The organism is Ancylomarina euxina (assembly GCF_003863355.1).
Classification (GTDB): domain Bacteria; phylum Bacteroidota; class Bacteroidia; order Bacteroidales; family Marinifilaceae; genus Ancylomarina; species Ancylomarina euxinus.
In genome coordinates, this window is sequence record NZ_QQWG01000013.1 from 1 (window position 1) to 57,671 (window position 57,671).

The window sequence follows — 57,671 nt, forward strand, 5'->3', positions numbered from 1 at the left end:
AAAGTCAAATGGGTGCAAGATAAATTAAACAACAGACCTAGAAAGCGTCTAAATTATCTTACCCCAAATGAAATGTATAATATTATTGTTAATAATAAAATAGTTGCATTAGCGGCTTGAATTCAGCATCATAAAATCATGGTAAGTTACATCTGACCAATAAGAAATAAATATGAACAGATGAAAAATTAAGAATATATGGAACAAATAATAGGAACTATAAATGGGATTGATTTCACTCTGGGTGAAACAATTCTCGAACTAAGTTATTTAATTTCAGCCCTTCTTTTTGTTGTAGGTCTTAAATTGTTAAGCCATCCAGAAACGGCTCGTCGAGGTAATTTTTATGCAGGTGGTGGTATGGTTTTAGCCATGATCACAACCTTACTTTTGCATAAAGATACTGGAGGAAACGGTATTTCATTGACTAATGTCTGGATTATTTTATCAGCCATAACCATGGGTTCAGTTATGGGTTGGATTGTTGCACGTCGTGTGAAAATGACAGCTATGCCACAATTGGTTTCCTTATTTAATGCATCTGGTGGTGCTGCTTCGGCATTGGTTGCCTTGCTCGAATTTCCCAATGCAGATATGAATAATCTGGGTTCAGTCTTGGTTACCATTCTGGGTTTGATTATCGGTTCGGTTGCCTTTAGTGGCTCTATGATTGCCTATGGGAAATTGGATGGTAAGGTGAAAGATATCTTTTCAGGAATCATGACATATATAAATTTGTTGTTATTAGTAGTGGTCGTGGTCCTTTCGGTATATATCATGATTTCAGGCCAAACACCTGAGCAATTGAACTGGGTAATCTATTTATTACTGGGCGTTTCTCTTTTATATGGTATCATGTTTGTGATGCCGATTGGTGGAGCCGATATGCCGGTTGTTATTTCTTTGCTAAATAGTTTTACGGGAATTGCAGCTGCAATGGCAGGTTTTATCTACAACAATCAGGCAATGATTTTGGGTGGTATTCTTGTGGGAGCTGCTGGTACAATTTTAACACTACTGATGTGTAAGGCCATGAATCGTTCTTTATTGAATGTGATTATTGGTTCCTTTGGAGGTGGTGGCACTTCAGCTGCTAATCAGGAAGGTGGCGATATGAAGGAAATCAGTTTGAGTGATGCATCTATCTTGTTGTCTTATTCAAAGTCAGTAGTGATTGTTCCTGGTTATGGTTTGGCTGTTGCACAAGCACAACATGTTTGTCATGAGTTGGAAGAACTTTTGAGTGGGAAAGGCGTGAATGTTCGTTTTGCTATTCACCCTGTTGCTGGTCGTATGCCCGGACATATGAATGTATTGTTAGCTGAGGCTGATGTGCCATACAATCAGTTGGTCGAAATGGAAAATATCAATCCAGACATGCCAAATACAGATGTCGTGATGGTTATTGGAGCTAACGATGTCGTCAATCCTGCAGCATTGAATGACCCTTCTAGTCCCATTGCAGGTATGCCAATTATCAATGCCCACCTTGCTAAAAATATCATTGTTATGAAACGTGGACGAGGTAAAGGCTATGCAGGTATTGAAAATGAATTATTCTTCGGAGAAAAGACTCGTTTGCTTTTTGGAAATGCAAAAGACAGTTTGCAGAACTTGGTCAATGAAATAAAGAGTTTGTAATAGCGATAAAATCAATTGTATCATTAAGATTTAAAAAGATGAGACATAAATTTATATTGACTGTATTGATGAGTATGCTCTTATCAGTACCCATGTTAAAAGCTTCGGAAGGGAATCTTAAGAATGATGAAGTAAAAAATAAAACTGAAATGAGTGAAGCAGATAAGTTAGTTGTGGTTTGGACGAGTGGCGATAAGGATGTTGCCATGAAGATGGTATTTATGTATACGTATAATGCCAAGAAACAAGCTTGGTGGGACGATGTAACGCTTTTGGTTTGGGGGCCTTCTTCAAAACTTCTTTCTCAGGATAAAGATTTGCAAGATTACGTGAAGAAAATGATGGAATCAGGTGTGCATGTTATGGCATGTAAAGCTTGCGCCGATGAGTATGGAGTCGCTGATCAATTGATAGAACTTGGTATAACTGTCAAATATGCAGGACAAGACCTAACAGAATTCATTAAGGAACGAAAGGTTGTTACTTTTTAGAAGTAAAAACATAAAAATAAAAGCTCCTGAAATTCTTTGTTTTAGGAGCTTCTTGCATTTCAGTAATTCATTATGTCATATAATGCGTGGATTTTATTGATTAATAAATATTATTGTTGTAATTTCAAGAGTCAACTATTTATTCATCAATAAATTAGAAATAATGAGAATCAGTACAACGTATTTGTGTGTTCCTGTGTTGGCCATCTTTATCTTTGCCTGCACAGCTATAGAAACCAAAGTGGAAAGACCTCTTAAAATTGCTCTTGAAGACTTTTTTAAGAACCCACAAAAAACCTCTTATCGAATTTCTCCGGAAGGTACCAAGTTTTCGTACCGGGCTCCATTTGAAGATCGTATGAATATTTTTATTCAGGAAATTGGCAGTCAGGAAGCGGTTCAGATAACTTTTGAAAAAGATAGAGATATTGCGGCCTATTTTTGGGCTAATGATAATCGTATTCTGTATTTAAAGGATAGTGGCGGTGACGAAAACTTCAAGTTGTATGGTGTTGATATTGATGGAAAGAATCAGGTCTGTTTTACCGATTTTGAAAAAGTTCGTACGGGTATTATTGATCGTTTAGATGCGATACCTGATGAGATTATTATTTCAATGAATAAAAGAGATCCTAGAGTTTTTGACCCTTATCGATTGAATATTGTAACTGGTGAGTTAACGATGCTTTATAAAAATCCTGGGAATATTTCAGGTTGGATGACGGATCATGAAGGCAAATTGCGTGTTGCAACAGCAGTTACTGATATGATCAATACAACTGTTCTTTATCGTGAAACTGAAAAGGATGAGTTTAAGCCAATTATTACGACTAGTTTTAAGGAGACCATGTCTCCTCATTTTTTCACCTTCGACAACAAGAAATTGTACGCTAGCTCAAATCTTGGAAGAGATAAGATGGAAATCGTCATTTTTGATCCTGCTACAGGTAAAGAAACTGAAACCCTATTTGCTAACGATATGGTTGATGTAGAAAGCTTGTCGTATTCAAAAAAACGTAAAGTGCTCACTATGGCAGAATACACGACCGATATGGTCAATTTTAAATTTTTTGATAAGGAGAGTGAGGACATGTATAATCGTGTGAAAAGCGAATTATCAGCTTATGACTGTTATTTTACTAGCACCAATAAGGATGAGGACAAGTTTTTGATTCGTACTTATAGTGATAAATCTTTGGGAGCCTATTACTTTTACGATAAAAATACGGATGAACTAACACTCATCAACGCCGTTAGTCCATGGATGGATGAATCTCAGATGGCGGCTATGAAACCGATTAAATATACCAGTAGAGATGGGAAAACCATTCATGGTTATTTGACTCTACCTATTGGACTTGATGCTAAAAATCTGCCTTTGGTTGTTAATCCTCATGGAGGCCCATGGGCGAGAGATCGTTGGGGATTTAATCCAGAGATTCAATTTTTGGCTAATCGGGGCTATGCTGTCCTTCAGATGAATTTTAGAGGTTCTACGGGTTACGGTCGTGAGTTCTGGGAATCCTCATTTAAACAGTGGGGACAAAAGATGCAAGATGATATTACGGATGCCGTACAATGGGCAATTACCGAAGGTTATGCCGATAAAGATCGTATCGCTATTTATGGTGGCAGTTATGGTGGTTATGCAACTTTAGCCGGTTTAGCATTTACCCCAGACTTATACAAGTGTGGGGTTGATTATGTGGGAGTGAGTAATATGTTTACTTTTATGAATACCATACCTCCCTATTGGGAGCCATACCGTCAGATGTTTTATGAGATGGCTGGTGATCCAGTTAAAGACAGTGTGATGATGGCTAAAATATCTCCAGCTCTTCATGCTGATAAAATTAAGGCTCCTTTGTTTGTGGCACAGGGAGCGAATGATCCAAGAGTTAACCTCGCAGAATCTGATCAAATGGTTGCAGCCATGAAAGCCCGCGGGATTAATGTGGAGTATATGGTAAAAGATAATGAGGGACATGGTTTTAGAAATCAGGAAAACCGATTTGAATTTTACAGAGCCATGGAGAAATTTTTAAATGCTAATATGATGAATCAAGAATAAGATCAGTAGGATAAAATGTAAATGCCCAAACTTGCAAGTTTGGGCATTTATATATCATTTGATTTTAATGATTGTATACCTTTAGTAATATAAGAATCGTTTGATCTTGTGGGTAGCCGTTTTCTGAAAGGGATCTACCTGGGCAATCACCAGTTGAAGTTGTGAGAACTTATTAACTCTAGAATTAACGTAAATCTGTAATTCTTCTAATAATTCATCCACTTGCTGATCAACGTAATCTTCAACCTCTCTTTTAAGGTGCTTGTATTGTTGTTCTAATTCCTCATAGTTAAAATAGACCATAGCGACTAATTTGCCTTTTTGTTCTACTACAACAGATTCAACCACATGCTTAAAGTTGTTGATAAGTGATTCAATGGCTTCAGGGTAGATATTTTCTCCGCTGGCACCAACAATCATATTCTTTAATCGGCTTTCAATATAGAGGTAATTGTTTTTGTCCATTCTAGCCAGATCACCTGTTTTAAACCAGCCATCCTCGGTAAGCACTTCTTTTGTTTTTTCATGATCTTTATAATAACCCATCATCACATTATCACCTTTTGCCCAAACTTCACCAATTTGAGTTTGTGGATCAGGATTATTGATTTTAAGTTCAACGCCTTGCAGAGCAGGACCTGTAGAACGATATTTCGTGTGATTCACACCAATACCAGCTAATAGGGGAGAACTTTCTGTCAGACCATAACCAATGGCATAAGGGAATTTAGCTTCTCGTAAAAACAATTCGACTTGGTCGTTTAATTTGGCACCACCAATACCAAAGAATGTTAATTCGCCTCCGAATGTTTCCATCAGCTTTTTTCCAGCAATGGCATTCAGCTTTTTGCGGAAAAAAGGAATTTTATATAGATTTCTGGTTATGGCTTTACTATTAATAGAAGGTAAAATCTTACTTCTGTAGATTTTTTCAATAATCAGAGGAACCGAGAACATGATCGTCGGTTTCACGTCTTTTAAGGCCGAAATTAATAGAGAAGGAACTGGCGTTTTTCCAAGATAATAGATACAGGATCCAGCAAGCATAGGAATCACAAAACCCAAGGTGTTTTCGTAGGTATGCGAAAGAGGCAAAATTGAAAGAAAACGATCTCTTTCATCTATAGGATGAAGCTTTCTGGCACTTGTTGCATTGGAACAAATGTTCTTATGCGAAAGCATTACACCTTTCGAGCTACCCGTTGTTCCCGAAGTATAAATAATGGCAGCCATATCATCCTCACAGACTTTATATGATTTTTCAGCTTGAGCGGATAAATCAAATTGTGCTGAGCTTTCAGTTTGATTGATTAATTCAAAGTTCTCAATTCCAATAGTGAACTGTAAGCTATCAATATTGATAGTATCTAATTTTGAAGTTAAGCCTTTTGATACCAAAATGGCTTTTGCCTCAGAATGCTGCAAAATGTTTTCAACCTCGAATACCGTAAAATCAGGTAAGATAGGTACAACAACAGCTCCCATAAAAGTCGTTGCGTAATAAGCAATACCCCAATTGGGCATATTGGTACTCAAAATTGCAATTTTATCCCCAGCTTGAATACCTAGTTTCTCGTAGAATGCTATTAAAGCTTTTATATTGGTATCAAGTTCATTATATGTAAGAGGTTCTTGACCAACAAGTGCCATCGCATTTGAAGATCCAAATTTCGCTACAGTTTTTGAAAAAATTGCAGGAAATGTTAAGTTTTTATATTGTGTCATCATTGTCAGTTTAAAGGGTGTTTGTCTAGCTATTTTGCCCATGAAATAACAAACACGGTATGCAATTTACTTAAAATCTAAGATTCAACCTTATTTTATTTTAAATGCTTTGGATTTGTTATGCTAATAAACCCAAATCTTAAGTCTGTATAAATCCCTAATAACTTATACGATATGACTTTCCAATCGTTTCATGAATTGAGGTTTTTGTTTTAATTTGATTATGGAAATAAATCAATAAATCGACCTTATTTTAATATATTTAATGGCTTCTAGTGAAATAAGATTCATTAGATCTACGATTGTTAATTCAGTATTTCATATTAAAAGCCTGTTTAGTTTAATAAATTTTTAATCCTATGAAACGTCGCCATTTTCTTTCATTAACAGCCTTGGGAACAAGCCTAATTTCAAGTTTTGGATTATTGGCATGCCAAGTAAAGCCCTCCGAAGAAAAAGATCAAATTCAAGTTAATTTTAATGAATTCCCCTTTAATGAATTCCCCTTTAATGAGAGTGGAATAAATGAATTGCAGGAGATGATGCAGACAGGTAAACTAAGTGCTGAAGAATTGGTAAAAGCTTATCTGAATAGAATTAATCAAATAGACAAAAAGGGACCTGCTATTAATGCAGTTATTGAGATAAATACGGAGGCCTTGGCTTTGGCTAGAGAGTTAGATTTGGAGCGAAAAGTCGGAAAGAGTAGAGGCCCCCTTCATGGTATACCTATTATGCTTAAGGATAATATCGATACGGGAGATAAGATGATGACAAGTGCTGGCTCTCTGGCTTTGGAAGGTAATTTTGCTGAAGAAGACGCTTTTGTAGTAAAGCAGTTGAGAAATGCAGGGGCTATTATATTAGGGAAAACGAATCTAAGTGAATGGGCAAATTTCAGGAGTACACGTTCTTCAAGTGGTTGGAGTGGGCGAGGAGGCCAGACTCATAACCCCTATGTTTTAGATCGCTCTCCCTGCGGATCGAGTTCTGGTTCTGCTGTAGCTGTTGCAGCTAATTTATGTGTGGCGGCCTTGGGAACTGAAACGGATGGGTCGGTTGTTTGTCCTTCAGGAGTAAATGGAGTTGTTGGTATTAAGCCGAGTTTGGGTTTGGTGAGTAGAACAGGTATCATTCCCATTGCTCATTCACAAGATACGGCTGGCCCCATGGCTAAGACAGTAAAAGATGCAGCAATACTATTAACAGTTATGTTGGGACAAGATGAGAATGACTCAATTACAATGAATCCGAATAATAGATCAATCAATTATGCGGAAGGACTGCATATTGATGCACTAAAAGGGGCTAAAGTTGGTGTCGTTAGAGAATTTTTTGGATTCCATAGTGAGGTTGATAAAGTGATGGAAAAGGCGCTTGATGACCTGAAAAGTGCGGGTGCTGAATTGATAGATATCCAACTGGAAAATATCAATCAATATGGGGATGATGAATATGAAGTTCTTCTTTATGAGTTCAAAGATGGCTTGAATAAGTATTTATCTAAGTGCAAAGGGTTAAAAGTAACATCTTTAGAAGATATTATTCAGTTTAACGAAAAGCATAAAGAACTTGAAATGCCATGGTTCGATCAGGAAATCATGCATTTAGCACAGCAGAAGGGAGACCTGAATGATAAAGCCTATTTAAGTGCTTTAAAGAAATGTAAGGATTTAGCAGGGAAAAAAGGAATAGATGCAACGCTCAAAAAGCATAAGTTAGATGTTCTAGTAGCTCCAACCAATGGCCCTGCCTGGAATATTGATTTGGTAAATGGTGATCATTTTGGCGGCGGAAGTTCTGCACCTGCTGCAGTATCAGGTTATCCTAATGTTACTGTACCTGCAGGTTATGTCCACGCCTTGCCTATAGGTTTGTCTTTCTTTGCGGAATCTTTTTCTGAGCAGAAAATCATTCGTTACGCTTATGCATATGAGCAGGCTACAAAGCATCGAAAAGCACCAGAGTTCTATACCTCACCTGGATTATAAAGCTGACTTATTGGTTTAAACGCAACCAACTTCAAGTAAATACGTCTAACATACATATTGTCAACCTAAAAATGTGAGTGATATGAAAAGAATATTCTTAATAGTGCTCTTTGTTGGTCTGTTATTTTCTTGCTCCGATGATGAAAAAGAACAGCTGTTTGTCGCTGAAATAATTGGAAGTTGGGATTGGGTCGAATCTACTGGAGGCATTGATGGACGGACTGAGACTCCTGCTTCAACAGGAAATGAAATTGTTGTTGAGTTTTGGGGCGCTAGCTATAAAAAGTATGTGAATGATGAACTTGTTGAAGAAATGACCTATAAACTAGAAGAAGGTGAATCGATGATATTTGGTAAAAAGACAGTGCAAATTATCTATCAAAATGGATGGAAACAATCTATAGAACGTTGCGATACGAAACTCATATTGCACGATGAATGCTCAGACTGTTTTCGAAATGAATACAATAGGAAATAGAATTGTTATAACAAACATATTGCTGATTATTGTTTTTGTATGTAATTTAAATTATTCCAAACCTCTTTATAAGATGCTAAACGCTCAGGTTATTTGATCGTTTGGGCTTTTTTTAATGAAATAAGTAACTCTAAGAGTAATTTAATAATCATATCAATATTTAAAATGATTTGCCTATTTTAAAGAATTATTTTGATTTTCAGATTGTAATGAATAGATAAAATTTAACCTATGAAAGGCATACAAGATTATTACCCCGACCATTTTGGACAGTGTTATGGTTGTGGTCGTCTGAATGAGCAAGGCTACCAACTAAAAACGTCTTGGGATGGGGATGAAACTTTGAGTGTATTTACTCCGTCAGAATACCATACAGCAATTCCTGGTTCAGTGTATGGAGGTCTCTTGGCTTCACTTATTGATTGCCATGGTACAGGTTCTGCCGCTTTGGCTTTGGCTAAGGAAAAGGGGATCGAGCTGAAAGAATATAATGCACCCCGTTGTGTGACAGGATCACTTCAAGTTTCCTACAAAAAGCCGACACCCATCGATAGTGATCTTGAAATAAGAGGTGTGATTAAGGAAGTAAAAGGTAAAAAAGTAACAGTGGATATTCGCCTTTTCTCAAAAGGAGAAGTGCGTGTAACAGGTGAGGTGATTGCCATTCAGGTTCCTGATGATTTTGGAAAATAATGTGAATCGATATATCAGAGAGGCCTTACAATTTGTAAGGCCTCTCTTTATTTATGAGTCAATAGTTTGCTTGGTTTTGACTTTTGCTTTTCGGAATATATATTTCCCAGGTAATATAACGGTTAGTAGTCGTTTGCCTATTAAACCCAGAATAACAGCAAGGGCTAAACCTATAAAGCTAATGAGAAGGAACCATACTTTCTGTCCTTCGATATTCTTCATAAGGAAAAGTGCCATAGAAACTACAATAATGAGTACACCAAAGATGAGTTTATTTCGAAGTAAGGGCGGTTTTAAACTTTTAAATCGAGTTATACCATCTATAATACCTGTTATAAAAGCTAGTAGCATACATAATGGGAGTAGAGCAATGCAAAATTTGATGACAACTGCAGATTCCGTGTAATAGAAATTGGGAAATAGCAATTGGTTGAGTAATAGAAGAGGTATGAGTGCCATAAAACTTTGAGAGAGGTGAATGGCTATGGGGTGTAAATCAAGATTCAAGAGCATTAATCGGTTCAGTGATACTTTTTCTCTGTAAGGTTCAAACACTTTATGCGGAAGTCCGCAAGCTGGACAAACATCGCCAAGCTTATCTTTTTCCATGACATAGCCACAGGGACGACAACGTACAAGTTCTTTCATAATTAGTGGTTTTTGTTTACAAGCTTAAGGTATAATTAATTGTTCAATAATAGTTGAATTATATTGTGGGGATTTTGTTGGTAGTGAGTGTTTTAATTCAATCTATTTTAAAAGAAATCTCTTTTAAGGATTTATTAACAATAGAAATGTGTCGATTTGTTCAAATTCTATGTAGTTTTAAGATATAAACATCCGAAAACCTCAAGCTCTGTTTTTGTGTTGAGATTGATTTAAGGTTTGTTTAGTGAATTTTTTAGATCCATTAAATACATATAAAATGAAGCACCTAATTATTTACAGTCACTTTAATCCAGATAGTTTTACAAAAGCAGTAACAGATAAGTTATTTGATACGGCTAAAGCCAAAGGGCACGAAATAAAAATGATTGATTTGTATGCAGATCAATTCGACCCAGTTTTAAAGGCATCAGATATACAGACTGAAATTGAAACACCAAAAAATATCCTTGCCTATCAGGAATTAATAAAGTGGGCTGATCATTACAGTGTTATTTATCCTTTATGGTGGGGGCAAATGCCAGCTATTTTGAAAGGTTTTATTGATCGTGTTTTTGCAAATGGAGTGGCTTTTCAATATGGACCAGAGGGACCCAAAGGCTTATTAGGTGGACGTTCTGCTAGAGTTATTATTAATACAGGAACACCTGATATCTATTACGAACAAACTGGAATGCATAAGGCTCAGGTGAGGGTGAATGATGCGGGTGTTTTTGGTTTTTGTGGCATAGATACCCAAATAACTTTCTTTGGAGATGTGGCTATGGGAAGTGATGACCTACGAAAATCTTATTTGGAGCAGGTTCCTGTTCTCGTACCATAGTTTATTGACGAAATTGATTGATGAGCAAGTGAGGCCTATGGTTTTGCTTGCTCATTTATTTTCAGATCAAGCTTGCTTCTTGTTCAAAAAATCATCTTTCACCGCATATAAATTTTTAACTTTATAATATCTGAAAATTTTATAAGTGAATTGGTTTAAAATGACATGTAGATGAAAAAAGTGATTATAATTGGTGCAACCTCTGGTATTGGCAAGGAACTTGCTAAATTATTTATGTGTAACAATTATAAAGTAGGTTTAACAGGTTTACATACAAATGGCATTGAGGAATTAATACAGAATCATCCAGAGCATTTAGAAATCAGATATTTTGACTGTACTAAGGAGAGTAGCTCTGAAAGAATATCAGAATTAGTCTCTTTACTGGGGGGACTGGATTTATTAATCTTTAGTGCAGGCATAGGTCATTTAAATGGTAATCCGGGTTTCGAGGTCGAAAACCGTGCTAATAAATTGAATGTAATGGCTTTTACTGAGATAGCCGATTGGTCTTATCGTTTTTTCGAAAAACAAGGCAAGGGACATTTTGTTACCATCAGTTCAGTAGCAGGCCTGCGTGGGTATAGGGTTGCACCAGCCTATCATGCAGCAAAATCCTATCAAATAAGCTATTTGGAGGCCTTAAAACAAAAAGCTTACCGATCTAGAAAATCCATTTATATAACCGATATACGTCCTGGCTTTGTTGAAACAGAAATGTCAGCGGGGAAAAGACAATTTTGGCTTGTGAGCAAAGAAAAGGCTGCTAAGCAAATATATAGTCTTATAAAAAGAAAAAAGGGCATGGGATATATCTCCAGACGTTGGCAAATAGTAGCAATTGTTATGAAGTTATTACCTCGATGGATTCATAAAAGGATGTAAATAGCGAATACCTTATCTCTTGAATAAAGATCTTATTTCCATAATTAATTAAGCTTATTCTCTTTCTGTAAGATAATTGATTTTGTAGCTTTGAGCTTTATACTGTACATATATAATCTGATTATATCTTAACACAAACATATAGAAGACAATGCAAAAAAAGAATCTGAAAATTGCTGCACTCTTTCTCATTATTATGGGCATGATTGGCAGTGTGAGTGCACAAAAAGATGCTCGCTTGATGCGATATCCCGATGTGAATAAAAATTTAATTGCTTTTGTATATGCTGGCGATATTTGGTCGGTGGATGCAAAAGGTGGTGATGCGACTCGATTAACGTCTCATAAGGGCATGGAGCTGTTTCCAAAAATTTCTCCTGATGGGCAATGGATTGCTTTTTCAGGTGAATATTCTGGAAGTCGTCAGGTTTATGTGATGCCAGCGGCTGGTGGGACACCACGCCAGTTGACCTATTACAATTCGGTTGGTTTAATGCCACCTCGTGGTGGATTCGATAATGTGGTACTGGATTGGACACCTGATAGTCAGTCAATTTTAGTGCGTATGAACCGGACACCTTTTGGGGAAAGAATTGGAACTTATTATAAGGTGAGTTTAAATGGAGGTTTAGAGCAGCCATTGCAGATTCCAGAAGGTGGAATGGGCGTTTTTTCTCCTGACGCTAAAAAAATGTGTTTCGCACCAATTGGACGTGAATTCCGTACTTGGAAACGCTATAAGGGTGGACGTGCAGCCGACCTTTGGATTTATAATCTGGAGAATGATCAATCGGAGCGTATTACTAAATTTGTAGGATCAGATCAGATTCCTTCCTGGTATAAGGATGCGATTTATTTTGCTTCCGATCGTGATTTGAAGTTGAATATCTATAAGTATGATATTCCAACTAGAAAGATTACTCAGATGACCTACCACAAGACTTTTGATGTGATGTGGCCTTCAGGTGAGAATGGACAACTTGTTTATGAAAATGGAGGACAACTGTTTAAGTTGAACCTCGAAACGGGTAAAGAAGAGCGTGTTATTGTTAACATTCATTTCGATAATCCGAATATTCTGCCTTATTATAAGAATGTGAAGGATTTTGTTCAGGGCTCTGCCGTTTCTCCTTCGGGTAAGCGTGCTTTACTCGATGCCCGTGGTGATATTTTCTCAGTTCCAGCTAAGAATGGACCTAGCATCAACTTAACTCAAACTCAGGGCGTACGCGAAACAGCACCAACTTGGTCACCTGATGGTAAATATATTTCTTATTATTCTGATGCAACAGGTGAGTACGAGATCTATTTACTTGAAAATAAAAAAGGAGCTAAAGCGAAGCAAATCACTTCTGGATCATCAGCTTGGATGTACGATGCTAAATGGTCTGACAACAGTAAATATCTACTCTTTTTTGATCGTAGCTTGAAACTGAAGTATCTTGATATTGAAAGTGGAAAAGTCAAAGTGGTGGATACGGCTAATCGTAACGAAATTACTGAGTATAACTTTTCGCCAGATTCGGAGTGGATAACCTATTCAAAAGAAAGTCAAAATAGCCAATCTGCTATTTGGGTTTACAATTTAAAGAATGGTAAGAATTTCCAGTTGACAAATGATACATTTAGTGACTCAGAACCCGTTTTCTCTAAAGATGGTAATTTCATCTTCTTCTTATCCAATCGTAATTTCAATTTGAACTTCTCAAGCTTTGAATTCAATTATTTGTATAATAAAGCAACTCGTATTTATGCGATATCTTTAAAGGATAATGGTCCGAAATTATTTGCTTTGAAAAACGATATTGAAGAAGTAAAAGTTGAAGACAAAAAGAAAGATAAGAAAGGGGAATCAAAGTCTGACTTCAAGATTGAGATTGATTTGGATGGTATTTCAGATCGTATTTCAGTTTTCCCTATGTCATCAGGAGACTATGGTAATTTAACTGCTGTTGATGGTGGAATCCTTTATGCAAGCAATAGAGAGTTGCACCTTTATACCATTGAAAAGGAAAAGGATGAGATTATTTTAGATCGAGTTTCTGATTATTCACTTTCGGGTAATGGTAAGAAAATCATGTATCGTTATGATTCTGCCTATGGAATAATTGATATTAATGCGGGGCAGAAAGTGGGAGATGGACAATTGAATTTGGATGATTTGGAAATGAAAATCGATCCTAAGAAAGAATGGAACCAAATCTATACCGATGGTTGGAGAATCTTCCGTGACTATTACTATGTTGCCAATATGCAAGGAATTGATTGGGCTCAAATTAAAGCCAAATACAATCAGTTGATACCATACGTAAGCCATCGTGCAGATTTGGATTATATTATTGGCGAAATTATTTCGGAGACCAATACAGGTCATGCCTATGTGAATTATGGTGACTTTGAAAAAGTGAAGCCATTGGAAACAGGACTGTTGGGAGCAAAGATTGAGGCTGATACTAAAACTGGAAAGTATATCATTTCTAAGATCTATCAGGGTGAAAATTGGACTCCAAACCGCAGATCACCTTTAACAGAACAAGGGGTGAATGTGAAAGAAGGGGATTACCTTTTGAGCATTGATGGACATGATTTGAGTCTGGAAGTAAACCCTTACTTGTATTTGGAGAATACGGTTGATAAAATGATTGAAATTACCGTGAATTCTAGGCCAAGTTTAGAAGGAGCAAAAACTTACACCATTACGCCTATCGCTTCTGAACTGGAGTTGATGTATTTAAACTGGGTGAACGAGCGTCGTGAGATGGTGAACCAATTATCTGATGGTAAAATCGGTTATATCCACGTGCCTAACACAGCTGTAGAAGGGAATCGTGAGTTGCACCGAGGCATGTATGCCTATCACGACAAGCAAGCTTTGATTATTGATGACCGCTATAATGGTGGAGGATTTATCCCTGATCATATGGCAGATTTATTGGATCGTAATGTGCTTTCGTATTGGCATCGTAGAGGTTTAGAACCGACTCAAACTCCAGGTATTGCTCATGATGGACCAAAAGCCATGCTGATTAATCATTATTCTTCTTCAGGAGGTGATGCATTCCCATACTATTTCAGAAAGAAAGGACTAGGTAAACTGATTGGTACGCGTACCTGGGGTGGACTTGTTGGTATGTCGGGTAATGCAGGTCTTGTTGACGGTGGTTATATCGCGGTACCTCGTTTTGGTATTTTCGATGAAAACCAGAAGTGGATTATCGAAGGTATTGGTGTTTACCCTGATGTTGAGGTTTACGACGAGCCTCATAAGGTGGCAAAAGGTATCGATCCTTCTATTCAGAAAGCTGTAGAAATGCTTTTGAAAGAACTAAAAGAGAAGCCAAGTAAGAAGGTGAGTGCGCCTAAAGATCCGAATCGTTCTAAATGGATTGAAGAGGATGTGAAGTAAGCATAAGCTAAAAATTACATTTAAGGCTGTTTCAAAGTGATTCCAATTGGATTTTCTTTGAGACAGCCTTTTTCTTTACTCTTATTTAGAAAAATCGATCAAGTTTGACTTCCTCGTTGATTTCAGTTTGCGGGTTTTCCAATAATTCAAGCATTTGTTCCGAGAAATAGGGGGCCAGCATAACACCCTTGGTTCCAAGTCCATTGAATATAGCTAAACGATCGTTCTGTGGATGAATGCCAAGAATCGGTCGTCTATCTTTCACAGTCGGTCTCACACCAGCCCAATGATTCAGAATGGTATAATCTGTATCAATAAGTTTATCAAGTTTGGTGAGCAGTTCTAACTTTCCTTCTTCACTGGTTTCTTCATTTATAGTATCCCATTGATAGGTTGCTCCAACTTTAAAGTGATGATTTCCGGTAGGAAGAACGAATAAGTTTTTATTCAGAATGTAATCCTCACACAAAGATTTTGCTTCAATTTCGATTAACTCTCCCTTTGTGAGATAAAAATTATCAGCAGGAAAAAGAGCATTTTTAGCATCCTGATAACCTCTGCAGAATATGATTTTTTCAGCAGAAAGATCTTTCCAATGCACATATTTATCAGTAAATGTGACATCATCAATTTTGAGGTGATCTTCAATGAGATAATTATGCTGTTTAAAGAAATGACGCATGGATAGAATTAATAGGTTCAAATTGCATGAGCCTGTTTGCATGAGTGCACCGTAATGCTCAATCTCTTTAAACCCGTCCAGTTTTAGATTCTTATCAATTCGATCAATATAATGATTCATTTTACCTTGATCGATTCGCTTTTGCCACATGGGAATATCTTGCTTTGCTAAAGGTTTAATCATCTCTTTTTGTTTGATGAATTTTATCGAAAGCAATTCCTCCATCTCCGAGTAAGTCTCATACATTTTTGGAAAAAGGGTATCAGCCATCCAACTTTTTGTGAGACGTTTAAAGACAAGAGGATTGATGAGTCCTGCAGCAATTTCTGAGGCAGATTTCTGTGCCGGGTCAACAATGATTTTAAATGGGATTTTATTTTTATGCATTCGGTAGGCAAGAAGGGTACCAGCTAAGCCTTGTCCTACTATAATATATTTGGTCATTTTTTTAAGCTTGATTTATTCAAATATAGGGAATCTTGTTTGCGAAAGATAGCTAATGAATTGCTCCTGTCTTATTTAGAATGGAAGATTGTATCGTTATCCTGACCATGTGGAATAGGCTTTTCGACCTAATTGCTCATTTTTTTACCCTTTTTGAAAAAAATGTCCCCCCTTGTTTATGGTGATTGAAGATATCTTTGAGCATCAAGTTAGGACTTTGAATAAATGATTGATAAGCATGTTAGAGTGTCGTAAAAACGACTTTAAACTCGATGTCAATTGTTAAGAAGAAAATTTGTAATATAGAGGTATTAAACAGTAGGATATTTAATTTGGCAGTTTAAAATAAGATACACTGAATGAAGATGACTCTTTTATAGCTCTGAAAAAATATTTTAAAAAGATTAAACTATTAGAATTATGGCAACCACCCGAAGATCATTCCTAGGTAATTTGGCTCTTGGAGCTGGAGTGCTTGCGGCAGCGCCCCTGGCAGCTTGTTCAAGCACTAAAGATGAAAGTAATTTGGCTTATATTAAAGCTGCGGCTTCAAGAAACCCATCAATGAGTTTTAATATGTGTGGCTATGCGGCTCCAAAACTCGATACGGTTCGTGTTGGATTCGTAGGCATTGGTGATCGTGGTTCAGGGGCTGTAAGGCGTATGACTTATATCGATGGTGTTGAGATTACGGCACTTTGTGATACCAGACAGGCAGCTGTTGATGGTGGACAGAAGATACTTTCTGATGCAGGTTTACCAAAGGCCAAAGAATTTGTTGGAGGAGATTTAGGTTTCAAGGAATTGTGTGAGAGTGGCTTGGTTGATCTGGTTTATATTGCAACACCATGGGAATGGCACGTACCTGTTGCTATTGCAGCAATGGAAGCTGATAGTCATGCGGCTGTTGAGGTTTCTACTGCTAAAACGATGGATGAATGCTGGCAGATGGTGGAAACCTCAGAGCGTACTCGCAAACATTGCGTTATTCTTGAGAACTGTTGTTATGATTTCTTCGAAATGTTAACAATTAGTATGGCTCAACAAGGTGCTTTTGGTGATCTTATACATGGTGAAGGTGCCTATATTCATGATCTGGATTATTGGCATTTCAATAAACCAAAGGATAATAAAATGACAGATGGTGCCTACACAAAAATGTGGCGTTTGCACGAAAACAAGCGTAAGGCGAATGTGTATCCTACACATGGATTGGGACCAATTTGTCAAGCAATGAATATCAATCGTGGTGATAAAATGGATTATTTGACCTCTATGATGTCAGACGATTTCACCTTGAAGAACCGAATTGCCGAAATGGCTAAAGAAGATCCATTCTTTGAGGAATTTGTAGGCTGGGAAATGAGAGGAAATATGGATATGCAAATGATTCGTACCAATATGGGACGTACCATTATGATTCAGCATGATATCAGTTCTCCAAGACCTTACTCAAGAATTCATATGCTTAGTGGAACCAAGTGCTTTGCACAAAAATGGCCTAAGCAACATATTGCCTTCGGACATAATGTGATTGATGATTCGAAATTTAAAGAACTGGAAGATAAATACACACCAGAGATTATCCGAAGAGTTGGTGAAATGGCCAAACAAGTTGGTGGTCATGGCGGTATGGATTTCGTAATGGACTGGCGTTTGATCGATTGTTTGCGTAATGGTTTACCAATGGATATGGATGTGTACGATGCCGCATCATGGTCTTGTATCACACCATTGAGTGAATGGTCTATTGCCAATAAATCGAATTCTATTGAGATTCCTGACTTTACACGAGGTGCCTGGAAAACCAATAAGCCAATTGATTTGACTTTAAATGGTGGAGGTACAACAGGCGTTCGTAATCTTAAAAAAGCTGACTCAAAAGGTCAATTAGAAGTACATTAAACTCAACAAACATAGATTATAATTATTATGGCGAATGGCTGGTTCTGGATCTTTATGGTTTAGTATCAGTTGTTCGCCATTTTTTGTTAGAAGTTGATTTTATATTGTTTAAGTCGTTTGGAAAATAAAATCATTTATTTTAGTGTCACACTAGCTGGTACTGGTGTGTTGAATGTAAAATAATAATAAATAAACTGGGAATGCGTAAATTTATACATGTGTTGATTGTACTATTTGTGTTAATATCTTATCCTGTAAAAGATATTTATGCAGAGTCTATAAAGAGTGTTAGAGATAGTCTTCTGGATGTTGAGAATCCAGGGATGTTTAACCAGAATAAAGAAGCGGCACATGCGACTTTAATGCCCTTTAGGAGTATTGATGAGGCCCTGACTAAAAAAAGAAATGAATCCTCATATTATAAAAGTTTAAGCGGTGTTTGGAAGTTTAACTGGGTAAGAAAGCCAGCTGACCGTCCACAGGATTTTTACAAGATTGCCTATGATGTTTCTGCCTGGGATGATATTCCAGTGCCAGCCAATTGGGAACTTGAAGGTTATGGTATTCCCATATATGTAAATCATCAGTATGAATTTGCCGATTATAAAGCGCCAATTTCTGATGAGATTAAGTTTGTGGATAAAATATATCCAAAGAAACCAGGTCAAGTGCCACATGATTATAACCCTGTGGGTTCGTATCGAAGAAATTTTACCATACCTGATAATTGGGATGGTCGTCAGGTTTTTATTCAGTTTGGAGCTGTTAAATCGGCCATGTATATCTGGGTTAATGGCATAAAAGTGGGCTACAGTCAAGGAAGTAAAACGCCAGCAGAATGGGATATTACTCCATATCTTGTAAAAGGAGATAATGTTTTAGCCGTTGAGGTTTACCGTTGGTCTGATGGATCTTATCTGGAATGTCAGGATTTTTGGAGAATCAGTGGAATCGAAAGAGATGTTTATTTGTATTCAACACCCAAGGTACGTATTCGTGATTTTTTCGTTCATGCTGATCTGGATTCTCAATATAAAAATGGCATTTTTTCTTTAGATATGGAATTAAAAAACCATGTTAACAATTTATGTTCAGGGAATTATGAGATCGAATACCGTCTTGTAAATAAGCAAGGAGAATTGCTGGTTGTTGATTCGCAAAAGGCTCCAATTGATAGAAAACCAAGGCTTTGGATGAGGTTTGAAAAGGAATTGCCGTCCCCTGAAAAATGGTCGGCCGAAACGCCTAATCTCTATACTTTACTCATTTCCTTAAAAGATAAAAATGGGAATACCGAAGAAGTACTCACATCCCAAGTAGGTTTTCGTAAGGTTGAAATTAAAGATGCCGTTTTCTACATCAATGGTGTAGCAACCTTAATTAAGGGTGTTAATCGTCATGAACACGATCAGTTTAAAGGTCATGTCGTGAGTGAAGAAGGCATGCTTAAGGAAATTGCATTGATGAAGCAGTTCAATATCAATGCGGTAAGAAATAGTCATTACCCTTGCGACGAACGCTTTTATGAGTTGTGTGATGAATACGGTTTGTATATAACCGATGAGGCCAACATTGAATCACATGGCATGTACTATGGCAAGCATTCATTAGCAAAGAATCCAGAGTGGAAGCGAGCTCATCTCGATCGTAATATCCGAATGGTCGAGCGTGATAAGAATCACCCTTCGGTTATTGTTTGGTCTATGGGGAACGAAGCAGGAGATGGCGATAACTTCACAGCTGTGTACAAATGGATTAAAGAGCGTGATCCTTCACGACCAATTCATTACGAACGAGCTATTATGGGACCCAACACAGATTTGTATTGTCCCCAATATCCAGGTGTTGAACATCTGAAAGCATATGCTTCTAAAAAGCAAAGTCTCCCCATGATTATCAGTGAATATTCACATGCTATGGGGAATAGTTCAGGAAACTTAGTTGACTTATGGAATGTGATTTACGATGAAAAAAACATACAGTTGCAAGGTGGTTACATATGGGATTGGATTGATCAGGCCTTGGTCAAGAAAGATGAAAAGGGAGATAATTATTGGACCTATGGTGGTGATTATGGACCACAGGGTATGCCATCGGATAACAATTTTTTGGTGAATGGAATTATTTCTGCCGATTATACAGCCCATCCAGCGATGTGGGAGGTTAAATATGCTTATCAAAATGTCAGGTTTTATCCGGTAGATCTTAGGGAAGGATGTTTCCTGATTAAGAACTTTCACGATTTTATCGATTTAAAGGACTATCTGATTAAGTGGAAGTTATCGGCTAATGGAAAGGAAATTAACTCAGGTGTGCTTGAGAACTTTAATATAAAAGCCCAGAGTAGCAAAGAAGTAAGACTTCCTCTTTCGGAAATCAAAGCCGAAGCTGGTGTTGAGTACTTTGTCGATTTTTCTGTTGTTTTGGCTATTGATCAACCATTTAAACCCAAAGGTTTTGAGGTGGCTCACGATCAATTTCAACTACCTTTTATTACAGAAAGCCTGAAAACTGTAAAAACAGACTCAAAACTTACATTAAAAGAAAGCACTGAAACTGTAAGTATATTGGGAGATAAGTTTGAGATCACTTTTGATAAGAAAAAAGGTATGCTGACTTCTTATAAAATTGGAGATGAGGAGTTGATTCAAAAAGGAATTTCGCCTAATTTTTGGAGAGCTCCTAACGATAATGATAAAGGATCGAATATGATTGAGCGTTTGGGTATTTGGCGTGAGGTTTCAAATTCAACGCAATTATCAAACTTTGTATGTTCTCAAGCTGAATCAGGTGAGATTTTTGTAAAAGTCGAATACAAGTTTCCAAAGGTAAAGTCGACTCAAAGCGTGACATACACCCTAACGGGAGCCGGAAAAATAGACGTGAGCTGTTCATTGAAAATAGGAGAGAAAGACCTTCCTGATTTACCTCGATTTGGTGTTCGATTTGACTTACCCGTTCAATTTAATCATCTGGAATACTTTGGTCGCGGACCACATGAAAATTATATTGATAGGAATAGGGGAACTTTTGTTGGGCTTTATAAAAGTAAAGTTGCAGATCAGTACTTTAACTACGTTCGACCTCAGGAAAATGGTTATAAAACAGAGGTTCGTTGGTTTGAGTTGACTAATGAGAATGGATTGGGAATTCGTATAAGTGGCCAGCCTCAAGTTGGTTTTTCAGCACTTCACAATCCTCTTGAAGACTTTGATCAGCTTACACACAAGGATTTTCGCCACACAAATGATATTGTGAAGAAAGATGGGGTATTTATAAACCTTGATTTTAAGATGATGGGTGTTGCAGGTGATAACTCATGGGGAGCAAGACCCTATGAGCAATATGCTGTTCCAGCGCAAGATTATGAGTTTAAATTTAGTCTTGAGCCAATTTTTAAAAGCTTATAAAATAAAGAGTAGGATCAATAGAGAAGCCTCGTGAGCATTTGCTTACGAGGCCTTAATGTATTGCCTTAAAATACTAGCTTTTAAAATGAAATTCCCAGTAAATATCCCATTGTTTCCCACTATGTTTTAAGAGGAATAGACTCTTGCACAAAAATGATCCATCGAATGTCTTATTCTTAAATTCATTCCAGGCTAAGTTAAAATTTTCAACACTTAAGTCTCTGGTAGCAATGGTCATGTGAGGGTGAATGTTCTGACTGATTACCTTTTCTCCAAGCTCCATTTTCTCTTTTAATTGACTGATGAGTTTTTCATGAATAGGACTGATGGGATCATGATCAACTACTTTTACAAAAATGACTCTGGGTGAAAAACAGTCGAATCCAGATAGCTTAATCTCAAATGCATCCTGATTTACTGCAGTTTTGCGCAATATTTCTATTAAGATTGGTTCATTATTCTTATGAATTCTAAAGGGCATCTGGAGCGTAATGTGAGCGGGTGATTTTAGGGCATGTTTGGCATTAAAACGCTCCTGCATATTCTCTTTCAAAGCCTGAACTTGATTTCTAAGTTCCTTATGAGGAATAAGAGCAATGAAGTAGAGGTTTTGTTTTTGATTAGACATGTTGCTTTATCAAGATATTTTAAGCTGGATTAACTAAATATCGCGTTTTCTTTCCACATTTTAAAGTCGTGATTCTATGCCTTGAGAATTAGCCGCTGAAATCTTCTATGAAGTTAAGGATGAAATTATTCAGATCTCGCTCATTGATGTGTTACGAACCCTTGATTATCTGTCTCTTTTAGGGTTTGAAAATTTGTGCATGAAAAAATCCCAAGTAATATGTAAGATTATCTTTTAATTTTTCGCTAGAGCCGCTGGGCATATGAGCACCTTAGTATTTTAGTTAGCGAATTAAAAATCAAGTCAGCCTGATCCTCGCTTCCTCCATATCGATGCAACAGTAGCACGCCTCACGTCAGGCTGACAAAACCCGCCCAAATCATTTTGATAAAATATGATTAGGTTCGAGAAGCCGATTTTTATTTCTGGCTTCGGCAACGCAAGTGGGGGCCCCATAGGTGAAAAAGGCGTTAAAAACAGAATGCTGTCTGAGTGATGTACGAACGAGTTTAGCCTTTTGAGCCGTTATGGGGCACTGAGTGCCGGAGCCATTGATTTTTGTTACTTTTCATCAAGGAAAAGTAAATAAAGAAAAAAAGAGTTTGTATTACAGATATAAGGTTTTCCTGTTTAGGTTTACCAAAATTCATGTTCGAAATTATAAAACCCAATTTTTACTGTTGATCCAACTCATCTCTTTTAGGTTTTAAAAGTTTGGATATAAAAAAACACACCAATTTCCTGATGACTTATTAAGTGAACATGGAGGGATGCTTCCTTACTTCGTTCGTCATAAACATGTTACGAACCCCCAATGGGGTTTTCATCCCTAAAATCTAGTGCAAAAAAAAATCCTCCAATAAATATGGAAGATTCTTTCTTTTAAATATGTGAACATGGAGGGATTCGAACCCCCAACCTCCTCGGCCGTAACGAGGTGCACTATCCAGTTATGCTACACGTCCGTTTTGTCTCAAAGACCCTGCAAATATAGGTATTCTGAGGTTTATATAACAAGCTTTTCTTGAAGTTTTTTTTCGTTTTCACACTTACATTACTTTTAATGATGCTTAATTAAAGATTAACAAGTGCTTAACAAATATGATTTTTTCATATTTAAGAATAGATGTATATTTAAATTTAGTTTAAATAAGGATTATAAATTAATTCATATACTATGAAAACGAAAAGAATATTATTAGGATTGGCATTTGTAATGGTAGCATCATTTTTAACTACAAGCCTTAGTGCTCAAAAAAAGATGGATTTAAATCTTGACAAAAGCAAGGTGGTATGGACGGGAAAAAAGGTGACAGGCGAGCACAGTGGAACAGTGATGTTGAAGTCTGGTAACTTGATGATGAAAGGGACTAAAATTATAGGTGGTGAATTTGTTATGGATATGGGCAGTATAGCAAATACAGATATTACGGATGAAAAATATCGTGGTAAACTTGAGGAGCATTTAAAATCGGAAGACTTTTTTGGTGTGACAAAATATCCAGAATCAAAGTTTGTGATAAAAGAGAGTAAGAATTTAAAGGATGGAAAGTTACTCGTAAAAGGGGAGGTTAGTATTAAAGGGATTACCAAGCCTTTGGAGTTTGAAGTAAATTCACATCAACATGGAGATTCACACCATATGAGTGGTTTGATCGTTATTGATCGTACTCAATTTGATATAAAGTATGGTTCGGGTTCTTTCTTCGATAATTTAGGAGACAAAACTATTCATAACAACTTTGAATTGAAGTTCGACTTAATGTTTTAAGTCTCGAATTTTAGTTATAAAAAAAACGCCACATGTGAATGTGGCGTTTTTTGTGGATTGAGAATGGTATTCTCAAATAAAATATGGCTTAGAATGAATAAGCAATTTCCAATTCAATCTGACTCATTTTAATTTCAATAGTTTGGTTTGGTACCATATTACCTTGCATAGCTTGTGCTGCATCGAAATCCATTGGATTGTATCCTTTAACAGAACATTCTGGCGCGTAAACAAGAGCGAAATGTAAGGCATTTCCTTTTTCATTTAATTCCTTAGAACAACCTAAAGTAATGTGATCGCACATAACCCCAGGAGCTAAGATATTAAACAGCACTTCTGATTTCTGAATTGGTTGATCACAATGTGAGTAACCTGCTCTTAAAGTCCAGGTATCAATTCCTGCATATTCAGCACCTACTTTGTAAACATTGATATCTTCCCATCCAAAACCAGCACCATTATCGGTACCTAAAGGTGAGAATTGAGGATTTGGAGCTCCATTGGCAAGTTGTGGTAGATACATTCGGTTTGAGACTGATGCTATATCAGTATAGTTGATACGTTTGAAATCAGCTGCAAATACCCAGTTCTCATTAGCCTGGTATGCTAAACCAACTGTCCAGGTTGAAGGAATATTAAAATCACCTTGCTCGGCAAAAAGTCCGGCATAGTCACCAAACTCGCTCATATAGACCATAGTCTGGTAACTGGCTCCAACGCTTATTTTTTCAGATAATTGACCTAAATAACCTAATTTGAATCCTAATCCGTAAGCATTGTCATGACCGTTGTCTGATAATTTAGTAGCATCACTTGACATCATTCCAAATGATCCGATTCCTTTTGCTTCGAAATATTGGTAAGCAGCAATAGCTGTTACACCAAAACTATGTTTTTCACTTACCTGATAGGCATAGCTTAAGTTTAGAAACATTTGTCCTAAGTCAACACCTGTATCAGCGTTTGGCATACCGAAAGTTCCAAAACCATTTTTAGGCGCATAATCAGTATTCATACCGCCATTACCATAAACAGCTATAGAGAAACTACTTTTCTCATTCAATAACCAGTTCGCACCAAAAGTAGGCATGAAAAAGACTTTGCTATCACTTTCAACAGTTCCTGTAGCTAAGCCAAAGGTTCCTGGCATTCCTGACTTTTCACCAGTTACAGTATACTCACGGTTTGGGTTAAACATGTTAACACCAAATTGGTATTGGTTACCTAGTTTCACTAAAGAAGCTGGGTTGCCGTTAATTAGTGAGTTTTTGTACCAGGCGATACCTGCACCAGCCATACCTTTGTTTTGCGTTCCATAGGCAAGGCTAAAATAGCCATCAGTTGCACTTGCCGTTTGGCTCGTAATTAGTCCAGCTAAAATTAGGGAGGCTGAAACTAAAAATTTAGATCTCATCTTCATAGGTCAATAATATTTGATTGTTTTGTTTATTATCTATTACAGCAACAAAATAGCAACTATAAACCTATACAAATATGTTGTATATCACATATGTATATATAAAGACTAGTATGGTTTGATATAAAGCGTTGATTATGAGTGTAAGACTACTTGCTGATTTTTTTCGATAATAGACCTATACTTATTTGGAACAAATAAGAGTGATTTTGAGGAGCAATTAATACTGTTAATCTGCTAAAATACACCGTCTTCTCTAAGGCTTATGAGAGTAGCTTTTCGTTGAATTTTGTTTGTTAAAGTTCGTTTAAATTTTGGAACGATATAAATAGCACGAGGACGCTGGAATTTTTCTAAATAAGAGTCTATTTTAGCATGAATCTGCTTTTTTTGTTCCTCATTTATATGATTTGACTCAATTAGGAGAATCATTTTTTCACCTAGGTGATCATCAGGAATACCAATTAGAAAAAAAGGATAACTAATAAATGATACCAGTTGCTCTTCGATTTGTTCAGGGAATAATTTTATGCCTCCCGAATTAATAACATGGTCGAATCTTCCAAGCCACTCAAATTCCTTATTTGAAACTAAATTAACAATATCGTTTGTTGTAATGCTTTGGTTTAGAAGTTTTGGTGCTGTTATTTTTAAACAGTCTCTATCGTCAATTGAAAGCTTGATGCCTCCTAGTGCTTTGTAGTGATTCGATTTATCAGCACCATTTAAGCTCTTTAGGGCTATATGAGAAAGGGTCTCTGTCATACCAAAGCTAGAATAGAAATGGCAGTTCAGATCTTGAAGTTGATCATTGATCTGTTTGTCAACAACACCGCCACCAATTAGGATGGTTTTAACGCGATTGATTTGTTCGTTATTATGTATGCTGTTTGCGACCTGTAGAGGTATCATTGCCGCAAAATCAATATTCATATTAAGATCGGTGAGAGGATGACCGTCTGGCTTGACACATATCAAGTTCATTTGCCAAATATGAGCGCGGACAATCATCATTTTTCCTGCAATAAATTGAGGGGATAGACAAAGTAGGGCTTTGTTTCCTTTTTTTAAACTGAAGAACTTGCCCGTCATTTTTGCGGACTGTATCATTTTAGCTTTTTCAAGCTGAATTGTTTTGGGCTTGCCTGTTGAACCTGATGTTTTAGCTTTGACATGCAAATTCTCATCTAACCATTCTAGGGTAAATGCATAGATATCCTTTTGCCATTGCTCACTTGAGGTTTTAATCTCATCCTGGCAAAGAGCGATAAGTTGCCTCGTATTAAGTTGAGAAAAATTAAGCTCCAAGCTTTTCATCGACTGCCCATTTTTTTGATTGATTGTAGATTAAATACCCTTCAGATACTTCCAAAGGCGATTCGATATTGTTGGTGAAAAGTTGTCCCGTGCCTAAACCTTGTGGCATTGGGTTATTTAAGGTGTAAGCCCATTGTGCAATGGCATTCAATCCGATATTCGATTCCAATGCTGATGTCATCCACCAAGGAATACCTTCCGCTTTTGCGATATCGATCCATTCCTGACTACCTTTGAAACCTCCAAGCAAACTTGGCTTCAAAATAATATATTGAGGTTGTATTTGTTTAATTAACTTGATTTTATCTTCGAGCTTATAGATGCCTATTAATTCTTCATCGAGTGCAATGGGGAGTGGAGTCTCTTTACAAAGATTTGCCATAGCATCCCAATTACGAGCTTTTATGGGTTGTTCTATTGAATGAATATCAAATTTGTTTAAAGCCTTTAGTTTGTCCATCGCTTCATCAGGATGAAAAGCACCATTGGCATCAACTCGAATCTCTATTTGTTCAGAATTAAATTTTTCTCGAATGGATTTTAAAATCTCTAATTCTTCCTGAAAATTGATGGCTCCAATTTTTAATTTGATGCAATTAAATCCCTTATCAATTTTCTCTTGAACCTGCTTTTGCATATAGGCTTTATCACCCATCCAAACCAAACCGTTGATTGGGATTTTCGCTTCACTCTCTGTGAAATCCGAATTAAATAGAAGACGTTTCCCACCATTTGCAAGATCCCTTAAAGCCATTTCGAAGCCAAAATAGATGGATGGCCATTCAATTAATTCATCGGCAAGATAGTTTTCAATTTGGTTGATATGATCGCAAACCGCCTGAATTTTTTCTTCGTAATTTTCTCTGTCATCAGGGCTTAATCCTCTTATGATAGAACATTCACCGATACCTTTTACTTCTGGGTTTTTATCGTCCCAAACATGAACAAACCAGGCTTCTTTTTTTGTAAGAATACCGCGTGATGTACCACTAGGTCGTTTGAAATCTAAAGGAAAATAAAGAAAATTTGCTACTAACATAAATTAAATAGATGTAAGTTTTATAGAAGAGCACCTAAACCAAAGGTAAGACTAAAAAAGAAACATGACAGAGCCAGTTTTTTTAATTCGGGATCTAAATCTCGTGGATTCTGATTGATATTTACAAAGTAAATATTTCGCAAAATCAGAGGAAAACTCAATAAATAGATGAACTGAAAAGCTGTACTGAAATTGAAAATACTGTAAGCAATTGCAAAAAGCATAGCTAATGATAAAACAAACAGATGGTAATTTTTAGCCGCTTTTGAACCAATTTTAACGACTAAGGTTCTTTTCTCCGTTTTAGCATCATTTTCAATATCACGCATATTATTTAGGTTGAGAACACCGGTACTTAAAAGGCCAACAGAACTTGCAGGAAGAAGTAGATCCCACTGCAAATTCCCTGTGTGTAAGAAGTAAGACCCCATGACGCCAACCAAGCCAAAAAAGATGAAAACAAAAAGATCGCCAAAGCCCATATAACCGTATGGGTTTTTACCCACCGTATAATTAATAGCAGCCAAAATTGCTAGAATACCAATAGCAAAAATCAGGATCGCTTCTTGTAAGCTGATTAGGCGAGCCGCATCATAAATCAAAAATGAACCACTGACTAAGGATAGAATAATAAAGACATAGAGCATGCTCTTCATTTGGGACTTACTGATGATGCCACTTTGAACAGCCCTTTCCGGACCCACTCGATTTTCGTTATCGGCACCTGAAATGGAATCGCCTAAATCGTTTGCCAAATTTGAAAGAATCTGCAAAAATAGCGTAGTGAGAATGGCTAATATGAAAATGCGAGTATTGAATGAATGATGTGATGCAGCAAGCAGACTTCCAAGTATGATACTGGATAAGGCTAGGGGAAGTGTTCTTAATCTAAAGGCATGTACCCATGCTTTTGTTTTACTCATAGTCAAGTTTTTTTTTGAAACACAAATTTAACCAATTTAAAATAACGCCTTAAGTTTATTAGTATCAAATTTAACTCAAGTTCATAATTGTCTCATGTAAAATATCTTGTTCTACTATTTTTTATTTCGTAACTTTTCATACACACGAGCTATTTTGATATACTGATCTATTTTTAGTTGAGTAATATTCATGTGTTTAAATATAATTTAGAATGAAAATTTTTAGAAATTTTAAAGAGATCATTGATTTTGCCATTGAAAGTGAAATGGATGAAATTAAATTTTATTCAGAGCTAGCTGAAACAATGGAACGTAAAAATGTCAAACAATTGTTTCGAAGTATTGCACTGGAAAAAACAGCTCGAATGCTACAGTTGGAAAATATGAAGGAGATCGGTGTTTTATTGGATGTTGAGAATGTGCAAGATTTGAAAATTGCAGGTTCTTTCTCTGAGATTGATTATACGAAAAAGAATTTATCTTATCAGGAAGCCCTCATAATTGCTATGAATAAAGAAAAGGAGAAGTTCATTCTTTATCAGGAATTGGCCGATTGGACTTCTGATAAAGTAGGTAAGCAGACTTTTATGAGTTTAGCTAATCAGGAAGCCCGTCAGAAATTAAAGCTAGAAATTGAATATGATGAGTTTATTCTATTTGATAATTAGGATATTCAGTTGTGATTAAAATTTGAATCGTTTTTATTTTATAAGCAATATTATGGAAAAATATAACAATATAGACGAGGTTTTGAATTTTGCTATTGAGCAAGAGCAAAGTGAGGTGGATTTTTATGATGAGTTGGCCGATAAGATGAGCAAACCCAAGGTTGAGCAATTATTTAGGGATATTGCTCTCGAGAAGCAAAATCACATTTTAAAGTTAGAGGCTATACGGATTAGTGGGAATTTTGATCACAATTCTTTTGATCAGATAAAAGAATTGAAAACAGAACATTATATTGCTGATGTAGATTATTCAAATGAAGACCCCGACTATCATGACGCTTTAATAATGGCTATGGAGAAAGAAAAGGCCACTTTCATGTTTTATTGGGATTTGGCAGAACGTGTTTCCTCTCCCGATCTCCAGGATCTGTTCTATATGCTTGCCTTACACGAAGCAAAACAGAAAGTTAAGATGGAAATTCAGTTCGATAGAGAGTGTCAAGAGGAGATTGATGATGATTAAGAATCCTTTTCAGATAGTAAAGCCCCACTTTTGGTGAGGCTTTTTTTGTTTATGATATCTACTATCACCATAAAATTATTATTTTTAGCATCCTATCAACAAACATCCTATTTATGCGCTATACGCTTATAAGCTTTTCTATTCTTGTCTTCTTTCTCTTTTCGGGACTAGCCTCACTTGCTCAAATTTCCCATGGTGGCTACCCCTATTTTAAGAAGACAGCAAGTCAGATGAAATTTGAAACGGTGTTGATGCCAGTTGAAAAGATGTTTAATCTTAAATCGGAGAGAGCTTCCGAGAGCAGATCAAGATTGAAGCATGCAAAGTTTGCGCATGAATTTATTGTGGATAAGACGAGTGAAAATTCAGGGACTTGGACGGTTTTATCAACTGGACAACGTGTGTGGAATCTTGCAATTGCTTCACCGGGAGCTTATTCACTTAGTATTGTGTTTGAGGAGTTCCGTTTGCCTAAGGGAGGTAAGTTGTTCGTTTATAATTATACCAATGATACAGTTTTAGGAGCGTATACGGAAAAAAACAATAAAACCTCGGGACGCTTTGCAATTGAGCCTTTAGCTGGTGATGATCTTATTATAGAGTATATTGAACCCATTAATCCAGAGTTCGATGCTGAACTCAAACTAGGGAAAGTTTACCACGATTTTAAGAATATTTTTAGAATTATGGATTCCAAGAGTTCTCAAGTGAAGAGTGCATCTGGGGCTTGTAATGTGAATGTCAACTGTCCTGAAGGCTTAAATTGGCAAGTTGAGAAACGGGCTGTTTGTCATATTACCTATGGTGGTTTTATTGCTTCGGGTACTTTGATCAACAATTCGAAGAAAGATGGTCGTCCCTATATTTTAACTGCTCACCATGTTATACATGAAGAGTCACTAGCACAACAGGCTATTTTCTATTTCAATTATGAAGCGGAAACTTGTGAAGGAACGATGGGTAGCAAGAGCCAATCCATTTCAGGATCGAATTTAAGAGCGACAACGAATCGTTTGGATTTCACTCTTTTGGAGATGAGTTCTATTCCACCATCTATTTATCAGCCTTACTATGCTGGTTGGGATCGGTCGGGATCAATACCTAATCAAACGGTTTGTATTCATCATCCCAGTGGCGATGTGAAGAAAATATCCATGGATCAGGATCCATCTGGAACTGCTACTTATACTGACTCCGATTATACCTTTGATACAAATACACACTGGCATATATCGAATTGGGAATGGGGAACGACCGAAGGTGGTTCATCAGGTTCTCCCCTGTTTGATACACAGCATAGAATTATTGGTGATCTTACTGGTGGCGATGCCAATTGTTCAAATTCCGTAGACGATTATTTTGCTAAATTCTCTAGCAGCTGGGACACTTACCCTGCCAAAGAAAATCAACTTAAACATTGGTTAGATCCTGACAATACTGGCGTATTCGTTTTGGATGGGTATAATCCATCTATTCAGTTAAATAAGGATATTGCCTGCGTAGAGTCATATGTTGAAGTGTCTTTTAATTTTGGGATGGATTATGATTCTTATTCGTGGAATTTTGGAGCTGGTGCGACGCCATCAGCATCCACAGAAAAAGGGCCACACACTGTTCAGTATTCAACATCTGGTGTAAAGCAAGTCAGTTTGGTTTATAGCCTTGGAGAAGTGAGTGAGAATGAATTCACGAGTTTAGTTGTAGTAGATGAAACAGAGCCTGAGTTTACGTATTTGTTTAAGCAAAAAAGCTTTGATTTTAGAGATGCTTCAAAAAATGCATTGACTTATTTATGGAATTTTGGTGATGGCCAAACATCAGAACTGATGAACCCCAATCATGAGTATCAGAATTCGGGTCAGTATCTTGTGAACCTGACTGTAGGTAACGTTTGTGGAGATAGAAGCATCACAAAGAATATCAATACGAGTTATGGGGCTGAACTTGAAGTTTATCCCAACCCGAGTAAGAATGTGAAAACCCGGGTTGATTTAAATGCCGTTTTATTTAATAGGATTGATTGGTGGCTTTATGATACGCGTGGGGCAGAGCGTTTAAGTGGCTTTGTTTCGCAATATAACGCCTTTATCGATTTGGATTTAAGACCATTTCCAGCAGGAATTTACATTTTGAAACTGGATATCGATGGCTCTATTGTAAATCGGAAAGTGGTTGTTTTGTAGAAATATATAAAACTTAAGTGTCCTGAGAAAATATATTCGTCATTCTGAACTTGTTTCAGTACCGAGCTTGCGAGATCAACGAAGTTAATCTTAATATTTGATTATTAGATCCTGAAATGAATGGGCTTCGCCGAACATTGTTACAGGATTGACGTTAAATATTTAACTTTTATATTTCAGGACACTTTCTAAGCGTATTTTTTAAAGATGATTTAGTAGTTCAGACGCTTCACTGATAATGGCTTTGGCTCCATTCGCTTTTAATTCATCGGAACCACGAAATCCCCATAAAACACCTACCCCAAACATACCTGCATTTTTCGCTGTTTCCATGTCAACTCCCGAATCTCCAACAAACATGAGTTTATTAGGAGAGATTTTCATTTTCTCAGCTGCCATTAAAGCGCCTTGAGGATTTGGCTTTCTTGCAACATCACCACCTGCTCCAATTACAAATGAAACATCCCATTTCGCCAAAAGAACTTTGACCACTTTATGAGTTAGATCGTTAGCCTTGTTTGAGAATACCGAAATCTTAATCTCTTTTTCCTGAAGCTGATCCAGTAAATCGGCAACACCTGGATAAAGTTTGGTTTTGTTAATACAATTAGCACCATAAACCTCAAGCATTCTATTCAGATTCTTCGTGAAAAGTTCATCCGTTCTTAATTCCTCTGGTAAAGACCTTTTAACCAATTTACGAATGCCATTTCCTACAAAAGTTTTATAGGTATCGATGCTGTGTATTGCTAAGTTTTGCTCTTCTAAAACCTGATTCATTGATTCTGCGATATCCTCAATCGAATCGGCTAGCGTCCCGTCTAAATCGAATACGATTCCTTTTATATTCATTTTATTTGTTTAGAGTGTTTAGAGCTTCGAGTTATGTGAAAGCTTATGCAAATATCGTTACGAACAGTTTACCGGCAAAAAGATTGTTGCTTAAATTTTAAACCGTATTAAAATATTGTTTTAGAATGTCTGTATTTTCATTACAAAATGCAGAACTAGATTGAGCTTAATTAAAATGAACTTGAGTATTAATGCTATCAGTTTCATTGTGTATATCTATACGATTTGTTATATTTTACTTCTTGTGTTAAAAAAACACACCCATAAAGGTGTTGGTTAATGTGTTGTGTGTTAGTGTTTAGTGAGTTTATTTGTGAGTGCTGGAGAATTATGGACGAATTAAAATATTTGTATATTAGCATAGCTTTCTTACATTTACGATCTCAAAAATGGAGATTCAGGAACAACATATCATTGATAAATTAAGAAGTGGAGACGAATCTGGACTCCGCCTCTTGTTCGATTTGTATTATTCTCCTCTTAGTGTATTCGCTTTTAAATATTTCGATTCCTTTGAAAAAGCTGAGGATGTGGTTCAGGAAGTTTTTATTGATTTATGGGAAATGAAGAGATTTAAGAATTTTACAGGTTCAGTTAAATCCTATCTTTTTACAGCAGTGAAAAATAATTCACTAAAGCAGATTCAGAAAGATAAAAGATTTCGATTTGAAGACATTGAGAATCTATCTTATAAAATCATTGAAGATAAATTTGAATCTCAGGAACTTGAGGCACGTAAAGAAAGATTATATAAGGAGATAGAGCTCTTACCACTTCAATCTAAAAAGGTGTTTGAAGCAATTGTTTTTGAAAGACTTAAATACGCTGATATAGCTGTGGAATTGAATATCTCAGTTAATACGGTTAAGACTCATTATTCAAGAGCATTGAAACATCTTCGTTCTTCAATGGATATCCTTATAATGATCATGTTAGCTTGAAACTAGGGCAAAGGTCAAAAGTGAAAGAGTCAGAGATTATTTCTTCTATCAGATAACTGATAACCAATAATTGGCTACAAAATATCAATAACTTCAAACAATTATTGCCTCACATTTACGATTTTCAATCTTTTTCTTGTCTGTTATTCATTATCTTATAATAAAATTGAAAAAAGGTGACATTTTATGTCACCCATTTTAAAATTTTGAGATTATAGATGTAAATGAATAAAAGAATGAAATTTTCGAAAGAACATATAATTGAATTGATTGCGAGTTATCATGAGAACACAATTTCTCATGAAGATACTCAGGTACTCAAAGAATGGTTGGATTCAAGTCCAGATCATTCAAAGGAATTTGCAAACTATCTAACTCTATTAAAAGAAAGCGGAGCAATCAGTCGGCTGAATTATTTGAATGAAAATGAAGCATGGATGAAAATTAGTGCTTCACTAACTAAATCTACTAAGCAAGCTAAAACAAGAACACTTTACTCTTGGTTGCCTTATGCTGCAGCGGTTGCTGTTGTATTTGTGGTGAGTTATTTTATGCTTTATCAAGTTACGAGTGAGTACGATTTTAATAAAGATTACAATTTTGCTGAGATAACGACTGTTGGTTCTAAAAAAGCGATACTAACGCTTGATGGAGGTAAACAAATGATCTTAGATGAGACTCTTACTTCAGTCATATCTGAAAAAGATGGAACCCTTATCGAAAAAGATTCTTCGAATAGCTTGACTTATAATGATAATAAAAATGATCAGCTTCGATTGATTCACAATCGCATCAATGTGCCAAGAGGTGGAGAATATTCATTGGTTCTAGCAGATGGGACTAAGGTTTGGATGAATTCAGAATCATCATTAAAGTATCCCGTTCAATTTGCCGGCAGTACACGTCAGGTTGAATTAACAGGAGAAGCTTATTTCGAAGTTGCACATAATCCAAGTCATCCATTTATTATTAAAGCGCGAGATACAGAGGTAAAGGTTTTAGGAACCAAGTTTAACCTGTCAGCTTATGATGATGCGGACTATATAGCGACAACCCTAGTTGAGGGAAGTGTTGAATTAAGTTCTTTAGGAAATAAGGAACTCTTGAAGCCAGGTTATCAGGCTGTGGTAAAACGAGGAGAAAGTGAATTTCTAATTCAAGCCGTTAATACCAATCTATATACATCATGGGTAAATGGCGTGTTCGAATTTCATGACCATTCTCTTGAAGATATTTGCCACCAGCTAAGTCGTTGGTATAATGTGGAATTCTTTTTTACCGAAAAACAATATAGAGATTTACGATTTACGGGAGCAGCTAAGAGAAATAAACCTATAGATTTCACTCTGGAAATGATAGAAAAAATGGCAAATATAAAATTTGCCATAAGGGATGATAAAATTATAGTAGGTCGATCTACTGATTAGAAGATATTTTGTTGGCGGCCACTAACAAAATAGAATAAAAAAAAACAGGAAATGCGGCCACATTCCCTGTTCCAATATTAACCAACCATTGAAAATTAGACTCAATGGTAGTATAAATCTAGACCCTAAAGTTATGAAAAAAAACCTGAAGTGGCGGTGTTTATCACCTGCTATTAGAAAAACATTGCTTGTTATGAAGCTAAGTTTGATATTATTTTTTGCATTTACGATGCAATTGTCAGCATCTGTGCTCCTGGGACAGCAGGTCAGTATACGCACAGGAGAGGCTTCGCTCAGGACAGTTTTGGAGGAGTTGAAAGAGCAAACTGGAACCTATTTTATGTACAACGAAGATGATTTGGATGCTTCTATTCGAGTTGAACTTGATATGCAAAATGTGAGTTTGGAAAAGGCTCTTGATGAAATTTGTAAGCAAGCGCCTTTTAACTATGAAATTATTGAAGATTTTGTTGTCTTAACAAAAAAGGCTCCTGTTATCATTAAGGAAGTTAAGCAAGATAAAAAACGACTCAAAGGAACCGTTAAAGACGAAGATGGAAATACTTTACCAGGTGTATCAGTTGTTATTAAGGGAACTTTAGTTGGAGTCGCTACAGATATCGAGGGTAATTATTCAATTGAATTTGAAGGTAACAACGTGGTATTGGTATACTCATTTGTTGGTATGATAAGTAAAGAAATTACTTATTCAGGCCAGGCTGTTCAAAACGTAACTCTTACTGCAGATACAGAACAAATGGATGAAGTAACAGTTTATGGTACAGGATTGACAAAAATTTCAAAAGAGAGAGCAACCGGGTCCTATAGTGTCATGACACGTGCTGAGATTGAGAATAGCCCTAATGAAGAGATTGGGAGTTCCTTAGAAGGAAATGTTACGGGATTGCAAGAAAGCTATAATCCTTCTACTGGTAAAAATGAAATAGCCATTCGAGGAGTCAGTACAATCAATAGTAATTCATCTCCATTAATTGTAGTGGATGGCTTCCCTGTTGATGGCGATTTTTCAACAATTAATCCTAACGATATTGAGAGCATAACAGTTCTAAAGGATGCCGCAGCTGCTTCTATTTGGGGAGCCAGAGCCGGGAATGGTGTTATTGTGGTGACAACTAAAAAAGGTAAGAATTCAGGAAAATTCAATATTGATGTAAATTCTTACCTGAAGATTGGTGAAGAATTTGATCTGGATTATAATATGGCTCGTGCATCGGTTGATAATCAGTTGAATTACGAGAAATATTTAGTTGATAATGATTATGGAACGTATTGGGGAGTTCCTGATAATTTACGTGATGCTAATGATGTATACTCTAAAGGAGTACAAGCTTATTTCGATCATAAAAGAGGAGCTATCAGTACATCTGATCTTGATAATACAATTGCTCGTTTGAAAGCGACAAATTATGAAGATGATGTAAGGAAGTATTTATTACGTAGACCAGTTACACAGCAGCATAATGTTTCTATTAGCGGAAGTACTGATAAGGCATCTTATTTTTTGTCAGTCTTGTATAATGATGTAAAAGGGCATTTCCAAGAGTCGGCTAGTGATAAAGTGTTGATAAATTTCAGAAATATTTATCAGATAAATGATAGATTGAGTTTAAGGTTTGGCATAATGTCTGAAATTAAGAAGAGCGATAATAGTGGTAGTGATATAAACACCATCAGAGAGATGTCTCCATATGAGAAATTAATTAATGAAGATGGTACATATGCACAAGTTGACTATGGTGTTAATTTTGCATATATGAATACTATAGCTAAAACTGCAAACGGTTTACCCTATAATAATTGGGCTTATAATCCAGTTCAGGAAATGTTGAACCGTGATGATATTACGAGGTATAATAATACACGTATTCAAACAGGTTTAGACTTTAAAATTATTGAAGGCCTGACTTTTTCACCCAGTTTTCAATTCGAACGTTTTTCTTCTAAGAGAAATAATTACAACGGAGAGGATACTTATTTTGTGCGTAATATGGTTAATGACAACGTTGATTATGATATGTCTACAAATACAGTTTCCAAAACATATGTTCCCAAAGGTGGTATGTTAAATACAAGTGATTCTAGATCAAAATCATATGATATTCGTAACCAAATTAATTTTGATAAAAAGATTGGAGACGAACATGAGATTAATTTGGTAGCAGCAAGTGAACATGCTTGGACTATTACTGAAAGTAATGGAAACACTCTTTATGGATATGATCCTGATAAGAATACACATGCTAATCCTCCTTATGGGTACGGTTCCAGTGCAGTAACCTGGAATACATTAATTACAAATTCTTATGGAAACCTTTCTTCAGGGCATTCGTTGGGATACTCAAGTACACGATTGTTTTCATTTTTTGCGAATGGGGCCTATACTTTCAAGCAAAAATATACTCTAACGGGTAGCTACAGAACAGATGCATCCAATATGATTGTGGATGATCCTAAATTTCGATATTCACCATTTTGGTCAATTGGCGGAAGCTGGAATGCTAAGCGTGAATCTTTTCTGCAGCCTGTAAAATTTATTGATCGTTTAATTCTACGTACGACCTATGGGATTTCAGGAAATACTGTAACGACAGCGTCTACTGTTCCAGTGATTAGTTTGTCTTCATCACCATCAAATCGTACGGGTGCTCATTATGGTTATGTAAGTGATTTTGGTAATCCAAATTTGCGTTGGGAGAAAATTAATCAGTTAAATGTAGCTGTTGATTTTTCTATGTTTAATAGAATGCTTTATGGTTCTTTCGAGGTTTATAATAAGCAGAGTGAAGACTTATTGGCAGAAGTATCTGTGGCTCCAACTTATGGTACTTCAAGACAGATTTTTAATGTAGCTGAGGTATCTAATAAAGGTATCGAGTTGAATTTAAATTCTAATTTGAAGTTTGGTGATTTTTCATGGGAAACAGGCTTGCAGTATTCTTATAATACGAGTGAAGTCCTTTCGCTACAAGTCGATCATATTTACCCAAAGAATATTTCAAGTAATCGATTCGTAGAAGGTGAATCGGTAGCTCCTGTATACTCATGGGTTTATGGGGGTATGAATGAAGATCATTTACCAACGATTATAGGAGAGAATGGCACTACCTATACGATGAATGAAAACATTGGATCGAATGGTGAAAATGGAGCTGATGTTTTACGAAATATGGGTACTCTTATAGCACCTCATGTTCTGGGATGGAGAAATAGTTTTAAGTACAAAGGCTTTACAGCTAGAGCACTTATAACGGCTAAGTTTGGTCATAAGTTTAGACGCAGTACTCACGATTATGCGATGATTTCCAGAACCAAAAGTTTTTATCATGAAGATTTAAATGGATTGATGGAAGGAAAAGCTGATGAGATGGGTATACCTGCTTTACCTACAGGATATGAATTCTACAGTTACCGCTGGGCTTGGTATGTACCTCATTTAAATACATTGGTTGAAGATGCCAGTCATATTCGTATTAAAGAATTGTATCTGGGGTATGCCTTACCTAAGAAAATCGCCTCATCTATTGGTTTAGACAAACTAACCGTATATGCCCATGCCAGAGATTTAGGGACGATATGGACAGCTAATGATAAAGGGATAGACCCTGAATATATAAAAGGAAGTAGGATCAAATCAGGGCCATCATATACATTTGGTTTTAATCTAGGATTTTAAAAGTGTAAGACTATGAAAAAGATATTATTGATATTATTAGTAGTAGGAATGTTTGCATCTTGTGATAGTTTTCTTGACGAAGCTCCTACTAAAACGACAGCTAAAACATTGGAAACTGCTGAAGAATTGGATGCCTTATTTAATGATGTTTATTATTCTTCTAAATCAAATCCGGATTTTTACTGTACAGACAACTTTGACATTCCTTTAGGTGTTTATAATGAATTCCCGAGTGCTTTTACTTTTGAAGCCATCGAGCAATATTTGTTTGCCACATCAATTGAGGGTGCTAAAGACGCTTGTTGGGATCATCATTATAATACAGTGTGGTTATGCAATTTAGCTCTAAAAGTAATTGCTGAAAACAGTATTACGGGGGCTGATGATTTAAAAAATCAATTAAAATACGAGGCTCATTTTATTCGTGCAACAGAGTATTTTGCACTGGCTTTAAACTATTGCTTGCATCCAGGTACGAGTACTGAGAGTGAACTAGGTCTACCATTGAGAGTAGGCGTTGACTTTGAAGAGAGTTTAAGTCGTTCATCTCTGAAAGATACTTATGAATTTATTGAAGCTGATTTGCAGCAAGCTCTTAAAATGGATGTGTCACTTGAACGCAATTGGCGAGCTAGTACTGCAGCGGTAGAGGCTTTTGCTGCTCGGTTTTATTTGTATATGGGTGATTTTACTAAAGCTTCTCAGTATGCTACTGCAGCTTTGTCTGAACACTCAGAGATGATTGATTATGATTCTGAGTTTTATACAGTTGAAGATGCCAGTGGTCTTGCTTATCCTATGACTAACTCGTATCCTTCTTATACAAGTGCTTGGTTAAATTTTTGGACAGGACAATATATGAACCGCTCTATATTTAATCCATCTTGGAAAACTTTACCAAGTCAGGAGTTGTTGGATTTATATGATCCTTTAGATAAGAGATATGAAATATTTATGGTGGAAAACTATTTGAAACGTTTTGGATTTGAGACAAATCAACATGTGGGATATATTCAAGGTGGAAATTATGGTGAATGTATTTCAGGCCCTTCCACTTCAGAAATGTTCTTGATTCGTGCAGAAACAAAAGCACGATTGGGGGACATTTCAGGAGCTATGGCTGATGTAGAACAAGTTAGAATTAACCGTTTTGCAGCTTCTGATTATACGGCATTGGCATTGCCAAGTGATAAGAAAAGTGCCATTCAAGCAGTGATTGATGAGCGTCGTCGTGAAATGCCTTTTACCATTCGCTGGTACGATATAAGACGCTTGAATGTGGATTCGGAAACAGATAACATTACTATTCGACGTAAGTTTTATCCACTTAATGGGAATCAAGTCAATATGGATGCTGCACCTATAGAATATGTCATTGAACCAGACTCGCGTTTATTTGCACGCCCACTGAACTCTGGCGTTATTAATCTTAGTGAAGGTCAAACAGTTCAAAATGAATATTAATATTGGGAATTTTATTAAAACAACGAAAATGAAAAAAATAAAATATATTCCATTGTTGATTTCTTTAATTGGATTGGCAATAGGATTTAATTCATGCGATGAAGAGAATCTATCAAAAGAGGATTTCGAATGGAAAGCTGAAGCTATGACCCTGGTGATGCCAGGTGAATATCGTAATTTCTTTTATGCTACTAATGCAGATGCATTCATTGTTGAAGAATTAGATTTCAACATTTCTGTGTTGCCTGCATCAGCTAATGATGCTGATGCTGTTGATAAACTAGAAGTCTATGCATTTTTGCAAGAAACAGATGGAGATGTGCAAGTTATGCATGGAGGGGAGTCCGGTAAGTTATTCAAAACTTATGTTGATATACCTGACTTCAGCGAGTTTCAAGTACATGTAACTATTGATGAATTGTATGAGCTTTTCAAGGATGACTTACTTAATAAGAACCGTCCAAATAAATTAGTATCTACAGATTTAATTGAGTTTAAGTGGGTAATTACCGACAAGAGTGGAAAAGTAACGGATACACGAATGGATTGCTCTGGTAGTAATTGTCAGTATATACTTGGGGTAGATACTGGTTTTGCTTGCCCAAATGATTTATCAGGTGTATTGAATTACGAAGTACTGGAAAAAGGCTCTGGAGCTACAGGTTCTGTTGGTCAAACGGGTTCTGTTGAGATTACACGTGTATCGTTAAGTGGTGATTACACGATTGACGATTGTCAGTTTGGAACATCCTATAATGGCAATAAATTTGGCTGTAAGATAAAGGATAAAGATTGTGGCAGTCTTCTTGATTTGGATGGAGCTGACGGAACAGAGTGGGAAATTACTAATATCAATGGTCCAACATGCGATATTACATGGACCTATTCGTATACAGATGGTTATGACGAATGGGCTAAGGTAAGAGTAACTCGTGCTGATGGTCAGGATTGGCCAATAGATCTAAAAGGTGAAGGCCCTTATTAATAATATGATCTACTATGCCAGTTGATTCTGGCATAGTAGATCTTAAATTACAGCCTCGAAAGTTCTGTTCTTTACCAAAAAGATGAATGAATTCATACAGATTAGTAATTCCCCATACTTATAATCATATAGGATTAAAAAGATCTGTAATTAAACTCAAAAACACTATACTAATGACTAAAACAGTAATTGTTTTGTTAAGCTATATGGTATTGTTATTTAATACCACTAATGCTCAGGAAAATACATTTAAAATACACGGAACTATTAAAGGTTTGGATTCAGAAAAAATGATGGCTATCATAACCGATCCTAATGATCCCAATGGTTACCGCAGAGAAAATGTAGAAGTGAAAAACGAATCATTCGAGTTCACTTCTGAAGTCAGCGAACTCACTCATATAACTATTTCTACAGGTGTTGATCGTGTGGTAAAATGGGCAGGACGAGGATACATACCAGCTAAATCATCACTTCTGGCTTTGTTTGTTTATCCAGGAGCAAACGTATCAATTAAAGGAGAAATATCTGATTTTGTAAATGCTTATCCATCAGGTGATGATGTGAATGATGGTTTAGCAAAATTAAATAAAGCCATATTTCCTGTTATGAACGAAGCTGTTAATTATTCAGTTGAAGCTTCAAAATTGAAGGATGATATAAAACTAGAGGCTGAAAAGAAAGCCAATAAAATGTCTGCAAAATCAATTGCTATGAAAGAGCAGTTTATAGCTGATCATCCAAACCTTTTAGCATCCGTATGGATGTTATCTGACATGGCTTTGCGCAGTCACTTGCCAATGAAACGAATTGATGAACTATTTAATTCATTCTCGTCAAAATATTCTGAAACATCCTATTATAAGGAATTAAGCGAACGTGTAAACGGATACAATTCTACTCAAATTGGAAGTCAGGTAAAGTTTAAAACAGATAAGACTATCAATGGAGAAAGCTTTGACATTAAAGATTTAAGAGGGAAGTATGTCATCCTTGATTTTTGGGGTACATGGTGTGGAGCTTGCGTTAAAGGCATGCCGGGATTAATGGATTTTAGAAATGCCAATAAAAATGAAGTAGAAGTAGTTGCTGTTAATTGTGGCGATACCCAAGAAAGATGGTTAAAGTCTAAATATACTAAAGACTATAACTGGATACATGTGAAATCTAACAAGTCGGATAATAATCTTGTAACTAGGTTTAATGTACAAGGTTACCCAACAAAAATAGTTGTAGATCCTAATGGTAAGATTGTAAAAAGACATGTTGGTGAGGATCCAGAGTTTTACGAAGAATTAAATAAACTTATTGGAGTAAAAGAAAATACAGCAAAAGTAGAAGATTTTAAAATCACAGCAACTATCGAAGGATTAAGTTCTGACGAGGGCTCTTATTATTTCTCAGAAAAAGACAAGCCTGAAGGACGATGGATAAAATTTCCTATGCAAGGAAATAAAGTGGAGTACACAGGTAAAGTAAGTGAACCAACTATTATTTATCTTAATTTTACAGACAATAAAGTAAGGAAGTATTCAAATCCACTTAAAACAGGCTACTTTATGTCTACTGTATCGTTATTAGGTTTTGTGGCGATACCTAATAAAGAAATAAAAGCAAAAGGAAAGGCTACCGATTTTATCGAAGCATACGCATATGGTGATAGAGAAAATGATTTAATGGCAGAATTAAATCAGAAAGTTCACCCATTGCTAAATAAAGCGATGAATCTTGCTTGTCAACTTGGTGATCCATCTTTAGATGAAAATGAAAAAGCTAAGGTGGGTAAAGAAAGAGAAGAACTAAACAATGAAATAGCAACAACAAAATTTGCCTTTGTAAAAGAAAATATTTCATCAATAATTGGACTGTATACAGCTAGAGAATTATTGAATAATAAAATTTCTTTAGACAAAGCATCTGCATATTTTAGTAAAATATCAGAAGATTATAAAAGTTCGATGTATTATAATCAATTGATGGATAGGTATAAACAATTGAAAATAGAAAAAGATAATATCGAAAAAACATCAGAAGGTAAAAGTGCACCAGAAATTGTAACAAGTGAAACCTATTCAGGAAAAGAGTTTTCGTTAAAAAGCCTAAGAGGGAAGTATGTATTAATCGACTTTTGGGGAACGTGGTGTGGAGCATGTATTAAAGGTATGCCAGAAATGAAAGTATTTAAAGAAAAGCATGCCGATAAACTTGAATTATTGGGCATTGCATCGGAAAATGGAAGTACCGAAAGATGGCGTTCAATGATAAAGAATAGAAATTTTAATTGGCATCAAATATTATCTGGAAAAGGAGAGAAAAACTTTGTTAAAAAGTTTGGAGTAAGTGCATTTCCAACAAAGATATTAGTTTCACCTGAAGGACAAATTGTATTTCGATATATTGGAGAAGATGCTGAATTTTATAAGAAATTGGAAACGTTTCTGAAATAATATTCTTCTTGTATAAGAATTATTTTGAAGATGACGAGATATAAATTAATGAATAAGCAGTTTGAGCTGATTATAATTTAAATAAGATATTGTATGAAACAGATATTGGCAATTGTATTTTTAATGAGCTTATTTGCTTGCAGTCAGAAAAATAGTAATGAGGTGACTTTAAAAGGTCATTTGATTAATTTTGATGAATCCTCTCTTCGACTTTATATCGACGATAGAGTTGATACTGTAGCCGTGGACAAAGACGGCCGATTTGAAACGACTCTTCAGCTTGATAAACAATCATCAGCTTATCTGATGAGTAAAAACTTTAGTAGAAGTTTTCTTTTATTACCAGGTTTTGAGTTAAGTTTTACTCAGGATGTCACCAATAAAGAAGATGGATTTAAATTTACAAATCAGAATGTACTTGTTGCTACTAACTTATATCAAGAGGCTATGTACAAACTGCACGTAAAGCTAACACCCAATAAGAGAGAATTTTTAGCTTTAGATGAAGAGGCTTTCATAGCCAAAGCGAATGATATTTACACTCAGAAAAAGAATTTATTGGATGCTTTCGCTAAAGCAAACGACTATGCCGACTCTGATTTTGTTCGTCTTGAGATGAACAAGATTAAGTATGAAAAGCTAAATAGCTTCATTAGTTTCAAAAGCTCTCATGGCGCATATATTGGAGACCGATCTTTTGTTGCTTCGGAAAAAATCACCTCTCATTTGAAAGAAGCTGATTTTAATTTAGGCGAATTGGTTGGTATTCCGCTTTATAATGAGTTTGTTGAAACGGCTTTGTCTAATAAGGCTTCAGATTACCTTAAAGCTAATCCGGAAGTAAATGGGGAAAAGAACACCTATGCTTTATCACAGTTTGCTTGTTTAGACGAGATAACTACAAATACCATGGTTAAAGAATATTTAGCTTATGCTATTTTACGTGATCGTGTCAAATGGGGTATTACTGGAGAATCGGAATTGCTTAAAAAGTTTCGTGCTTTGGTGACAAATGAGGCATACTTAAATCCAATAAATTCTAAGGTTGCAGCTTGGGAGAAATTGAGTCCAGGGCAAGTAGCTCCTGATTTTACCGGACAAACCGTTGAGGGGAAATCGGTTTCTCTTTCTGATTTAAGAGGCAAGTATGTTTATGTGGATGTATGGGCAACCTGGTGTGGCCCTTGTTGTGCGGAGATTCCTTATTTACAGGAATTAGAGAAGGAATATCATGGTAAAAATATTGTTTTCCTGAGTGTATCGGTGGATGATGATATGGATAAATGGAAGAAAAAAGTTGAAAAGGATAAATTGGGAGGTATCCAAATCAATGTTGGACACCGAACCAATATTAGTAAGGATTACATGATCAACGGTATCCCTCGCTTCATGCTTTTTGATCCTGAAGGGAAAATTGTAAGTGTAAATGCTCCACGTCCTTCAGGTAAAATTCGTGAGGTCTTGAATGGACTGAAGAATTTGTAACGAGTGTTGTGCTGAAAAAGAAATATATACTTACAACAAACAATTCTCAGATCATTTCCTTAAGTGAAATGCGTCAATTAAAACCACCTCCATTATGGGGGTGGTTTTTTCGTTTTGATGGATTTTTGTTTTGCAACAGGAGTAAGTCTTGTAATAATAAGTCTCTTATAAATCCAATTAATGACATTCCGATTGTGTTTGATGTGTAAATAAACATCTTATATAATAGTTATGAATGGTCATTTTTTTTTTCTTACCTTAAAGGCTAGTATCAACATTACAAATAAGTTGTGCTCTGTTAAATGTGAAGAAACAGCTTGGCTCGGAAACTAAGATTCGTGGAATTTGAAAATTAGATTGAAGAACTCCAATCATTAAATGATATTTTGATAAATATAAAAAAGAGAAGTTAACATGAGAAATGATGAACTTGAACAACTGGTAATTCGGAGAACTTCAGAATTAGAAGCTGCTAATAAAAAGCTAACTCATGAGATAGAGATCAGAAAAAAGGCAGAAGAAAAACTTTTGAAGAAGCATGATCATTTTTTGAAAATATTTTCAGCAGTACCTATGGGGCTACTTCTTCTTGATAGAGAAACGGCAATTGTCAATGCTAATCAGGCTATCTCTTCAATGATTTTTCGTGATCCAGCTGAAATCGTAGGTCGCAGGGTAGGTGATGGGCTTGGCTGTGTTCATAGTTTTGAGACACATAAAGGCTGTGGATTTTCCAATTCATGCCCAGCTTGTCCTTTACGCAATGGAATAGAGCAAATTATTGCAAAAAGTACTCAGATTCACGGAGCTGAACTGAACTTAAGTTTAATGATTAATGGTAAGCCTGAGGAACGCTGCCTTAGCGTTAGTGCTGAGCCAATTGATATTGAAGGGCATCTCCATGTGATTGTCGCTATTGATGATATTACAGATCGTAAAAAAAATGAAGAAGCACTTAAAGAAAGTGAAAAACGTATTAGCATGATTCTCGAAACGGAACCCGAATGTGTAAAGATTCTCGACCTTGAGGGGAAATTAGTCTATATGAATCCGGCAGGTCTTAATATGATTGATGCAGATAATTTGGATCAGGTTTTAGGTCTGTCTATGCTACCATTAATAGGTGAAGAATACAAAAAAACTTTTGCTGATTTAATTGTAAGAACCTTAAAAGGAGGAGGAGGTAAGCTGGAGTTTCAAGTTACAGGATTAAAAGGTAGAAAAATTTGGTTGGAAACCAATAGTGTTCCTTTGCGTCTTCAAAATGATGAAATAACTGGTGTACTCGGCATAACACGGGATATCACCGATCGAAAAAAAGTAGAAAAAAAACTGAAAAGATCCTTGTCATTAGTGACTGCAACACTTGAGTCAACTGTCGATGGTATTCTTGTGGTCGACAGAAAAAGAAAAGTGAGAACGTTTAATAAAAAATTTGTGGAACTCTGGCGAATTCCAGATTCAGTTCTTGCGACTTTTGAAGATGAAAAGTTGTTAGCATCGGTACTCAGTCAATTATCTGAGCCTGAAATCTTCCTCAGAAAAGTAGAAGACTTGTATTTGACCGACGATGAGTCTTTTGATGTTGTGGGGTTTAAAGATGGTAGAACATTCGAGTTTTACTCCCGACCACAGGAATTGGATGGAGAAAATATTGGACGAGTATGGAGCTTTCGCGACGTTACGAAACGTAAAAAAGCTGAAGAAGCTCTAAAAGAAAGCAAACGCCAGTTAGAAGAGCTTAATGCTACTAAAGATAAACTCTTTTCAATTATTGGTCACGATTTGCGTTCTCCAATTGGTGGTTTAAAGCAGCTTGTAGAGCTGACACTCTCAACTTCAAATTTAAGTGATGTTCTTAGTATAAGCGAAATATTAGAAGATATTCAAAAATCGGCTAGTGCAACTTATGATTTATTGGAAAACCTTTTGGCTTGGGCTAAAAGCCAGAGAAATGAAGTTGTGTTTAAGCCCACTCAGGTTAATTTGTATGAAATAATTGATGCATGTACCTTATTATTGACTGAAACGACAAGAATTAAAAATATTAGCATTCATAACCAAAGTTCACCTCAGCAATGGGGTTACGCTGACCCGAATATGTTGATGACCATTCTTCGGAATTTATTGACCAACGCCATTAAGTTTACCCATTCTGGTAAAAATATTTATGTATCGGTAATTAATACTGGAAAAGACATAGCCTTTAGTGTGAAAGATGAAGGTGTTGGTATTAATTCTGAAAATCTGGACAAATTATTTAAACCCAATGATTTCTTAACAACTTATGGTACCTCAGGTGAAAAAGGAACGGGTTTAGGCTTGCTACTATGCAAAGAGTTTGTAGAGAAACACAGCGGTAAAATTTGGGTAGAAAGTGAAATAGGAAAAGGAAGTGAATTCAAATTTACCATACCTTTAAATTAATATAGTTAATAGTATTTAAGAGTTTTGTTTTTTTTCAGATGTATTCAAAGAGAGGTGATATTCCTATTTTTTATTTTTCTTATCTCAACTAAAAATCTGTCAGTTGCATAAATTGAATACCCTATACAACTTAGTCAAACTGTGTGGGGTATTTTTTATTGCATTCCCTAATCTTTTGTATTATCAATCTAAAAAAATATCTTTAGGCCATTCTAACACGATCCTTAACCACGAATATGTTTACCCCGCAAGACTTTGACTTATTTCGCAAAGGCGACAGACAGGCTTTCAAGTGTATTTTTGACACGTTTTATAAAGCATTGCTGATTTTTGCAAAAAAATATGTGCAGGACAATGATTTGGCCGAAGACTTGGTACAAGAAGTTTTGGTAAAACTTTGGGAAAAGAGGAAAACCATAGAGGATGCTTCAACCATAAAGGCTTTCTTGTATATGAGTGTGAAAAATAAAGCACTGAATTATTTTCGTCATCAAAAAGTAATTGACGCTCATCAGAAAGAGATCTTACTGGATAAGTCGAATGAGCTTTTCTTTAAGAATCATTTAATAGAAGAAGAAACCTATCGTTTGCTGGTACAGGCCATTGACGATTTGCCTGAGCAGACCCGAAAGGTGTGTACTTTGAGCATGAATGGGGCAAAGAATGCACAAATTGCTGAAGAACTCGATTTATCAACCAGTACGGTGAAATACCACAAAAATCAAGCGATTACCATTCTAAGAGAACGCTTAAAGGATCAACTTTTTCTATTACCGCTATTGGCTCACCTTCTCGATTTGTAAGCGTTTGAATGTGAATGACTCCCGGGGCTTAAGATGCTATGTCCCTCAGCCCTTATTTTCAGGCTATTTACCCCAAAACTTCCTTTGCTTTATCCTATTAAAAGCCCTAACTTTCAGAGAATAGCTGAACCTTAAAGACTTAATTTTAGATTTTTTAAAAAAAAATCCATTCTTCACTGTCCTTTTGTTTGGCTAGGGTGTATTATAAGTACAAAAGCCAATTAAAATGATGAGCACTACCAAAGCACATATTAAAATTTCAAAACTCATTTACAAAGAGAGAACTGATTTGTTAAGCGAGTCGGAAACTGATTTTCTCAATGTATGGAAAAATGAGTCGGACGAAAATCGAACTATTTATGAGAGACTCAGCCAGGACTTGGATCTTGAATCAAAGAAAGAGGAGTACAATCAAATTGATCTGGGTGAAGCCTGGAAAAAATTGGAACCCCAATTAAAGGCAGAAACAAAAGTGCGAACCCTGTTTAAAGAGTTCGTTCGCTATGCTGCCATTTTAATTCTGCCTTTGGCAATAGGGGGGTATTTGGTTTATCATGCCATCGATTCGGTAGAAAGCTACGATGAAATTCTGGTGGATAACATCAAACCTGGCACACAAAAAGCCACTTTGGTTTTGGCCAATGGTGAAATGATCGATCTTGAAGACCAGCAGAACAGCTTGATAAAAACCCCAGAAGGAGATCAGTTAAATAATAGCAATCATAAACTGTCCTACAATAGTGAACAGTTGGCCGAAATGAAAACTAAGTGGCATCGTCTGGTCGTACCCAAAGGTGGGGAGTACCAGTTACAGCTTTCTGATGGTACTCAGGTTTGGCTCAACTCCGATTCTGAATTAAAATATACCGACAGGTTTGTTGGGAAAGACCGCATTGTGCACTTGAAAGGTGAAGCCTATTTCGATGTGGCAGAGGATAAAGCACACGCCTTTATTGTAAAAACCAACACTATGGATGTCAAGGTATATGGTACCGAGTTTAATGTGATGGCCTATGAGGATGAGGAAGCTGTATATACGACTCTGGTTGAAGGAAGTGTTGGTGTCGACCTGAAAAATGAGACAGGCATTGTTGAGAAGATGATGCTGAAAACCAATATGCAAGTTGCTTATAATAAAGGAGCCTTGAAAGGAGAGGTTAGAACGGTTGATACTGGTTTATATACAGGCTGGAAAGATGGACGATTCCAGTTTAATGATGAAGATTTGGGAAGTATTCTTCGTAAACTATCCAGATGGTACGATGTGAAGGTCTTCTTCCAGAATTCTACAATTCAAAATATACGTTTTACGGGGGAAATGAAACGTTTCGATGATTTTTCAACCATCCTGGATTTATTGGAACTGGGATCGGATGTTGAGTTTCAAGTTAAAGGAAATGTACTAACTGTTAATCAAAAAATATAATCAAAGCCAAAAGAAAACCCGAAAAATGCGACAACACTTTTCGGGCAGTTAAAAGAATACATGCGGTATTCTTAGTTTAACCTTAATCATTACAAATTTATGAAAAAAAACTGGAATTGTCATTTCCTTCCGACAAGAGGGAAATGGCAGAAGAACTATTGGATTATGAGGAATTTTATTATTCTATTTTTGGCACTCAACCTAAGTGCTTTTGCTAATGGACTTTCACAGGAGGTTTCTTTAGTCCGGTACGAGAATGCCACGCTAATTGAAGTGTTCGAAGATATCAAAGTACAAACGGGTTATGGTATTCTTTACAAGATACAGGATATTAATCCTGATATCAGAGTGAATATGAATATGGAAAATTCGAGTGTACAGAAAATTCTTATGGATGTACTGGAAGGAACCAGCCTGGATTATAAGGTACAGGATGAGGTGATTGTGATATTTAAAGCTGAGAAAATCGTTCAACCCCAGGCAACAAGCCAGCAAAAGGAAAAAATAGAAATCAAGGGAACCGTTACCGATAATAAGGGCGAAACCCTGCCAGGCGTGTCAGTTGTTGTAAAAGGGACGTCGACTGGAGTGGCAACAGATATTGATGGTAATTATTTTATCCAATTTGAGAATGAAAATGCCGTCTTAGTATTCTCCTTTGTAGGAATGCTTGCTCAGGAGATTGCTTACAATGGACAATCAGTTCAGAATGTGATCCTATTAGCTGATGCAGAACAAATGGCTGAGATTGTGGTTACTGGGTATCAAACTATTTCGAAAGAAAGAGTAACAGGATCATTTGCTAAAATAGACAATGAAGTATTGGAGCAGCGCCCGGTAATGAGTTTGGTTGAACGATTGGAAGGGACTGTAGCCGGATTAAATGTGGTTAATGGTAAAATTCAAATTCGTGGGGTGAGTACGCTTTATGCCAACGATGAGGTTTTATTTATTGTTGATGGCTTTCCCATTGAAGGTGATCTGTCTTCAATTAACCCTGAAGATATTGAGTCGGTAACCGTATTGAAAGATGCTTCGGCTGCTTCTATTTGGGGTGTACGAGCAAGTAATGGTGTTGTGGTTGTTGCAACCAAAAAAGGAAAGAAGAATGAGGAACTGAATGTAAGTTTTTCTACTCATTTAGGCATTACAGAAAAGATCGATTATTCAAAAATGAACTATATGTCAACCTCTGATCATATTGATGTGAATAGAGAATTTCTAGATAAGGGTTGGAGTGTTAATCAGATATTACTAGGACAACAGCAAGGTGTTAGTTTATACGATGAAGCTTGGTTGCATCTGCAAGATAAGACACCTGATGGAGATGTATGGTCGCAAGGACAATTCAATAAATATGTAGATAATTTACGAACTAAGGATGTTGAAAAACAATGGGAGAAATACCTGTTAAGAAATGCAATGAGCTCGATCTATAACCTGTCACTATCAGGAGGTGGTGATAAAAATACATTTTACAGCTCTCTTGTTTATAACGATAACTTAGGTTCATCCATAGGGAGTTCATCTCAGAATTTTACATTTAGTTTACAGGACACTTATCAGTATAACGATAAACTTAGTTTTATTGTAGGTGTAACAGGTTCGCTGAATGAAATCAAGGCGAATGGTGTTGACCCAGCTCTTATCGCTATTCAACATCCTTACGATGAGTTAGTTGATGAGAACGGACAAACCATACAATATTACAAGACAAGAGACCGATGGACCTCTCTGCAAAGAGAAGCTCTACCTGGTATTGGGTCCTATGGCTTTAATCAATTGGACGAACAAAGAAATACTGATAAGAGCAACGAAAGGTTTTCAATTCGTGCCAAATTTGGCTTGGATTATAAGATTCTTGAGAACTTAACTTTTTCTTCAAGCTTTCAGTACGAGAAAGAAAATAATAATGTAGATCAGTATAATTCCATGAGCTTGCCCAGTCATAGAATAAGGTTGAATGAGTTCTTTAAAAATGGAGAATCACAGCTACCTTTAGGGACGGAGTATCTATTGGAAAGATCAGAGGTAAAAGCCTGGGATTTTAGAAATACTATGACTTGGGATAAAGAGTGGACCGACCATAAACTAAATGTATTTGCTGGGACTGAAATCAGAAAGAGAACCTGGGGTACTTTCAGCGATAAAAAGTATGGTTACGATAAGCAGTCTACAACGTCGATACCTGTTAATCAGGAAAAGTTTATAGGTGGTGAAATAAGTGATTGGAAAGGAAATAATAGGTTGTATGATACATTTTATAGAACCTCCAATACAGATCTAAGGGAATTTTCTATGTTTTCAAATATTGGTTACGAGTTTAAAGAAAAATACTCTTTAACAGCCAGTTTTCGTGTCGATCAAAAGAATCTGTTTGGTAGCGATCCTGATTTCAGATATAAACCTCTATGGTCGACAGGTATTGGATGGAATATGGCCAAAGAGGATTTTATGCAGGATATTGATTTTGTTAATCGATTGAGACTTAGGGCAACATATGGTATAAACGGAAATGCGAGTAATCAATACTCTCCATACGCACAAGCTGAAAGTAAATTTCAAGTTTTGGTTGGAAACCAGTATAAGTATTTACGTTTATCTCAGGCAGCTAATGAAAAATTGAAGTGGGAAGAAACCGCCGTATTTAATGTCGGAGTTGATTTTGCCTTGCTAAATAACAAATTGAATGGTAGCATTGAATACTATTCGCGAAACAGTTCTGATTTATTAGGAATTGTAGATTTAGATCCTACCACAGGTTTTACCTATGCAGTAATGAATTATGCTTCTATGCAAAATAGAGGGCTTGAATTAAATCTAAATGGGACGCTTCTGCAAAAAGGTGATTTTACCTGGACTTCGAATCTGAATTTTTCTTATAACAAAAACAAAGTTACAGATATTTTGGAGAAAAGACCTGCCTATTCGATTGTTAATAGAGGAAAGCTAGCTGTTGGAGAGTCTGTTAATAATATCTACAGCTACAATTATGCAGGTCTGGATTCAAATGGAGATATGTTATTGTATAATACAGATGGAACCACTAAAGCAAGAAAAGATGCTGACCTTTATGGTGCATTCCCCGAAGAAGAATTAATTTATAATGGTGAATCAGTTGCTCCTTACTATGGTGGTTTGTCCAATACTTTTTCCTATAAAAATCTCGATATAAGTATTAACCTAAGCTATAAGTTCGGACATAAATTCCGCCATAATTATGGCGATATAACTAATGGTGCAACTGGCACAATGATTCAAGATCACTGGGTAGACAGATGGCAAGAGCCAGGCGATGAATTAAAAACCAGAGTCCCTAGGATTAGTTATTTTGGGAAAAATCCTTCAACAGTAGAAAATGAAGGCTTTGAAAAAATGTTTTATGATGATATAGCTTATAGATATTCACAAGATAATGTTTATGATGCGGCTTTTATTAGAGTTAGAGATATTATATTAGCTTATACTGTGTCTGATAATCTTTTGAATCAAAGTTTTATTAAGAGTTTAAAATTAACGGCTCAGGTTACCAATCCTTTTCTGTGGGTAGCCAATAAAGAAGGCTTTGATCCTGAGGCTTACAGAGGAATGGCATACGATAATTTAAAAACATTCACCTTTGGCTTAAAGGCTAAATTTTAATAATAATGATGATGAAAAATATATATATCATACTCATCGCTATATTGCTGAGCTCATGTAGCGCTGATGAATTTCTTGATGTGAAACCTACCGGAGTTGTTATTCCTGAGTCGGTTAATGATTTTGATATGCTTATGCAATCTCCTACTATGCATAGATCTAACTGGACTAACTTAAATTATTGGGATCCTGATGTCTTGCTCAGCGACAAAATGTTGAATTTAATTCAGTCTTCCAAAAGTCTGGTGAATCAATACAAATGGGCTGAAAATATTTATTCTGTTAGTGAAAATGATGAGGACTGGAATATACTGTATAGTAATATATATGTCTATAATACAATTATCAAAGAGATTGATGATGCGCCATTAGGTCTTCTTACCGAGACGGATAGAATAAGAGTCAAAGGAGAAGCCTATGGACAAAGAGCTATGGAATATTTTTTGTTGGCCTGTGAATATGTTCCGGCCTATTCAACTGACACAAAAGATAAGCTGGCTATCCCCATGCCAATGGAAGCAAATATTACGGTTGATATTCCAAAATCAACAGTAGGCGAAATTTATAACCAGATTCTATCTGACTTAAAAGTAGCAGCTCCTTTATTGGAAAATGCCCCGGCAATTAATCAGGAAGCAAATTTTAGACCTGGTCTTGCATCTGTTAAGGGCTTGCTTGCATTAGTCAGCTTGCATATGGGGGATTTTGCTGCTGCAAAAACGTATTCAAGTGAAGCTTTGGTTTTGTATAATCACTTGTATGATTATACGACTTTTTCGAATAAAAGACCTGGTGATGCCTGGTCTGGATTAAATATTGATGATTTCACTTTAGGATTAAATGATAAATCAGTCATTTGGAGTCGCATTAATCAATGGTCATACTCTTTCCCTTACGATGGGCATTTATACCATCCTGATTTACGAGCCTTGTTTGATCAGGTTAACGACCAAAGATACATCTTATTCTCTAGTTCAAAAGCGAACCCTAATTCGGGTTTTGGCGATCTTACCGTGAGTCCGAATGTTGCTTATGCTAGTAAAGATAAAGCATCACAAGCAGGTCTATCTGTAGCGAACTTAACTTTGGTTCAGGCTGAAGCTTGTATTAGAACGAATGATAAAGATGGAGCGGTAAATGCTTTAAATACATTATTAGTAAAAAGAATAAAGAGTTTTACACCCTTAGTAGCTTCTGATTTTGCTGATAATACGGCTGTTCTGAATAAAGTAAAGCAAGAAAGACGTAAAGAATTAATGGCAACAGGTAATTATTTGATTGACTTAAAACGATACCATGCTTTGGGAGAATCGATACCAACATTTACACGTGTAATCAATTCAAAAACGCACACATTAGAACCAGGGAGTTCTAAGTACGCATTACCAATTCCATTGAAAGTTCAGGCATTAAATTCTAATCTTTAAAATAATAATCAGATGAAAATATATTCATATATAAAATATCTGCTGATTGGGAGTTTGTTTTTTACTCTTCAATCATGTGACGATAACTTTGCAGATTTAAAGGAAAAGTCTCTTACCTGGCAAGAATCCACCCATTTAAAGATAAATGCTGTTGAAGGAAAAGAGAACTTTATTTGGGAAAAGAGTGTTGAAACTTCGTTGCAGTATTGGAAAAATACGAGTATCGAACTGGATGTTGTTATTAATTCGAAAAAAGCTAGAACAGAACTTTCGAAGATCGACTTTTATATAACAGCAGAAGAACGCGATGGCTATAACTATTCAGCACCTTTTGATACCAATGGGAAACTGCTAAGAACCATATCAGCTATTCCTGAAGATGGAAAATTATCTCTTGCACTAAATGCAGAAGAGGTGTATCAAATGTTTAGCTCAGATTTTAAAAATGATAGGACAGTATCAAAAGTTTTAAGTGGTGATCTGTTCGAACTTCATTGGGTTATAACTGCAAAAGATGGTTCTGTTATGGATTCTCGGAATTATGTTGGAGGAGAATATCGTTATGATTTTTCAGGATTATATTTGGAGTTATCTCCTGTTTGGCCGAATACTTTTAAGGTAGAGTGGTTAGCAGGGAAAGACTTATTAGAAATGATTGGTGCATCTTTTGCTTCTGATGAAATAACTATAACTGCAACAACTGCTTCTGGAACATATGATGCTCCTTATCTGTTCAATGCAAACATAGGTATGCCATTTATGGCATCATTAGTGTTTAATTCAGATACTGGTGAAACACAGGTGGCAGATGTATGGGGATTAGGCGCAGGCTGGAAATTCTCAAATATAGATGGAGTGTCGCTGGATATTGAGCTTACTGGAACAGAAAATATTTTAATGCCAGGAGCATACAAGGTAAGACTGACTAGGACAGATGGCGCAAATTGGCCAACCAATATTCATTAAGAAGTAATATTGATAGAGTCAGTCTTTTATCAGATTAATAAAATGTTTTTTTTGGATACGCAGAGTAGAAATGACTCTGCGTATCTACGCTTAAGGTAAGTAAATCTTAAGCGTAGTATCCATAATTTAATTTTCTCTCCAAAAGCATTTAGTGTAAATAATTCTTTCACACTAAACACTTCACTTATTTTAATATAAAATAATTAAATATGAAAAAAATAATTATATCACTGCTTGTCTTACTAATTTCTGGGAATGTATTTTCAGAGGGAATTAAGTTTGAACATGGAACTTTAAACGAGGCTTTTGCTAAAGCAAAACAAGAAAATAAGTTGATTTTTATAGACTGTTACACGACTTGGTGTGGCCCATGTAAATATTTGTCTAAGAAAGTGTTTACTAACGATGAGGTTGGAGATTTTTTTAATGCAAGATTTATAAATATGAAGATGGATATGGAGTCAGACGCTGGTAAACTTATAAGTGGAAAGTACCAAGTTAAGTCATTTCCTACTTTATTGTGGTTAGATTTTGAAGGAAATGTTCAACATCGAGTAGTAGGAGCTTCTGACAATAAATCTTTAATAAAAGCAGCTCAAATTGCGTTAGATGAAAATAACAATTTTAATAGTATGAATGAGCGATTCAAAAATGGGGATCGTACTTCTGATTTTTTAAAAAAATATATCATAGATTCAGAGGGTGTTGGTGTTTATTCAAAGGAAGCTGTTGATTACTATTTTGCAAGTAAGAAGCTAGAAGAATTGACGAATAAATCGGATTTAATGATAATTAATAATACAATAAAATCAACTTCTCACCCAATTTACAGATATATTTTGACTAATCGGAAAGATTTTTATGCAGTAAGTACTCAAGCAGAGATTGATTCATATCTTTTAAATACTATGAGTGAAGAATTGGTGTTTTTGGCTGAAAAGGGCGATAAAGAAGCTTTATCAGCCAAGGGAAATCAGTTGAAAAAGCTGGATCAGGAATTGGGGACTCAAGCTTTGGCACTCATGGAGTTGAAGTTGCTTCAAAAAGGTTCAAATCAGAAAGTATTTTATCAAGCCTTAGTGGATTACGCTTTCAAATTTACATATGATAAGTCTGATGAATTAAATTCTTATGCTTGGATGATTGCTATTGCAAAAGTTGATCTTGGGAATAAGCTGTTAAACAATGCAGTAAAAATGGTAGAGCGTTCTATTGAATTGGATATTAATTATATGAACTTGGATACTTATGCTTGTGTTTTATACAAAGCAGGTAAAGTTGAAGAGGCAAAAATTGAAGCTGCAAAATCAGTTAAATTAGCACCTGATAGAGCAAAAAAAGGTTTATGGTCTACCAAGTTTTTGGATGGAGGAGTAAAATAATCAGTTATGGCATAAATGATTCAAAAGAAAGATATGACGGAGATTCAGTTGTTGTCTGATAAAGCCCTAGAATCAGAATTTGCAAAAGCCTATAAGGTGTACACTATTCCTCGCTTTATTATTTTGAATCCGGAAGGAAATATAGTTGATGCCAATGCGCCATTCCCATCAAATCCAAAATTAAAAGAATTACTTAACGAATTAGACTTGTAAAAGAGCATTCGTATTATTCATCATTTACTATTAGTTCGTGCATTTTGACTCGTGCATTGAATTAGGTTTGATACCACCTCCATTACGGGGGTGGTTTTTTGTGACCATTTAGTAAGGGAGTCAAATATTAATCTTGTAATTGTTAATTAAAGTGAAATAAAGTAGGGTTTAGGTTCTGTTACATGTTTAGTAATAATAGAACCATGTATTAAGGATGACTGTTAGAAATCCAAATCTTACGTGCCGTTGTTCAGGATTTAGTATGTGTCTTATTTGACATTTAAAGCAAATAATCATCTTAATTATTTAG

39 protein-coding genes, 1 tRNA gene and 1 pseudogene are annotated in these 57,671 nt (G+C 36.0%); 31 read left to right on the forward strand and 10 right to left on the reverse strand.

Annotated elements, in window-relative coordinates:
• The 4 genes and pseudogenes from DWB61_RS18020 to DWB61_RS12400 form a co-directional block, all read left to right on the forward strand.
• A pseudogene (locus tag DWB61_RS18020) lies at positions 1-120 on the forward strand (IS30 family transposase); the annotation flags it as partial.
• A gap of 78 nt (positions 121-198) precedes the next feature.
• Entirely contained in the window at positions 199-1,641 is a 1,443-nt protein-coding gene (locus tag DWB61_RS12390) for an NAD(P)(+) transhydrogenase (Re/Si-specific) subunit beta (protein WP_225423389.1), read from the forward strand.
• Between the two features lie 38 nt (positions 1,642-1,679).
• Positions 1,680-2,132 carry a DsrE family protein gene (locus tag DWB61_RS12395; RefSeq protein WP_225423390.1) on the forward strand — a complete coding sequence of 151 codons (453 nt, stop codon included), beginning with the start codon at positions 1,680-1,682 and terminating at the stop codon, positions 2,130-2,132.
• A 163-nt stretch (positions 2,133-2,295) separates the two neighbouring features.
• A complete protein-coding gene (locus DWB61_RS12400; protein WP_125031225.1) occupies positions 2,296-4,203 on the forward strand; it encodes a S9 family peptidase in 1,908 nt (635 codons plus the stop codon).
• Positions 4,204-4,284: 81 nt separating this feature from the next.
• Here the strand turns inward: DWB61_RS12400 and DWB61_RS12405 are convergent, their stop codons facing one another.
• The gene (locus DWB61_RS12405) at positions 4,285-5,928 is read right to left on the reverse strand and encodes an AMP-binding protein (RefSeq protein WP_191984781.1); all 1,644 of its coding nucleotides are present in this window, start codon (positions 5,926-5,928) and stop codon (positions 4,285-4,287) included.
• A gap of 359 nt (positions 5,929-6,287) precedes the next feature.
• On the opposite strand from DWB61_RS12405, the gene DWB61_RS12410 reads away from it, so the two are divergent.
• The 3 genes from DWB61_RS12410 to DWB61_RS12420 all read left to right on the forward strand — a co-directional run bounded on the left by DWB61_RS12410 (position 6,288) and on the right by DWB61_RS12420 (position 9,090).
• The gene (locus DWB61_RS12410; RefSeq protein ID WP_125031227.1) at positions 6,288-7,919 is read left to right on the forward strand and encodes an amidase; all 1,632 of its coding nucleotides are present in this window, start codon (positions 6,288-6,290) and stop codon (positions 7,917-7,919) included.
• An 82-nt stretch (positions 7,920-8,001) separates the two neighbouring features.
• Positions 8,002-8,397 carry a hypothetical protein gene (locus DWB61_RS12415; protein ID WP_125031228.1) on the forward strand — a complete coding sequence of 132 codons (396 nt, stop codon included), beginning with the start codon at positions 8,002-8,004 and terminating at the stop codon, positions 8,395-8,397.
• 231 nt (positions 8,398-8,628) lie between these two features.
• Positions 8,629-9,090, forward strand: coding sequence for a PaaI family thioesterase (locus DWB61_RS12420; RefSeq protein ID WP_125031229.1), 462 nt, complete (start codon positions 8,629-8,631; stop codon positions 9,088-9,090).
• A gap of 51 nt (positions 9,091-9,141) precedes the next feature.
• On the opposite strand, the gene DWB61_RS12425 is transcribed toward DWB61_RS12420, so the two are convergent.
• Complete coding sequence (locus tag DWB61_RS12425) at positions 9,142-9,738, reverse strand: rubredoxin-like domain-containing protein (protein WP_125031230.1); 597 nt, start codon at positions 9,736-9,738, stop codon at positions 9,142-9,144.
• Between the two features lie 277 nt (positions 9,739-10,015).
• Between DWB61_RS12425 and DWB61_RS12430 the strand changes: the two genes are divergently transcribed.
• The 3 genes from DWB61_RS12430 to DWB61_RS12440 all read left to right on the forward strand — a co-directional run bounded on the left by DWB61_RS12430 (position 10,016) and on the right by DWB61_RS12440 (position 14,870).
• A complete protein-coding gene (locus tag DWB61_RS12430; protein WP_125031231.1) occupies positions 10,016-10,579 on the forward strand; it encodes an NAD(P)H-dependent oxidoreductase in 564 nt (187 codons plus the stop codon).
• A gap of 171 nt (positions 10,580-10,750) precedes the next feature.
• Positions 10,751-11,464, forward strand: a complete 714-nt coding sequence (locus DWB61_RS12435) for an SDR family NAD(P)-dependent oxidoreductase (RefSeq protein WP_125031232.1) — start codon at positions 10,751-10,753, stop codon at positions 11,462-11,464.
• A gap of 151 nt (positions 11,465-11,615) precedes the next feature.
• Positions 11,616-14,870 carry a S41 family peptidase gene (locus tag DWB61_RS12440; protein ID WP_125031233.1) on the forward strand — a complete coding sequence of 1,085 codons (3,255 nt, stop codon included), beginning with the start codon at positions 11,616-11,618 and terminating at the stop codon, positions 14,868-14,870.
• 85 nt (positions 14,871-14,955) lie between these two features.
• Here the strand turns inward: DWB61_RS12440 and DWB61_RS12445 are convergent, their stop codons facing one another.
• The gene (locus DWB61_RS12445) at positions 14,956-15,996 is read right to left on the reverse strand and encodes an NAD(P)/FAD-dependent oxidoreductase (protein WP_125031234.1); all 1,041 of its coding nucleotides are present in this window, start codon (positions 15,994-15,996) and stop codon (positions 14,956-14,958) included.
• Positions 15,997-16,416: 420 nt separating this feature from the next.
• On the opposite strand from DWB61_RS12445, the gene DWB61_RS12450 reads away from it, so the two are divergent.
• Together DWB61_RS12450 and lacZ are read left to right on the forward strand one after the other, a co-directional pair.
• Positions 16,417-17,901, forward strand: a complete 1,485-nt coding sequence (locus DWB61_RS12450; protein WP_125031235.1) for a Gfo/Idh/MocA family protein — start codon at positions 16,417-16,419, stop codon at positions 17,899-17,901.
• Between the two features lie 200 nt (positions 17,902-18,101).
• Complete coding sequence (gene lacZ, locus DWB61_RS12455; RefSeq protein WP_125031236.1) at positions 18,102-21,311, forward strand: beta-galactosidase, LacZ type; 3,210 nt, start codon at positions 18,102-18,104, stop codon at positions 21,309-21,311.
• 73 nt (positions 21,312-21,384) lie between these two features.
• Here the strand turns inward: lacZ and DWB61_RS12460 are convergent, their stop codons facing one another.
• On the reverse strand, positions 21,385-21,939 hold the full coding sequence (locus DWB61_RS12460; protein ID WP_125031237.1) for a 2'-5' RNA ligase family protein: 555 nt from the start codon (positions 21,937-21,939) through the stop codon (positions 21,385-21,387).
• Positions 21,940-22,830: 891 nt separating this feature from the next.
• Positions 22,831-22,904: transfer RNA gene (locus DWB61_RS12465), tRNA-Arg, on the reverse strand.
• A gap of 212 nt (positions 22,905-23,116) precedes the next feature.
• Here DWB61_RS12465 and DWB61_RS12470 point away from each other — a divergent pair.
• A complete protein-coding gene (locus DWB61_RS12470; RefSeq protein ID WP_125031238.1) occupies positions 23,117-23,710 on the forward strand; it encodes a YceI family protein in 594 nt (197 codons plus the stop codon).
• 88 nt (positions 23,711-23,798) lie between these two features.
• On the opposite strand, the gene DWB61_RS12475 is transcribed toward DWB61_RS12470, so the two are convergent.
• The 4 genes from DWB61_RS12475 to DWB61_RS12490 form a co-directional block, all read right to left on the reverse strand.
• Complete coding sequence (locus DWB61_RS12475) at positions 23,799-25,130, reverse strand: OmpP1/FadL family transporter (protein ID WP_125031239.1); 1,332 nt, start codon at positions 25,128-25,130, stop codon at positions 23,799-23,801.
• 234 nt (positions 25,131-25,364) lie between these two features.
• Positions 25,365-26,444: an AMP-binding protein gene (locus DWB61_RS12480; RefSeq protein WP_125031240.1), complete on the reverse strand. Its 1,080-nt coding sequence runs from the start codon at positions 26,442-26,444 to the stop codon at positions 25,365-25,367.
• Positions 26,425-27,483 (reverse strand): o-succinylbenzoate synthase, encoded by a 1,059-nt coding sequence (menC, locus tag DWB61_RS12485; RefSeq protein WP_125031241.1) that lies wholly within the window; start codon positions 27,481-27,483, stop codon positions 26,425-26,427. The genes DWB61_RS12480 and menC overlap by 20 nt, the downstream gene beginning before the upstream one ends.
• 20 nt (positions 27,484-27,503) lie before the next feature.
• Entirely contained in the window at positions 27,504-28,406 is a 903-nt protein-coding gene (locus DWB61_RS12490; protein ID WP_125031242.1) for a 1,4-dihydroxy-2-naphthoate polyprenyltransferase, read from the reverse strand.
• Positions 28,407-28,618: 212 nt separating this feature from the next.
• Here DWB61_RS12490 and DWB61_RS12495 point away from each other — a divergent pair, with 212 nt between their 5' ends.
• From DWB61_RS12495 to DWB61_RS12505, 3 genes are all read left to right on the forward strand, one after another.
• Positions 28,619-29,074, forward strand: a complete 456-nt coding sequence (locus DWB61_RS12495; protein ID WP_125031243.1) for a ferritin-like domain-containing protein — start codon at positions 28,619-28,621, stop codon at positions 29,072-29,074.
• 52 nt (positions 29,075-29,126) lie between these two features.
• On the forward strand, positions 29,127-29,597 hold the full coding sequence (locus DWB61_RS12500) for a ferritin family protein (RefSeq protein WP_125031244.1): 471 nt from the start codon (positions 29,127-29,129) through the stop codon (positions 29,595-29,597).
• Positions 29,598-29,710: 113 nt separating this feature from the next.
• Positions 29,711-31,780 carry a PKD domain-containing protein gene (locus DWB61_RS12505; RefSeq protein WP_125031245.1) on the forward strand — a complete coding sequence of 690 codons (2,070 nt, stop codon included), beginning with the start codon at positions 29,711-29,713 and terminating at the stop codon, positions 31,778-31,780.
• A gap of 201 nt (positions 31,781-31,981) precedes the next feature.
• Here DWB61_RS12505 and DWB61_RS12510 read toward each other — a convergent pair whose 3' ends face one another.
• Positions 31,982-32,632: an HAD family hydrolase gene (locus tag DWB61_RS12510; protein WP_125031246.1), complete on the reverse strand. Its 651-nt coding sequence runs from the start codon at positions 32,630-32,632 to the stop codon at positions 31,982-31,984.
• 389 nt (positions 32,633-33,021) lie between these two features.
• Between DWB61_RS12510 and DWB61_RS12515 the strand changes: the two genes are divergently transcribed.
• The 15 genes from DWB61_RS12515 (at position 33,022) to DWB61_RS12585 (ending at position 57,361) form a co-directional block, all read left to right on the forward strand.
• Positions 33,022-33,573, forward strand: a complete 552-nt coding sequence (locus DWB61_RS12515; RefSeq protein ID WP_125031247.1) for an RNA polymerase sigma-70 factor — start codon at positions 33,022-33,024, stop codon at positions 33,571-33,573.
• 236 nt (positions 33,574-33,809) lie between these two features.
• Positions 33,810-35,000: a FecR family protein gene (locus DWB61_RS12520; RefSeq protein ID WP_158614405.1), complete on the forward strand. Its 1,191-nt coding sequence runs from the start codon at positions 33,810-33,812 to the stop codon at positions 34,998-35,000.
• Between the two features lie 193 nt (positions 35,001-35,193).
• On the forward strand, positions 35,194-38,694 hold the full coding sequence (locus DWB61_RS12525) for a SusC/RagA family TonB-linked outer membrane protein (RefSeq protein ID WP_158614406.1): 3,501 nt from the start codon (positions 35,194-35,196) through the stop codon (positions 38,692-38,694).
• A 12-nt stretch (positions 38,695-38,706) separates the two neighbouring features.
• Positions 38,707-40,158 carry a RagB/SusD family nutrient uptake outer membrane protein gene (locus tag DWB61_RS12530; RefSeq protein ID WP_125031250.1) on the forward strand — a complete coding sequence of 484 codons (1,452 nt, stop codon included), beginning with the start codon at positions 38,707-38,709 and terminating at the stop codon, positions 40,156-40,158.
• A gap of 28 nt (positions 40,159-40,186) precedes the next feature.
• On the forward strand, positions 40,187-41,143 hold the full coding sequence (locus tag DWB61_RS12535; protein ID WP_125031251.1) for a hypothetical protein: 957 nt from the start codon (positions 40,187-40,189) through the stop codon (positions 41,141-41,143).
• 173 nt (positions 41,144-41,316) lie between these two features.
• Positions 41,317-43,590 (forward strand): TlpA family protein disulfide reductase, encoded by a 2,274-nt coding sequence (locus DWB61_RS12540; protein ID WP_158614407.1) that lies wholly within the window; start codon positions 41,317-41,319, stop codon positions 43,588-43,590.
• Between the two features lie 93 nt (positions 43,591-43,683).
• On the forward strand, positions 43,684-45,075 hold the full coding sequence (locus DWB61_RS12545) for a TlpA family protein disulfide reductase (protein WP_125031253.1): 1,392 nt from the start codon (positions 43,684-43,686) through the stop codon (positions 45,073-45,075).
• 414 nt (positions 45,076-45,489) lie between these two features.
• A complete protein-coding gene (locus DWB61_RS12550) occupies positions 45,490-47,502 on the forward strand; it encodes a sensor histidine kinase (RefSeq protein ID WP_125031254.1) in 2,013 nt (670 codons plus the stop codon).
• Positions 47,503-47,738: 236 nt separating this feature from the next.
• The gene (locus DWB61_RS12555; RefSeq protein ID WP_125031255.1) at positions 47,739-48,305 is read left to right on the forward strand and encodes an RNA polymerase sigma-70 factor; all 567 of its coding nucleotides are present in this window, start codon (positions 47,739-47,741) and stop codon (positions 48,303-48,305) included.
• A gap of 229 nt (positions 48,306-48,534) precedes the next feature.
• Positions 48,535-49,731: a FecR family protein gene (locus tag DWB61_RS12560; protein ID WP_158614408.1), complete on the forward strand. Its 1,197-nt coding sequence runs from the start codon at positions 48,535-48,537 to the stop codon at positions 49,729-49,731.
• A 99-nt stretch (positions 49,732-49,830) separates the two neighbouring features.
• Positions 49,831-53,373, forward strand: a complete 3,543-nt coding sequence (locus DWB61_RS12565; RefSeq protein ID WP_125031257.1) for a SusC/RagA family TonB-linked outer membrane protein — start codon at positions 49,831-49,833, stop codon at positions 53,371-53,373.
• 11 nt (positions 53,374-53,384) lie between these two features.
• Positions 53,385-54,800, forward strand: a complete 1,416-nt coding sequence (locus tag DWB61_RS12570; RefSeq protein ID WP_158614409.1) for a RagB/SusD family nutrient uptake outer membrane protein — start codon at positions 53,385-53,387, stop codon at positions 54,798-54,800.
• A gap of 12 nt (positions 54,801-54,812) precedes the next feature.
• On the forward strand, positions 54,813-55,766 hold the full coding sequence (locus DWB61_RS12575) for a hypothetical protein (RefSeq protein ID WP_125031259.1): 954 nt from the start codon (positions 54,813-54,815) through the stop codon (positions 55,764-55,766).
• A 209-nt stretch (positions 55,767-55,975) separates the two neighbouring features.
• Positions 55,976-57,148, forward strand: coding sequence for a thioredoxin family protein (locus tag DWB61_RS12580; RefSeq protein ID WP_125031260.1), 1,173 nt, complete (start codon positions 55,976-55,978; stop codon positions 57,146-57,148).
• Between the two features lie 15 nt (positions 57,149-57,163).
• On the forward strand, positions 57,164-57,361 hold the full coding sequence (locus DWB61_RS12585; RefSeq protein WP_125031261.1) for a TlpA family protein disulfide reductase: 198 nt from the start codon (positions 57,164-57,166) through the stop codon (positions 57,359-57,361).
• Positions 57,362-57,671 lie beyond the last annotated feature (310 nt).

Bases quoted from the DNA above. Each gene is read 5' to 3' on its own strand.
- DWB61_RS12415 (WP_125031228.1), top strand. From the start codon at position 8,002: ATGAAAAGAATATTCTTAATAGTGCTCTTTGTTGGTCTGTTATTTTCT.
- DWB61_RS12445 (WP_125031234.1), bottom strand. From the start codon at position 15,996: ATGACCAAATATATTATAGTAGGACAAGGCTTAGCTGGTACCCTTCTT.
- DWB61_RS12425 (WP_125031230.1), bottom strand. From the start codon at position 9,738: ATGAAAGAACTTGTACGTTGTCGTCCCTGTGGCTATGTCATGGAAAAA.
- DWB61_RS12550 (WP_125031254.1), top strand. From the start codon at position 45,490: ATGAGAAATGATGAACTTGAACAACTGGTAATTCGGAGAACTTCAGAA.
- menC (WP_125031241.1), bottom strand. From the start codon at position 27,483: ATGTTAGTAGCAAATTTTCTTTATTTTCCTTTAGATTTCAAACGACCT.
- DWB61_RS12475 (WP_125031239.1), bottom strand. From the start codon at position 25,130: ATGAAGATGAGATCTAAATTTTTAGTTTCAGCCTCCCTAATTTTAGCT.
- DWB61_RS12470 (WP_125031238.1), top strand. From the start codon at position 23,117: ATGAAAACGAAAAGAATATTATTAGGATTGGCATTTGTAATGGTAGCA.
- DWB61_RS12450 (WP_125031235.1), top strand. From the start codon at position 16,417: ATGGCAACCACCCGAAGATCATTCCTAGGTAATTTGGCTCTTGGAGCT.
- DWB61_RS12495 (WP_125031243.1), top strand. From the start codon at position 28,619: ATGAAAATTTTTAGAAATTTTAAAGAGATCATTGATTTTGCCATTGAA.
- DWB61_RS12420 (WP_125031229.1), top strand. From the start codon at position 8,629: ATGAAAGGCATACAAGATTATTACCCCGACCATTTTGGACAGTGTTAT.
- DWB61_RS12400 (WP_125031225.1), top strand. From the start codon at position 2,296: ATGAGAATCAGTACAACGTATTTGTGTGTTCCTGTGTTGGCCATCTTT.
- DWB61_RS12500 (WP_125031244.1), top strand. From the start codon at position 29,127: ATGGAAAAATATAACAATATAGACGAGGTTTTGAATTTTGCTATTGAG.
- DWB61_RS12460 (WP_125031237.1), bottom strand. From the start codon at position 21,939: ATGTCTAATCAAAAACAAAACCTCTACTTCATTGCTCTTATTCCTCAT.
- DWB61_RS12555 (WP_125031255.1), top strand. From the start codon at position 47,739: ATGTTTACCCCGCAAGACTTTGACTTATTTCGCAAAGGCGACAGACAG.
- DWB61_RS12540 (WP_158614407.1), top strand. From the start codon at position 41,317: ATGACTAAAACAGTAATTGTTTTGTTAAGCTATATGGTATTGTTATTT.
- DWB61_RS12520 (WP_158614405.1), top strand. From the start codon at position 33,810: ATGAAATTTTCGAAAGAACATATAATTGAATTGATTGCGAGTTATCAT.
- DWB61_RS12410 (WP_125031227.1), top strand. From the start codon at position 6,288: ATGAAACGTCGCCATTTTCTTTCATTAACAGCCTTGGGAACAAGCCTA.
- DWB61_RS12435 (WP_125031232.1), top strand. From the start codon at position 10,751: ATGAAAAAAGTGATTATAATTGGTGCAACCTCTGGTATTGGCAAGGAA.
- DWB61_RS12580 (WP_125031260.1), top strand. From the start codon at position 55,976: ATGAAAAAAATAATTATATCACTGCTTGTCTTACTAATTTCTGGGAAT.
- DWB61_RS12510 (WP_125031246.1), bottom strand. From the start codon at position 32,632: ATGAATATAAAAGGAATCGTATTCGATTTAGACGGGACGCTAGCCGAT.
- DWB61_RS12480 (WP_125031240.1), bottom strand. From the start codon at position 26,444: ATGAAAAGCTTGGAGCTTAATTTTTCTCAACTTAATACGAGGCAACTT.
- lacZ (WP_125031236.1), top strand. From the start codon at position 18,102: ATGCGTAAATTTATACATGTGTTGATTGTACTATTTGTGTTAATATCT.
- DWB61_RS12430 (WP_125031231.1), top strand. From the start codon at position 10,016: ATGAAGCACCTAATTATTTACAGTCACTTTAATCCAGATAGTTTTACA.
- DWB61_RS12515 (WP_125031247.1), top strand. From the start codon at position 33,022: ATGGAGATTCAGGAACAACATATCATTGATAAATTAAGAAGTGGAGAC.
- DWB61_RS12560 (WP_158614408.1), top strand. From the start codon at position 48,535: ATGAGCACTACCAAAGCACATATTAAAATTTCAAAACTCATTTACAAA.
- DWB61_RS12585 (WP_125031261.1), top strand. From the start codon at position 57,164: ATGATTCAAAAGAAAGATATGACGGAGATTCAGTTGTTGTCTGATAAA.
- DWB61_RS12440 (WP_125031233.1), top strand. From the start codon at position 11,616: ATGCAAAAAAAGAATCTGAAAATTGCTGCACTCTTTCTCATTATTATG.
- DWB61_RS12405 (WP_191984781.1), bottom strand. From the start codon at position 5,928: ATGACACAATATAAAAACTTAACATTTCCTGCAATTTTTTCAAAAACT.
- DWB61_RS12565 (WP_125031257.1), top strand. From the start codon at position 49,831: ATGAAAAAAAACTGGAATTGTCATTTCCTTCCGACAAGAGGGAAATGG.
- DWB61_RS12575 (WP_125031259.1), top strand. From the start codon at position 54,813: ATGAAAATATATTCATATATAAAATATCTGCTGATTGGGAGTTTGTTT.
- DWB61_RS12570 (WP_158614409.1), top strand. From the start codon at position 53,385: ATGAAAAATATATATATCATACTCATCGCTATATTGCTGAGCTCATGT.
- DWB61_RS12535 (WP_125031251.1), top strand. From the start codon at position 40,187: ATGAAAAAAATAAAATATATTCCATTGTTGATTTCTTTAATTGGATTG.
- DWB61_RS12530 (WP_125031250.1), top strand. From the start codon at position 38,707: ATGAAAAAGATATTATTGATATTATTAGTAGTAGGAATGTTTGCATCT.
- DWB61_RS12395 (WP_225423390.1), top strand. From the start codon at position 1,680: ATGAGACATAAATTTATATTGACTGTATTGATGAGTATGCTCTTATCA.
- DWB61_RS12525 (WP_158614406.1), top strand. From the start codon at position 35,194: ATGAAGCTAAGTTTGATATTATTTTTTGCATTTACGATGCAATTGTCA.
- DWB61_RS12390 (WP_225423389.1), top strand. From the start codon at position 199: ATGGAACAAATAATAGGAACTATAAATGGGATTGATTTCACTCTGGGT.
- DWB61_RS12490 (WP_125031242.1), bottom strand. From the start codon at position 28,406: ATGAGTAAAACAAAAGCATGGGTACATGCCTTTAGATTAAGAACACTT.
- DWB61_RS12505 (WP_125031245.1), top strand. From the start codon at position 29,711: ATGCGCTATACGCTTATAAGCTTTTCTATTCTTGTCTTCTTTCTCTTT.
- DWB61_RS12545 (WP_125031253.1), top strand. From the start codon at position 43,684: ATGAAACAGATATTGGCAATTGTATTTTTAATGAGCTTATTTGCTTGC.